32 protein-coding genes and 1 tRNA gene (1 of these 33 cut by a window edge) are annotated in these 46457 nt (G+C 64.0%); 5 read left to right on the top strand and 28 right to left on the bottom strand.

Annotation, left to right across the window (positions count from 1 at the left end):
- The 11 genes from nuoH to tpiA form a co-directional block, all read right to left on the bottom strand.
- A protein-coding gene (gene nuoH / locus VL52_RS01760; RefSeq protein ID WP_021476502.1) for an NADH-quinone oxidoreductase subunit NuoH crosses the window boundary here: on the bottom strand, positions 1–670 show its 5' portion. Its footprint begins 377 nt before the window's first position; the window shows 670 of its 1047 coding nt (coding positions 1–670); it begins with the start codon at positions 668–670; the stop codon falls past the left edge of the window.
- A 3-nt stretch (positions 671–673) separates the two neighbouring features.
- Positions 674–2995 (bottom strand): NADH-quinone oxidoreductase subunit NuoG, encoded by a 2322-nt coding sequence (nuoG, locus tag VL52_RS01765; protein ID WP_046155442.1) that lies wholly within the window; start codon positions 2993–2995, stop codon positions 674–676.
- Positions 2996–2998: 3 nt separating this feature from the next.
- Complete coding sequence (gene nuoF / locus VL52_RS01770; RefSeq protein WP_046155443.1) at positions 2999–4294, bottom strand: NADH-quinone oxidoreductase subunit NuoF; 1296 nt, start codon at positions 4292–4294, stop codon at positions 2999–3001.
- Positions 4294–4794, bottom strand: coding sequence for an NADH-quinone oxidoreductase subunit NuoE (gene nuoE / locus VL52_RS01775; protein WP_021476499.1), 501 nt, complete (start codon positions 4792–4794; stop codon positions 4294–4296). Before nuoE ends, nuoF begins: the two co-directional genes overlap by 1 nt.
- Positions 4794–6047 carry an NADH-quinone oxidoreductase subunit D gene (locus VL52_RS01780; protein WP_046155444.1) on the bottom strand — a complete coding sequence of 418 codons (1254 nt, stop codon included), beginning with the start codon at positions 6045–6047 and terminating at the stop codon, positions 4794–4796. Before VL52_RS01780 ends, nuoE begins: the two co-directional genes overlap by 1 nt.
- Entirely contained in the window at positions 6040–6636 is a 597-nt protein-coding gene (locus tag VL52_RS01785; protein ID WP_046155445.1) for an NADH-quinone oxidoreductase subunit C, read from the bottom strand. The genes VL52_RS01780 and VL52_RS01785 overlap by 8 nt, the downstream gene beginning before the upstream one ends.
- Before the next feature lie 10 nt (positions 6637–6646).
- Positions 6647–7123: a NuoB/complex I 20 kDa subunit family protein gene (locus VL52_RS01790; RefSeq protein WP_011134497.1), complete on the bottom strand. Its 477-nt coding sequence runs from the start codon at positions 7121–7123 to the stop codon at positions 6647–6649.
- Positions 7114–7470 carry an NADH-quinone oxidoreductase subunit A gene (locus tag VL52_RS01795; RefSeq protein WP_011134496.1) on the bottom strand — a complete coding sequence of 119 codons (357 nt, stop codon included), beginning with the start codon at positions 7468–7470 and terminating at the stop codon, positions 7114–7116. Before VL52_RS01795 ends, VL52_RS01790 begins: the two co-directional genes overlap by 10 nt.
- A 91-nt stretch (positions 7471–7561) precedes the next feature.
- Positions 7562–7646 (bottom strand) — tRNA-Leu (locus VL52_RS01800).
- Positions 7647–7665: 19 nt separating this feature from the next.
- Positions 7666–8016: a preprotein translocase subunit SecG gene (gene secG / locus VL52_RS01805; RefSeq protein WP_021476496.1), complete on the bottom strand. Its 351-nt coding sequence runs from the start codon at positions 8014–8016 to the stop codon at positions 7666–7668.
- A gap of 1 nt (position 8017) precedes the next feature.
- On the bottom strand, positions 8018–8764 hold the full coding sequence (tpiA, locus tag VL52_RS01810) for a triose-phosphate isomerase (RefSeq protein WP_082113579.1): 747 nt from the start codon (positions 8762–8764) through the stop codon (positions 8018–8020).
- 172 nt (positions 8765–8936) lie between these two features.
- On the opposite strand from tpiA, the gene pstS reads away from it, so the two are divergent.
- From pstS to VL52_RS01835, 5 genes are all read left to right on the top strand, one after another.
- On the top strand, positions 8937–9974 hold the full coding sequence (gene pstS / locus VL52_RS01815) for a phosphate ABC transporter substrate-binding protein PstS (RefSeq protein ID WP_046155446.1): 1038 nt from the start codon (positions 8937–8939) through the stop codon (positions 9972–9974).
- An 83-nt stretch (positions 9975–10057) separates the two neighbouring features.
- Positions 10058–11020, top strand: coding sequence for a phosphate ABC transporter permease subunit PstC (gene pstC, locus VL52_RS01820; RefSeq protein ID WP_021476493.1), 963 nt, complete (start codon positions 10058–10060; stop codon positions 11018–11020).
- 34 nt (positions 11021–11054) lie between these two features.
- Positions 11055–11945, top strand: coding sequence for a phosphate ABC transporter permease PstA (gene pstA / locus VL52_RS01825; protein WP_021476492.1), 891 nt, complete (start codon positions 11055–11057; stop codon positions 11943–11945).
- Between the two features lie 3 nt (positions 11946–11948).
- A complete protein-coding gene (pstB, locus tag VL52_RS01830) occupies positions 11949–12722 on the top strand; it encodes a phosphate ABC transporter ATP-binding protein PstB (protein ID WP_186009439.1) in 774 nt (257 codons plus the stop codon).
- 243 nt (positions 12723–12965) lie between these two features.
- Positions 12966–14420, top strand: coding sequence for an inorganic phosphate transporter (locus VL52_RS01835; RefSeq protein ID WP_021476490.1), 1455 nt, complete (start codon positions 12966–12968; stop codon positions 14418–14420).
- A gap of 196 nt (positions 14421–14616) precedes the next feature.
- Here the strand turns inward: VL52_RS01835 and recG are convergent, their stop codons facing one another.
- From recG to VL52_RS01920, 17 genes are all read right to left on the bottom strand, one after another.
- The gene (gene recG, locus VL52_RS01840; protein ID WP_046155448.1) at positions 14617–16665 is read right to left on the bottom strand and encodes an ATP-dependent DNA helicase RecG; all 2049 of its coding nucleotides are present in this window, start codon (positions 16663–16665) and stop codon (positions 14617–14619) included.
- Positions 16666–16941: 276 nt separating this feature from the next.
- Complete coding sequence (locus tag VL52_RS01845; RefSeq protein ID WP_046155449.1) at positions 16942–17373, bottom strand: DUF2147 domain-containing protein; 432 nt, start codon at positions 17371–17373, stop codon at positions 16942–16944.
- A 98-nt stretch (positions 17374–17471) separates the two neighbouring features.
- Positions 17472–18308 (bottom strand): PhzF family phenazine biosynthesis protein, encoded by an 837-nt coding sequence (locus VL52_RS01850; RefSeq protein WP_046155450.1) that lies wholly within the window; start codon positions 18306–18308, stop codon positions 17472–17474.
- Positions 18308–18769, bottom strand: a complete 462-nt coding sequence (locus tag VL52_RS01855; RefSeq protein WP_046155451.1) for a DUF4124 domain-containing protein — start codon at positions 18767–18769, stop codon at positions 18308–18310. The genes VL52_RS01850 and VL52_RS01855 overlap by 1 nt, the downstream gene beginning before the upstream one ends.
- A 132-nt stretch (positions 18770–18901) precedes the next feature.
- Complete coding sequence (locus VL52_RS01860) at positions 18902–19282, bottom strand: RidA family protein (protein ID WP_046155452.1); 381 nt, start codon at positions 19280–19282, stop codon at positions 18902–18904.
- Positions 19282–20484, bottom strand: coding sequence for a radical SAM family heme chaperone HemW (gene hemW / locus VL52_RS01865; RefSeq protein ID WP_046155453.1), 1203 nt, complete (start codon positions 20482–20484; stop codon positions 19282–19284). The genes VL52_RS01860 and hemW overlap by 1 nt, the downstream gene beginning before the upstream one ends.
- 103 nt (positions 20485–20587) lie before the next feature.
- The gene (gene rdgB / locus VL52_RS01870) at positions 20588–21181 is read right to left on the bottom strand and encodes an RdgB/HAM1 family non-canonical purine NTP pyrophosphatase (protein ID WP_046155454.1); all 594 of its coding nucleotides are present in this window, start codon (positions 21179–21181) and stop codon (positions 20588–20590) included.
- A 67-nt stretch (positions 21182–21248) separates the two neighbouring features.
- Positions 21249–22322 carry an ABC transporter substrate-binding protein gene (locus VL52_RS01875; protein WP_082113581.1) on the bottom strand — a complete coding sequence of 358 codons (1074 nt, stop codon included), beginning with the start codon at positions 22320–22322 and terminating at the stop codon, positions 21249–21251.
- A 103-nt stretch (positions 22323–22425) separates the two neighbouring features.
- Complete coding sequence (gene dusA, locus VL52_RS01880; protein WP_499679383.1) at positions 22426–23373, bottom strand: tRNA dihydrouridine(20/20a) synthase DusA; 948 nt, start codon at positions 23371–23373, stop codon at positions 22426–22428.
- A 419-nt stretch (positions 23374–23792) separates the two neighbouring features.
- Positions 23793–24317: a GNAT family N-acetyltransferase gene (locus tag VL52_RS01885; RefSeq protein WP_046155474.1), complete on the bottom strand. Its 525-nt coding sequence runs from the start codon at positions 24315–24317 to the stop codon at positions 23793–23795.
- A gap of 25 nt (positions 24318–24342) precedes the next feature.
- Entirely contained in the window at positions 24343–25860 is a 1518-nt protein-coding gene (hutH, locus tag VL52_RS01890; protein ID WP_046155457.1) for a histidine ammonia-lyase, read from the bottom strand.
- Between the two features lie 112 nt (positions 25861–25972).
- Positions 25973–26800 (bottom strand): thioesterase II family protein, encoded by an 828-nt coding sequence (locus VL52_RS01895; protein ID WP_052729051.1) that lies wholly within the window; start codon positions 26798–26800, stop codon positions 25973–25975.
- On the bottom strand, positions 26797–36333 hold the full coding sequence (locus tag VL52_RS23050; RefSeq protein WP_052729052.1) for a non-ribosomal peptide synthetase: 9537 nt from the start codon (positions 36331–36333) through the stop codon (positions 26797–26799). Before VL52_RS23050 ends, VL52_RS01895 begins: the two co-directional genes overlap by 4 nt.
- Positions 36330–40814: a type I polyketide synthase gene (locus VL52_RS01905; RefSeq protein ID WP_082113582.1), complete on the bottom strand. Its 4485-nt coding sequence runs from the start codon at positions 40812–40814 to the stop codon at positions 36330–36332. The genes VL52_RS23050 and VL52_RS01905 overlap by 4 nt, the downstream gene beginning before the upstream one ends.
- A 77-nt stretch (positions 40815–40891) precedes the next feature.
- Positions 40892–41641, bottom strand: coding sequence for an aspartyl/asparaginyl beta-hydroxylase domain-containing protein (locus tag VL52_RS01910; protein ID WP_052729054.1), 750 nt, complete (start codon positions 41639–41641; stop codon positions 40892–40894).
- 74 nt (positions 41642–41715) lie between these two features.
- Positions 41716–45045, bottom strand: a complete 3330-nt coding sequence (locus tag VL52_RS01915) for a non-ribosomal peptide synthetase (RefSeq protein ID WP_046155458.1) — start codon at positions 45043–45045, stop codon at positions 41716–41718.
- A gap of 9 nt (positions 45046–45054) precedes the next feature.
- Positions 45055–46457, bottom strand: a 1403-nt coding sequence (locus tag VL52_RS01920; RefSeq protein WP_144410142.1) for a non-ribosomal peptide synthetase, incomplete at its 5' end; no start/stop codon positions are given.

The following is a 46457-nucleotide window of genomic DNA, read 5'->3' on the forward strand; positions in this document are numbered from 1 at the left end:
ACGGCGCGCGGTTGGTCTCGGCCACGCCGGAGATCAGGTAGACGATGAACAGCGGGAACAACGGAATCCAGTTCCAGGACAGCAGCGAGCCGCCGCCCATGCCGAAAGACTGCTGCTTGACGATGTCGACCAGGTTCAGGCTGCCGGACACCATCAGCACGCCCACCAGCGCGAAGCCCATCGCCAGCTCGTAGGAAACGATCTGGGCGGCGGAGCGCATCGCGCCGAGGAAGGAGTACTTCGAGTTGCCCGCCCAGCCGGCGATGATCACGCCGTACACGCCCATCGAGGTCAGCGCCAGGATGTACAGCAGCGAAGCGTTGACGTTGGCCACCACCAGGTGTTCGGTGAACGGAATCACCGCCCAGGCCGCCAGAGCCGGTCCGATGGACAGCACCGGCGCCAGCAGGAACAAGCCCTTGCTGGAGTTGGTGGGCAGGATGATTTCCTTCATCAGCAGCTTCACCGCGTCGGCGATGGGCTGCAGCAGACCGAAATAACCGACCCGGTTCGGGCCGATGCGGATCTGCATGTAGCCGATCACCTTGCGCTCGGCCAGCGTCAGATACGCTACGCAGCCCAACATCGGCAGCACGATGGCGATGATCTTCAGCAGGGTCCACACCAGGAGCCCTGCGTCAGTGCCAAGAATACCTTGCAAGAACTCCATCGTTTACCCCTGCTTGATCTCGATTGCGTCGAACATGCCGCCCAGCGCCAGCGTGGAAGCGTGCGCGGCGGCGACCCGTACCACGTCGGCCGGCAGGCTGTCGTCGGCTTCGACCGAAACGCGCGCCTCGCCCTCGCCCTGCTTCAGCAGCGCGGCGGAACCGGCGGCCACGCCCAGCTTGGCCAGCAGGCCGCTGTGCGCGCGGACGGCGGCGGCGCCCTTGGCTTCGTTGGTTTGCTGCAGCGACGCCGCGCGGCGGCAGATGGCGTCGGCCTGGTACATCGGCACTTCGCCTACGCGGACGATGCCGGAGGACACGGCCGGATTAGCGGCGACCTTGGACAGCGCGTTGTTCAGCTTGGCGGCCTGATCGCCGAACTCGGCGCGGACTTCCTCGGCGCTGTTCTGCTCGAAGCCGGACAGGCTCAGCATATTGCCCAGCACGCGCAGCACCTTCCAGGCCGGACGGGTTTCGCCCAGCGGCTTCACCACGCCGTTGAAGGTCTGCAGCTTGCCTTCCATATTGACGAAGGAGCCGGCGGTCTCGGAGAACGGCGCGATCGGCAGCAGCACGTCGGCGTAATCCAGCAGGCCCTGGCCCTTGTAGGCGGTCAGCGCGATCACGGTGGCGGCCTGCTTCATCGCGGCCACGGCGGCCTGCGGGTTGTAGCTGTCGAACTCCACTTCGGTGTTCAGCAGGAAGTAGGCCTTCTTCGGCTTGGCGATCATCGCGGCGGCGTTGTCGCCGGTCTTCGGCAGCGCGCCCACCAGCTCGGCGCCCACGCTGTTGGCGGCTTCGGCCAGGATGCCGAAACGCGCGCCGGACAGGCGGGAGATTTCCTGGGCCAGCGACAGCAGCTGGCCGTAAGCCGGGTGGTGTTGCGCGACGTTGCCCAGCACGATGGACGCGGTCTCGGCGCCGGTCAGGCTTTCAGCGATGACGCGCGCCTGGGCGGACACTTCCACCGACGCCAGGTCGATTTCGCTGGAGCCGGACTTGATCTCGGCCACAGCCTTCAGCACCTGTGACAGCGCGTTCACCAGCGCCAGCGGCGACACGATCAGCTTGCCGTTGATCTTGGTCAGCAGATTGTCGTCGGCGACGTGGATAATGTTGAGCTCGGAACCCTTCTTGACCGATGCGCGCAGGCGGGAGGCCAGCAGCGGCTGTTCCTTGCGCAGCGAGGACCCCACCGCCAGCACCGACTTGGCGTCGGCCAGTTCGGCGATGGTGGAGCCCAGCCATTCGGCGCCCTGCTTGGCGCTGTCGGCGGAGAAGTCGCTGCGGCGCAGGCGGTAGTCGATGGCGTCGACGCCGAAGGCTCGGGCCAGCTTCTGGGCCAGGTGCAGTTCCTCGGTGGTGGAGTGCGGGTTCAGCAGGAAGCCGATGGCGTCCTTGCCGTGATCGGCGGACACGCCGTTCAGGCCCTTCACCACGTAGTTCAGCGCGGTTTCCCAGTCGGTCTCGTGCCACTTGCCGTCGAACTTGATCATCGGCTTGGAGAGACGCTCGGCGCTGTTCAGGCCTTCGTACGAGAAGCGGTCGCGGTCGGCGATCCAGCACTCGTTGATGGCTTCGTTTTCCAGCGGCAGCACGCGCATCACTTCGTTGCTCTTCACCTGGACCACCAGGTTGGAGCCGAGGCCGTCGTGCGGGCTCACCGACTTGCGGCGCGACAGCTCCCAGGCGCGGGTGCTGTAGCGGAACGGCTTGGACGTCAGCGCGCCCACCGGGCACAAGTCGATCACGTTGCCGGAGATTTCCGAGTCCACGGTCTTGCCCAGGAACGGCAGGATCTCGGAGAACTCGCTGCGGTTGGCCATGCCGATTTCCTGGAAGCCGCCCACTTCTTCAGTGAAGCGGACGCAGCGCGTGCAGTGGATGCAGCGCGACATTTCCTCGGCGGAAACCAGCGGGCCCATGTCCTTGCCCACCACCACGCGCTTCTCTTCCTCGTAGCGCGAGGTGGAGTTGCCGTAGCCGACCGCCAGATCCTGCAGCTGGCATTCGCCGCCCTGGTCGCAGATCGGGCAATCCAGCGGGTGGTTGATCAGCAGGAATTCCATCACGCCCTGCTGGGCCTTCTTGGCCAGCGGCGACGCGGTATGGACCTTCATGCCGTCGGTGACGGGGGTGGCACAGGCCGGCAGCGGCTTCGGCGCCTTTTCCACTTCCACCAGGCACATCCGGCAGTTGGCCGCGATGGACAGCTTCTTGTGGTAGCAGAAGTGCGGAATGTAGGTGCCCACCGAGTGGGCCGCCTCGATGACGGTGCTGCCTTGCGGCACCGTCAGTTTCTTACCGTCGATTTCGATTTCAAGCATCGCTCAACACCATTTGTGATCCACCAAGGTCTTTCCGTGTTCGATCGCGTATTCGAACTCCTCGCGGAAATGCTTGGTGAAACTGCGAACCGGGAACACCGCGGCGTCGGCCAGCGCGCAGATGGTGCGGCCGGCCATGTTGTTGCCCACGGAATCCAGGAGCTCCAGATCGCCCTTGCGGCCTTGGCCATTGACGATGCGATGGATCACCTTGTACAGCCAGCCGGTGCCTTCGCGGCACGGCGTGCACTGGCCGCAGGACTCTTCGTGGTAGAAATAGGCCAGACGCTCCAGCGCCTTGACCATGCACACGTCCTCGTTCATCACGATCACGGCGCCCGAACCCAGCATCGAACCGGCTTTGGCGATGCTGTCGTAGTCCATCGTGCACTGCATCATGATGTCGGCCGGCAGCACCGGAGCGGACGAGCCGCCCGGGATCACCGCCTTCAGCTTCTTGCCGTCGCGCATGCCGCCGGCCATTTCCAGCAGCTCGGAGAACGGGGTGCCCAGCGCGATCTCGTAGTTGCCCGGACGGTTGACGTGGCCGGAAACCGAGAACAGCTTGGTGCCGCCGTTGTTCGGCTTGCCCTTCTCGAGGAAGGTCTGCGCGCCGTCGCGGATGATGAAAGGCACCGAAGCGAACGATTCGGTGTTGTTGATCGTGGTCGGCTTGCCGTACAGGCCGAAACTGGCCGGGAACGGCGGCTTGAAGCGCGGCTGGCCCTTTTTGCCTTCCAGCGATTCCAGCAGCGCGGTTTCCTCGCCGCAGATGTAGGCGCCGTAGCCGTGGTGGGCGAACAGGTCGAAGTTGAAGCCCGAGCCCAGGATGTTCTGGCCCAGGAAACCCGCCTTGCGCGCCTCTTCCAGCGCCTCTTCGAACAACACGTAGTCCTCGAAGATTTCGCCGTGGATGTAGTTGTAACCCGCCTTGGTGCCCATCGCGTAACCGGCGATGATCATGCCCTCGATCAGCGAGTGCGGGTTGTAGCGGATGATGTCGCGGTCCTTGAAGGTGCCCGGCTCGCCCTCGTCCGTATTGCAGACGACGTACTTGTCGCCCGGGAACGAGCGCGGCATGAAGCTCCATTTCAGGCCGGTCGGGAAGCCCGCGCCGCCGCGGCCGCGCAGGCCGGAGTTCTTCACTTCCGCGATCACGTCTTCCTGCGTCATCTTGGAGTCGAGGATGCGGCGCAGCGCCTGGTAGCCGCCGCGGGCCACGTAGGCGTCCAGACGCCAGCAGTCGGGCTGCGCGGTGTCGACGCCGTCGAAAATCACGCCATTAGCGAAGACAGCCATTATTTCAACTCCGCCAGTTTTTTATCGATTGCTGCGGGCGTCATGAAGCTGCACATCTTGTGGTTGTTCACCAGCAAGACCGGCGCGTCGCCGCAGGCGCCCATGCATTCACCTTCCAGCAGGGTGTACATGCCGTCGGCGCTGGTTTCGCCGATGGCGATGCCCAGCTTCTTCGAGATGTACTCCGCGGCGTTGACGCCGCCGGACAGCGCACAGGGCAGGTTGGTGCAGACGGTGATCTTGAATTTGCCCACCGGCTTCATGTCGTACATGTTGTAGAAGGTGGCGACTTCGTAGGCGGCCACCGGGGCGATGCCCAGGTAGTTCGCGACGAACTCGATCAGCTCCTGGTTCAGGCAGCGCGCTTCCGGGGTCTCACCGGCGGCGCGCCGCTCGTCCAGCGCGATGCGCAGCGCGCCCATGACGGCGGAGCGTTTCTGGTCGGCCGGATATTTGGCGACCTCGCGGTCGATCAAGGCTAGCGATTGTGCGGACAGCATCAGCGGTCAATCTCCCCAAACACGATATCCTGCGTACCGATGATCGCGACGACGTCGGCGATCATGTGGCCCTTTGCCATCTCGTCCAGCGCGGCCAAGTGGGCATAGCCCGGCGCGCGGATCTTGAGGCGGTACGGTTTGTTGGCGCCGTCGGACACCAGGTAGATGCCGAACTCGCCCTTCGGGTGCTCCACCGCGGCGTAAGCCTCGCCTTCCGGCACGTGCATGCCTTCGGTGAACAGCTTGAAGTGGTGGATCAGGTCTTCCATATTGGACTTCATGCCTTCGCGCGAAGGCGGAGCCACCTTATGGTTGTCGGTGATCACCGGGCCGGGGTTGGCGCGCAGCCAGGCCACGCACTGCTGGATGATGCGGTTGGACTGGCGCATCTCCTCGACGCGGACCAGGTAGCGGTCGTAGCAGTCGCCGCCCACGCCCACCGGCACGTCGAAGTCCATCTTGTCGTACACATCGTACGGCTGGGTCTTGCGCAGGTCCCAGGCGATGCCGGAACCGCGCAGCATCGGGCCGGTCATGCCCAGATTCAGGGCGCGCTCGGCCGTCACCACGCCGATGCCCACGGTCCGCTGCTTCCAGATGCGGTTGTCGGTCAGCAGGGTTTCGTACTCGTCGACGTAGCCCGGGAAACGGTCGGTGAAATCGCTGATGAAGTCCAGCATCGAGCCCTTGCGGCCTTCGTTCAGGCGCGCCAGCTCTTTGGCGTTCTTGATCTTGGACACGGTGTACTGCGGCATGCTGTCCGGCAGGTCGCGGTAGACGCCGCCCGGACGGAAGTAAGCCGCGTGCATGCGCGCGCCCGACACCGCCTCGTAGCAGTCCATCAGGTCTTCGCGCTCGCGGAACGCGTACAGGAACATCGTCATCGCGCCGATGTCCAGCGCGTGGGCGCCGATCCACAGCAGGTGGTTCAGCACGCGGGTGATTTCGGCGAACATCACGCGGATGTATTGCGCGCGCTCCGGCACCTCGATGCCCATCATTTTCTCGATGGCCAGGCAGTAGGCGTGCTCGTTGCACATCATCGACACGTAGTCGAGACGGTCCATGTACGGCAGCGACTGGATGAAGGTCTTGCTCTCGGCCAGCTTCTCGGTGCCGCGGTGCAGCAGGCCGATGTGCGGGTCGGCGCGCTGGACGACTTCGCCGTCCAGTTCCAGCACCAGGCGCAGCACGCCGTGCGCGGCCGGGTGTTGCGGGCCGAAGTTGAGGGTGTAGTTACGGATCTCAGCCACCGTAATTCTCCTCGCGGATGATGCGCGGCGTGATTTCGCGCGGTTCGATGGTGACCGGCTGATAGATCACGCGCTGCTGGGTCGGGTCGTAGCGCATTTCCACGTGGCCGGACAAGGGGAAGTCCTTGCGGAACGGGTGGCCGACGAAACCGTAGTCGGTCAGCAGGCGGCGCAGGTCGGGATGGCCTTCGAACACGATGCCGTACAGATCGAACGCTTCGCGCTCGAACCAGTTGGCGGCGTTCCAGACGTCGTTGACCGATGGGATCACCGGGAAATCGTCGTCTGCGGCGAAGACGCGCAGGCGGATGCGATGGTTCAGCTTGACGGACAGCAGATGGTACACGGCGGCGAAGCGCGGACCGTCCCACGGCTCGTCGCGGTAGGCGCTGTAGTCCATGCCGCAGACGTCGATGCACTGCTCGAAGGCGAGGTCGGCGTGGTCGCGCAGCGTCAGCGCCACGGACGGCAGATCGGACGCCTTGCAGACGATGGTCAGCTCGTCCAAAGCCTGCGTGCTGCTCACGAGCTTGTCGCCCAGCGCCGCGGCAACGACCGAACCCAACGCTTCCATTTTCTTGGAGGCCATAGTTTCTACCTTAGCGGGCGATGGTGTTGGTACGTTTGATCTTGTTCTGCAGCTGGATGATGCCGTACAGCAGCGCTTCCGCGGTCGGCGGACAGCCCGGCACGTAGACATCCACAGGCACGATGCGGTCGCAGCCGCGAACTACAGAATAGGAATAGTGATAGTAGCCGCCGCCGTTGGCACAGGAGCCCATCGAGATCACCCAGCGCGGCTCGGCCATCTGGTCGTAAACCTTGCGCAGGGCCGGCGCCATCTTGTTGCACAGCGTGCCGGCGACGATCATCAGGTCGGACTGGCGGGGGCTGGGACGGAACACGACGCCGAAGCGGTCGAGGTCATAACGCGCCGCGCCGGCGTGCATCATTTCCACCGCACAACAGGCCAGGCCGAAGGTCATCGGCCACAGAGAACCCGTGCGGGTATAGTTGATAAGCTTGTCGGCTGTCGTGGTGACGAAGCCTTTCTCCAGAATCCCTTCTACTCCCATTCCAGAGCTCCCTTCTTCCACATGTAGACGAAGCCGAGCGTCAGCACGGCCAGAAATTCGACCATCACGCCCAAACCATAGACGCCCAGATCCTTCAACACCACCGCCCACGGAAACAGGAAGGCGATTTCCAGGTCGAACAGGATGAAGAGAATGGCGATCAGGTAATAGCGGACGTCAAACTTCATGCGGGCATCTTCGAAGGCCTCGAAGCCGCATTCGTATGGAGAAAGTTTCTCAGCGTCGGGACGGTTTGGTGCCAGCAGTTTGCCCAAGACAATAGGGCCCACGCCGACCAGAAGTCCGACGATGACAAACATCAGAATGGGAAAGTAGTTTTGCAGCATTTCCCGTACACCCCCAAAAAAAGAGGGGTCGCCCCCTCTTGGCTCCAAATAAAACAGGCCACCGGAGTCCCGGTGGCCTGTTTTTGAATGGTGGTGCCGACAGTGAGACTCGAACTCACACAGCTTTCGCCACTACCCCCTCAAGATAGCGTGTCTACCAATTTCACCATGTCGGCACAGCAAAGCTTTAAATTGTTACTCCGGGATTTTGGAAGCCGTTCCCGAAGCATTTTTATTAGGCGCGCCTGCCGGGATTTGCGGCACAGCCTGTTCAATCTTACCGCCCATCACGCCGAGATCGCTCTTTCCACCCCCGGAAAGAAAGACCAGCGCCAAAGAAGTCGAGAAAAACACCGCGGCAGCAACCGCGGTCGTTCTGCTCAAGAAATTCGCAGAACCAGACGCCCCGAACAGACTGCCGGACGAGCCACTACCAAAAGCCGCGCCCATATCCGCACCCTTGCCATGCTGCATCAGAACAAGGACGATGATAGATGCTGCGGACAGCAGATTTACAATCCAAATAAGCGTCTTGAGAAGTTCCATACTATATCATTTTTCCTGCGGCTTGGCAAATCACTCTGAATGAACCGGCGTCCAGAGAGGCCCCTCCGACCAGTGCTCCGCCGACGTTTTCCGTCGCCAGGATCGCCTCGGCATTCTCTGCTTTGACACTGCCGCCGTAGAGGACGCGAATCTTATCGGAGCCGGAAACGTTTTGCAAGCACCAATTTTTGATGAATGCGTGGATTTCGGCGATCTGCTCAAGCGACGCCACCTTGCCGGTGCCGATGGCCCACACCGGCTCGTAGGCGACAACGTATTCACCATCGGCGATATCGGCCAGGATGGCAAGCTGTTCCCGCACCACATCCAGATAAGCGCCGGACTCGCGCTGCTCCAGCGTCTCCCCGACGCACAGCACCGGGACCACGCCGGCGGCGATGGCATTGCGCATCTTGGCCAGCAGCGCGGCGTTGTCTTCGCGGAAATACTGGCGGCGCTCGGAGTGGCCGACCAGCGCGTAGCGGCAGCCCACGTCGGCCAGCATCGCGGCGCTCACCTCTCCGGTGAAGGCGCCGTCGGCGGCGAAGCGGCTGACATCCTGGGAGGACAAGGCAATGTTGCCGCCTTTCAGTTGCTCGGCCAGCGCAGCCAGGTAGACGGCGGGAGCGGCGATGCCGACGCCTTCGCGATTGGTTTTTTCGTCGGCTAGCAAGGCCGCCGCCAGCTGGCGGGCGCTGTCGCCGCGGGTGTTCATCTTCCAGTTGCCAATCACCAGTTTGCCGGACATGCGTTTCTCCACTTCATGTTGCTTGGTTGGCGCCGATTATAGCGCGCCCTGCCCCACCGCTCCAATGGGCCTGGATCAAGCATTTACGACTTGTAATATTACTGAAAGATTCGCCCGATACGATGGCGACCATCACAAACGCAGTCCCATCCTTTCGTTCGGGAGTTAAGCAATGAAACAGTCTGTTCGTCTGGCCGCAGTCCTCGGCTCCACGCTGATCGCAGGCTCGGTCTACGCGGCTGACATCACCGGCGCCGGCGCGACCTTCCCCTACCCGCTGTACGCCAAGTGGGCGGCGACCTACAAGGGCAGCACCGGCAACAACATGAACTACCAGTCCATCGGTTCCGGCGGCGGCATCAAGCAGATCCAGTCCAAGACCGTGGATTTCGGCGCGTCCGACATGCCGCTGAAGCCGGAAGAGCTGGAAAAGTCCGGACTGACTCAGTTCCCGACCGTGATGGGCGGCGTGGTGCCGGTGTACAACATCCCGGGCGTCGCCGCCGGCCAGATCAAATTCACCGGCGCGCTCTTGGCCGACATCTACCTGGGCAAGGTAGCCAAGTGGAACGATCCGGCCATCGCCAAGCTGAACCCGGGCGTCAAGCTGCCCGACCAGCGCATCTCGGTCGTCCGCCGCTCCGACGGCTCCGGCACCACCTTCATCTTCACCAACTATCTGTCCAAGGTATCGCCGGAATGGGCGAAGGACGTCGGCTCCAACACCGCCGTCAGCTGGAAGGGCAGCTCGGTGGGCGGCAAGGGCAACGAGGGCGTGGCCAACTACGTGTCGCGCATCAAGGGCGCCATCGGCTACGTCGAATACGCCTACGCCAAGCAGAACAAGCTGGCCTACGGCCTGCTGCAGAACCAGTCCGGCGCCTTCGTCAAGCCGGATGAAGCCTCGTTCAAGGCCGCAGCCGCCAACGCCGATTGGAAGAAAGCGCCGGGCTTCTACCTGCTGCTGACCAACCAGCCGGGCAAGCAGAGCTGGCCGATCGCCGGCGCCACCTTCATCCTGATGCACAAGAAGCAGGACAAGCCGGCGCAGGCCACCGAAGTGCTGAAGTACTTCGACTGGGCATACAAGAACGGCGACAAAACCGCGCAGGAACTGGATTACATCCCGATGCCCGATAGCGTGAAGGGCGTGATCCGCACCAGCTGGAAACAAATCACCGACGGCAGCGGCAAGGCTGTCTGGAACTGACAGGCGACGCTTATACTGTCGCACCCAGGCCGGGGGGAGTTCGCTCTCTCCGGCCTTGTGTCTGAACCATCAAGAATCGGCGCATGCAAAAACTGAGCTATGAGCAGCAACTGGGACGCCAGCAGCTGCTGGACAAAATCTTCCGGGTGACCACCCGCTGTTTCGCCTTCCTGGTGCTGGCGCTGCTGCTGGGCATCCTCCTTTCGCTGCTGGTCGGCGCCATGCCCAGCATCAAGGGCTTCGGCTGGAGCTTCCTGTTCAATACCGACTGGGATCCGGTGCAGGAAAAATTCGGCGCCGTCGTGCCCATCTTCGGCACCCTGGCCACGTCCTTCATCGCCTTGCTGATCGGCGTGCCGGTCAGCTTCGGCATCGCGCTGTTCCTGACCGAGCTGTGCCCGACCTGGCTCAAGCGCCCGCTGGGCATCGCCGTCGAGTTGCTGGCCGGCATTCCGTCCATCATCTACGGCATGTGGGGCCTGTTCGTGTTCGCCCCGTTCTTCGCCGACCACATCCAGCCATGGCTGATCGACAATCTGGGCGAGCTGCCTCTGCTGGGCTTCCTGTTCCAGGGGGCGCCGATGGGCATCGGCCTGTTCTCCGCCGGCCTGATCCTAGCCATCATGGTGATTCCGTTCATCGCCTCGGTGATGCGCGACGTGTTCGAAGTGGTGCCCACCATGCTGAAGGAGTCGGCCTACGGCCTGGGCTCCACCACCTGGGAGGTGGTGCGCTACGTGGTGCTGCCCTACACCAAGACCGGCGTCGTCGGCGGCATCATGCTGGGCCTGGGACGCGCGCTGGGCGAAACCATGGCGGTCACTTTCGTGATCGGCAACTCCACCCGCTTTTCCACCAGCCTGTTCGAGCCGGGCAACTCCATCGCCTCGTCGCTGGCCAATGAATTCGCCGAAGCCAACGGCGACCTGTACATGGGCTCGCTGATCGAACTGGGCCTGATCCTGTTCTTCATCACCTTCGTGGTGCTGTCCTGCTCCAAACTGCTGCTGCTGCGCCTGAAGAAGCAGGAAGGCAAGCCTTCCTGACATGAAAGACGTCAAAACGATGAGCCAAGCGACAATGAACGACGCCTTGCGCACCGCCCCCGCATCCGGCCTGAAGCAGGATAGCCTCACTTATCGCCGGCGCCGGCTGGTCAACCGGCTGACCATGGCCGCGTCGATGCTGACCATGGTTTTCGGCCTGTTCTGGCTGTTCTGGATCCTGATCACGCTGCTGCAGCACGGCCTGTCCGGCATCAGCTGGCAGGTATTCACCGAAAGTACGCCGCCGCCGGGCTCCGCCGGCGGCCTGGCCAACGCCATATACGGCAGCCTGGTGATGACCGCCTTCGGCACGCTGTTCGGCACGCCGATCGGCATCCTGGCCGGCATCTACCTGGCCGAATTCGGCCAGCGCGGCTGGCTGGCGCCCATCACCCGCTTCATCAACGACATCCTGCTGTCGGCGCCGTCCATCGTGATCGGCCTGTTCGTGTACGAGGTGTACGTGGTGTCGGTCGGCCACTTCTCCGGCTGGGCCGGCTCCTTCGCGCTGGCCATCCTGGTGATCCCAGTGGTGGTGCGCACCACCGAGAACATGCTGCGCCTGGTGCCGAACAGCCTGCGCGAAGCCGCCGCCGCGCTCGGCGCGCCGCAATGGAAGGTGACGCTGACCGTGACGCTGCGCGCGGCGCAGGCCGGCGTGCTGACCGGCATCCTGTTGGCGGTGGCCCGGATTTCCGGCGAAACCGCGCCCTTGCTGTTCACCGCGTTGAACAACCAGTTCTTCAACAGCAATATGAACCAGCCGATGGCCAACCTGCCGATCGTGATCTTCCAGTTCGCGATGAGCCCCTACGAGGACTGGCACACGCTGGCCTGGGCCGGCTCGCTGCTGATCACTTTCAGCGTCCTCGCCCTGAACATCGTCGCCCGCTGGATGGGCGGCCGCAAGAATCAATCGAATTAAGGCATGACAACCATGACCAGCACCGCCTCCAAGCTCGAGGTCCGCGACCTGAACTTCTTCTACGGCAACTTCCACGCGCTGAAGGGCATTCAGCTGGAGATCGCGCCGCGCAAGGTGACCGCCTTCATCGGCCCGTCCGGCTGCGGCAAATCCACGCTGCTGCGCACCTTCAACCGCATGTACGAGCTCTACCCCGGCCTGCGCGCCGAGGGCGAGATCATGCTGGACGGCCAGAACATCCTGGCGCGCGACGTCGACGTCAACCTGCTGCGCGCCAAAGTGGGCATGGTGTTCCAGAAGCCGACGCCGTTCCCGATGTCGATCTACGACAACATCACCTTCGGCGTGAAGCTGTACGAGAAGCTGTCCAAGGGCGAGATGGAAGACCGCGTCGAATGGGCGCTGCGCAAGGCCGCGCTGTGGGACGAGGTGAAGGACAAGCTCAAGCAGTCCGGCAATTCGCTGTCCGGCGGCCAGCAGCAGCGGCTGTGCATCGCCCGCGCGGTGGCCTCCAAGCCGGAAGTGCTGCTGTTGGACGAGCCGACCTCGGCGCTGGACCCGATCTCCACCGCCCACATCGAAGAGCTGATCCACGAACTGAAAGAGGACTACACCATCGCCATCGTGACGCACAATATGCAGCAGGCGGCGCGGGTGTCCGATTACACCGCCTACATGTATCTGGGCGAGATGGTGGAGTTCGGCCATACCGACACCATCTTCACCACGCCGCAGAAGAAGGCGACCGAGGACTACATCACCGGCAAATTCGGCTGATCCCATCCCCAGAGACGGCTGGAGGCTCGATTCCGCCAGCCGTTTTTCATGCCGTCCGGCTAAGCAATAATGATGACGCCATTTTGCAAAATCATGGACTTAGCCGTCTTGCAACCCAGCGCTGTCAAGAAGATTTTGCCGTTTTCGCAGGCAAAACCACACGCTTTATTTTTTTTTATAAAGACTTGACGGCCATGGCGCGGAACACAACAATCCCGCCTTTACGATAAACGCTGACACGCCATGCTGGACCTGTTTTCCGGGCTCGATACCCATGTAGCCATCACTTTGATGCTTTCTCTGGGCTTCGTGCTCGCCTTTGAGTTCATCAACGGTTTTCACGATACCGCCAACGCCGTCGCCACCGTCATCTACACCCAGTCGATGAAGCCGCGCCTGGCCGTGTTCTATTCCGGCGTCTGCAACTTCCTCGGCGTGATGAGCGGCGGCCTGGCCGTCGCCTACGCCATCGTGCACCTGCTGCCGGTGGACCTGCTGATCTCGGTGAACACCAGCCGCGGCATGGCGATGGTGTTCGCCCTGCTCGCCGCCGCCATCCTGTGGAACCTCGGCACCTGGTATCTGGGCCTGCCGGCGTCCAGCAGCCACACGCTGATCGGCGCCATTCTGGGCGTGGGCGTGGCCAACAGCTTCATCAACAACACCTCGCTGTCGCACGGCATCAACTGGGGCAAGGCGATCGACGTCGGCGCCTCGCTATTGGTGTCGCCGATCGCCGGCGCGGTGATGGCGGGCCTGATCGTCATCCTGTTGCGGCGCTTCCGTCCTCGCAGCAACGTCCACAAAACCCCGTACCAGCGCCAGCAGGTGGAGGGCCGCAAGCATCCGCCGTTCTGGACCCGCTTCATGCTGATCGTGTCGGCGATGGGCGTCAGCTTCGCCCACGGCTCCAACGACGGCCAGAAGGGCGTCGGCCTGGTGATGCTGGTGCTGATCGGCATCGTGCCGGCCAAGTTCGTGCTGAACCTGGACAGCACCCCGTACCAGTTGGAGCGCACCCGCGACGCGGCTCAGCATCTGCAGCAGTTCTACCAGCGCCACGAGGCCGATCTGTCCAAGATCATCGTCAAGTCCACCAGCACCAGCCAGTACGAGTGCCACCCGCAGCAGACGGTGGCCACCGCCGACCAGCTGCTGAAGCTGATGGGCGACGGCAACGACTACCATACCCTCAGCGCCTCTCAGCGCTGGGACGTGCGCACCCAGCTCTTGTGCCTGGACGACGCCGCCAAGAAGGCAGCCGATCTGCCCAAGCTGTCCTCAGACGACAAGCAGCTGCTGAGCAATCTGCGCAAGGATCTGACCACCACCACAGAATACGCGCCCACCTGGGTGATCGTGGCCGTGGCCTTGGCGCTGGGCATCGGCACCATGATAGGCTGGCGCCGCGTGGTGAAGACCGTGGGCGAAGGCATCGGCAAGAAAGACATGACCTACGCCCAGGGCGTGGCCGCGCAGACCACCGCCGCCGTGTCCATCGGCCTGGCCAGCTGGTTCGGCTTCCCGGTGTCCACCACCCACGTGCTGTCCAGCGGCGTGGCCGGCACCATGATCGCCGACAAGGCCGGCCTGCAGATGAGCACCGTGCGCTCGATCGCGCTGGCCTGGCTGTTCACGCTGCCTGCCTCGATGGGCCTGGCCGCCGGCCTGTACTACCTGGCGGCGCAGTGGTTCTGACCCAAACCGCGCCCAAACGCAAAAGCCGCTCGATGAGCGGCTTTTTTCATGCTTGATCCAGGTCAACGGAGCGGCTGTCCGCGCTTGAACGAAAAATTCATTGATTGCTAATATACGCCTGCTTCATTAATGGTTTCTTTTGTTTGCAGCAATCCTCCCTCGCCGCCGCGATTTCCCCCAATCGCGGCGGATTTTTTTACGCCTTGAGGAATTGCTCGCGCCCGGCCAGCCAGCGCTCCAGATGCGCCTCGGCCTCCCGCGGCCAGCGTTCCAGCAAGACCGGCGCCAGATCGCGCGCCGCCTCCAGCAGCGCCTGATCCTGCTCCAGGTCGGCAAAGCGCAGCATCGGCAAGCCGCTTTGCCGCGCGCCCAGAAACTCGCCGGGACCGCGGATCTGCAGATCCTGGCGGGCGATCTCGAAACCGTCGGTATTCTCGTAGATCACCTTCAGCCGCGCTTTGGCCAGATCGGACAAGGGGTTCTCGAACAACAGCACGCACACGCTCCTGGCGCTGCCCCGCCCTACCCGGCCGCGCAGCTGGTGCAATTGCGCGAGGCCCATGCGCTCGGCGTGCTCGATCACCATCAGGCTGGCATTGGGCACGTCGACGCCGACCTCGATCACCGTCGTCGCCACCAGCACGTCCAGCTGGCCCGCCCCGAACGCCGCCATCGCCTCGGCCTTCTCCGCCGCCTTCATCCGGCCATGCACCAGGCCGATGCGGCGGCCCGGCAAGTCCTGCAGCAGCTGCTGATGGCAATCCACCGCCGTCTGCAGTTGCAGCGCCTCGGATTCCTCGATCAGCGGGCACACCCAGTAGGCCTGATTGCCCTCGGCGCAGGTCTTCTCGACGAACTGCACCACCTCGGCGCGGCGCGGACTGCCGATCAGCTTGGTGACGATGGGGGTGCGGCCCGGCGGCAGCTCGTCTATCGCCGATACGTCCAGGTCGGCGTAGAAGCTCATCGCCAGCGTGCGCGGGATGGGCGTGGCCGACATCATCAGCTGATGGGGCTCCTCGCCCTTGTCCTGCAGCGCCAGCCGCTGGCCGACGCCGAAGCGGTGCTGCTCGTCGACGATGGCCAGCCCCAGCTTCTGGAAGGCCACGTCGTCCTGGAACAAGGCATGGGTGCCCACCGCCAGCCGGCATTGGCCGGAGGCGATCTCGTCCAGCGCTTGCTGCTTGGCCTTCTTGCGCAGGCTGCCGGACAGCCAGGACACGCCGATGCCCAGCGGCGCCAGCCAGCCGGACAGCTTCAAATAGTGCTGCTCGGCCAGGATTTCGGTCGGCGCCATCAGCGCCACCTGGTAGCCGGCCTCGATCGCCGACAGCGCCGCCAGCGCGGCGACGATGGTCTTGCCGCTGCCGACGTCGCCCTGCAGCAGCCTATGCATCGGATGCGCCTGCCGCATGTCGGCGCGGACCTCGTCCAGCACCCTGCGCTGCGCGCCGGTCAGCTGGAATGGCAGATGGGCCAGCAGTTTCTCGCTCAGGCTGCCGTCGCCGGCGATGCGCGGCGCGTGCCCGAGCCGGCGCGCGCGGTAGGCGAGGCGCATCGATAGCTGCTGCGCCAGCAATTCGTCGAATTTCAGCCGCTGCCAGGCCGGCAGCTGCGGATCGGCCAGTTGCTGCGCCGACCACTCCGGCGGCGGCAGATGCAGCAGGCGGATGGCGTCGGCGAACGGCAGCAGGGCCAGCGGCGCCATCAACGGCGCCGGCAGCAGCTCGTCCAGCCGCTGCGATTTCAGCTCGGCGTGCACCAGCTTGCGCAGCACCGGCTGGGTCAGGCCGTTGACCGTCGGGTAGACCGGGGTCAGGCTGTCGGCCAGCGGCGCGCCCTCGCGCACTTCGCGGGTCTTGGGATGGACCATCTCGTCGCCGGCGAAGCCGCGGCGGATCTCGCCCAGCGCGCGCACGCGGCTGCCCTCGACAAACTGCTTGAGCTGGCTGGGATAGAAATGGATGAAGCGCAGCAGCAGCGTGCCGCTGCCGTCCTCGATCTGCACCCTGAGCTGCTTGCGCGGCTTGTAGCTGACCTCGTGCGCGGTGACGGTACCCTCCACCAGCGCCGGCTGGCCGTAGGGCGCGTCGGCGATCGGGTACAGATGGGTTTCGTCCTCGTAGCGCAGCGGCAGGTGCAGCACCAGGTCGAAGCGGCGGCGTATGCCCAGCTTCTCCAGCTTCTTGACCAGCGCGGCCGGCGCCGCCGGCGGCTGGTTGGCGAGATCGATCGGGGAATTCATGAGTAGCGATTGTACCCAACAATGAGAAAGGCGGAAGCGGCTCGCGCCGGCTTCCATTCAGGCGGCAGGTCAGATATGGATTCGATGTGGCAGGATCCGGCCTAGCCGGGTCTCGCCAAATCAGTGGGCACGCCCGCCGCCTGACCATCGAATCCCAACCCCCCGCCCTTGCCCTGCAAGGGAGCCTCGCTATGCTCGCGGCGTGTTTTCAACACGCAAAAAGCGGAAGCGGCTCGCGCCGGCTTCCGCCTTTCGATGGACCTGGCGTCCGTCGGCTTACTGCTGGCGTTCCCACACCTGAGTGCGGAAGAACGGGCCGATGTAGCCGCGCACGCGCAGTCTCTTGCCGTCGTCCATCAGCTTGGCGCCGGAGGTGTAGATCTTGCCGGACTTCGGATCCAGGATCTGGCCGTCGGACCATTCCTCTCCGCTCTTCTTCAGGCCCCACAGGATCTGCATGCCGTTCACCGACTTGCCCTTGTTGGCGCCGTCGCACTTGTCGCACACCGCGTCCGGGTGCAGGTAGAGCTTGATCACCTTGCCGGTCAGTTCGCCGTTGGGCGCTTCGTTGATCTGCACCAGGGCCTTGGCCTGCTTGGTTTCGTCGTCAATGGTCTTCCACAGGCCGGCGGCGCTGCCGGCCAGCGCCAGTTGGCTGACCAGGCCCAGCGCGGTCGCGAGGCAGGCGGCTTTGGCGATTCGGATCATGATGTTTTTTCCTCGTCTCGTTTGTTATGAAACAACAGTTTGGAGTAGCGGCTCTAGGATGCCAATAGCGGGCAGGCCAGTCAAGCCGGGAGACGGAATCAGCAGCGCAACTCGCCCTCTCCCAAGAACCTCACCCTGCCGCCGACGGCTATCGAGCCGGCCGCATCCACATCCAGATAAAGCACGCAGGAACGCCCCATCGCCTCACCCTGCTCCACCCGCCACGACAGCGGCGCGAGACCATTCAGCGCGCACCAGCCGCCCAGGTTGGCGCAGGCGCTGCCGGTGCCGGGATCCTCCAGGACCGCGCCATCCTGTTTGAAGAACAAGCGCACGGTGGCGACGCCGCCATACTGATGCCAGACGTAGGCTACGCCGTTGCCGGGACACCCCGCCGCATGCCTGGCGAACAATGCGGGATCGGGCTTCGCGCGCAGCACCGCCTCGCGGCTGGAGAGGCCGATCAACAGCTGTTCGCTGCCGGCATCCACCCATTGCGGCGCATGCCGCACATCTCCTTCGGCCAGACCCAGCATCGCCGCGGCCTCGCCGGCGCTGCAGCCGGACCGGACCGACGCAGGCAGCGCCCGCAGCCGGAACACGCCGTCGACATGTCGGATCGGGATCAGGCCGGAGCGGGTCCGCAGCGTGAAATCATCTCCCGACTCCCCGCGCGCATGCAGCACCGCCGCGCAGCCCAGCGTAGGGTGGCCGCCGAAGAGTAGTTCGCTGCCAGGCGTGAAAATACGCAGGCTGGCGACACAATCGGCATCCCCGGGCAGCAGGAACGCGGTTTCCGACAAATTGAACTGCCGCGCGATCAGCTGCATGTCGTCATCCGACAAACCCGCGGCATCGGTGAATACCGCCAACGGATTGCCGCCGAAGCGTTGCTCGGCGAACACGTTGACGATCTGGAATCGGTAAGCGCCCATCAATCCTCCTTGTATAGGTGGCAGGCGCGATCCTGCATTTGATCCTCCACCTTGGCAAGACGAAGTTTCACGCGCTCGGCCTCCTGCAGCGGCTGGCCGCGGCGCAGGTTAGCGTCCAGCGCCGCGCGCTTGGCGTCCAGCCTGCGGCAATGCTCGCGCTCGGCCAGCCATTTCCTGCGCTGCGCGCTCCGTTCGCGCAGCTCCGCCTTGGCATCTGCCTGCCGGCTTTTGTCGCGCAGGTCCGACCACTGCCGCAATTGCTCGCGATAGCGCTTCGCCGTCTGGCCGCCATCGTTCTGCTCTATCACGCTGAACGGATGCCTATCCATTTCCACTGTCTGGCTGCCCGCCGGGCATGGCTGCTGGCCATAGACCACGCTGCCATCGACGTTCCGGCACTTGAATACTTCGGCCTGGCAGTTCATCGCTCCCAACAGCAGGCAACACAGCGCGTATCTCATATCGCTCTTCCTTCGCGGATATCGCCGCAACATGCCAAAGAGCCGACAGTTTGAACACTGGCTGCTCGGCCATCTGCCGGACAGCAAAAAGCCCCGGTTTCCCGGGGCTTCTTCATCGCGGACGCGGCGCGCTTACAGCACCAGCACCGCTTCGGCTTCCACCAGCACGCCCTTGGGCAGGCTGGCCACGCCGACGGCGGCGCGGGCCGGGAACGGCTGGCTGAAGTACTGGCCCATGATTTCGTTGAAGGTGGCGAAGTTGGACAGGTCGGTCAGGTAGGCGTTGAGCTTGACGATCTGGTCCAGGCTGCCGCCGGCGGCCTCGCACACGGCCTTCATGTTCTTGAACACCTGGTGGGTTTCGGCGGCGAAACCGCCTTCCACCACGGCCATGGTGGCCGGATCCAGCGGGATCTGGCCGGACAGGTAGACGGTGTTGCCTGCCTTGACGGCTTGCGAGTAAGCGCCGATGGCGGCCGGAGCCTTGTCGGTGTGGATAATTTCCTTAGCCATTATTCATCTCCTTCTTTGAGGAACAGGGTGAGCAAATCGTTGAGGAAGCGCTGGCCTTTCAGCGTCGGGCGCAGAATGGCGCCATCGCCGTCCAACAGGCCTTGCGCCTGGGCTTCGTCCAGCTGGCGGCGGATCAGCGCCAGCGGCAGGCCGGTGCGCTCCTGGAACAGGCGGCTCTCGAAGCCGCCGGTCAGCCGCAGCAGATTCATCATGAATTCAAACGGCAGATCGGCGCGGGCGACTTTCTGCTGGCTTTGCAGCGGATTGCCGTCCGCCACCGCCTTCAGATAAGCCGCCGGCTGCTTGTGCCGCATCTGGCGTTCGATGCCGGCGTGGCTGCTGATCTTGCCATGGGCGCCGGCGCCGATGCCGACGTAGTCGCCGAACTGCCAGTAGTTGAGGTTGTGGCGGCTGTGGCGGCCGGGTTTGGCGAAGGCGGAGGTTTCGTAGTGATCGAAACCGGCGGCTGCCAGACAGGACTCTATCGCTTCCTGCATGTCGGCCGACACCTCGTCATCCGGCAGGTTCTTCGGCGTTTGCGCCGCGAACATCGTATTCGGTTCTATCGTCAGATGGTAGGCCGACAGATGGGTGATGCCGTAGGACAGCGCGGTGTTCAGGTCGGACAGCGCTTCATCCAGCGTTTGCCCCGGCAGCGCGTACATCAGGTCCAGATTGACGTTGTCGAAGTAGGTCAGCGCGATCTCGACCGCGCGCTTGGCCTCGTCGCCGTCGTGGATGCGGCCCAGCGCCTTCAAATGCCTGGGATCGAAACTCTGGATGCCGATGGACAGCCGATTGATGCCGGCCTCGCGGTAGCCGCGGAAGCGCTCGATCTCGAAGGTGCCGGGATTGGCCTCCATCGTGATTTCAGCATCCGGATGCAGCTTCATGCGCGCGCGCACGCCGGCCAGCAAGACATCCATCGCCTGCGGGCTGAACAGGCTGGGCGTGCCGCCGCCCATGAAGATGCTGGTCAGCGGCCGGCCCCATACTTCAGGCAGGCTGAATTCCAGATCCCGCAGCAGCGCGTCGACATAGGCCATCTCGTCGAAGCCGCTCTTCGGCTCATGCGAGTTGAAGTCGCAATACGGGCACTTGCGGATGCACCACGGGAAATGGACGTACAGCGCCAGGGGCGGCAGCTCGCGCAGGCCGCCCTGTCCGCCTAGCCCGGAAAGCGATATCTTTGTCACCTGCACGTCGCGGCTCCTCGCTGTACCACTTGTACTATCTCGTCGCCGCTCGTTTGGTTTCGCGATCTCGCATCCCGGGCGTTGCGGGCAATAAACCGATTCGCCACGCTCATGCCAGCGCCTTGAGCTTGGCCATCAGCGCGGCCAACGCCTGGCCGCGGTGGCTGACGCGGTTCTTCTCGACGGCGTCCAGTTCGGCCACCGTCACGCCGTGGCTGGGCAGGAAGAAGTAAGGATCGTAGCCGAAGCCGCCGCTGCCTGTGGCCTCGTCGCGCACCTCGCCCAGCCAGATGCCGTCGGCCACCAGCGGCTGCGGATCGTCGGCGTGCCGCACCAGCACCAGCACGCAGTAGTACCAGGCGCGGCGGTTGGCCTCGCCTTGCAGCTTTTCCACCAGCAGCGCGTTGTTGCGCGCGTCGGACTTGGGCTCGCCGGCGAAACGGGCCGAGTACACGCCCGGCGCGCCGCCCAGCGCCTCTACGCAGATGCCGGAATCGTCGGCCAGCGCCGGCAGACCGGTCAGCCGGCTGGCGTGGCGCGCCTTCTCCAGCGCGTTTTCCAGGAAGGTGTGGTACGGCTCCGGGCACTCCGGCACGTCGAAATCGCGCTGCGCTCGCACCGTGACGCCCAATTCGGCGAACAGCGCGCCGAATTCCTTCAGCTTGCCGGCGTTGTTGCTGGCGAGAACCAGTTGGTCGAACATCTTTTCGCTCTTTCTATCTCGTGAATGCGGCCGAACCGGGTCGATGGCGTCCGGCCAGGCCGCCAGCTTAGCGGCTGACCTTCACTTCCGTCCACATCCGCGCCAACGCGCGGCGCTCGGCAGGCGTCAACTCGCGCAATACCGTCCATTTCTTCGCTTGCTCGGCCGTCGGATTGATCACCCGGCTGGTCTTCAGATCGGCGCGGAAATAGGGGCTGGCGGTGGCCACCGGGTTGGTCGCGCCGTTCAGATTGGTCAACTGGGCGGCATTTTCGCCTTCCAGCATGAAATTGATGAACTGGTGGGCGAGGTCCGGCCGCCTGGCGCTGGCGGTGATCGCCATGGTATCCACACCCAGCTCGTTGCCCTCGCGCTGCGGCGCGTTGCCGATATGGAACGGACGCTTGGTCAGGCGGGCATCCTCGCTGGCCTGGAAGAATTCGGTGGAATAGCCGAGCGCCACCCAGATATTGCCGACCGCCAGCTGCTTCAGATAGCTGGCATTGGAGAAGGCGGCCCAGTACGGCTTGGCCTTTTTGATCACGTCGCGCGCGGCGCGCATGTCGGCGTCGCTCGCCTGGTTCGGGTCCTTGCCCAGGTAGAACAGCGCGGCGGCGAACACCTCGCGCGAGCTGTCCAGCACCGTCACCTTGCCCTTGATCTTTCGCAGCACGGCGGGATCGAAGATCACCGACCAGCTGGAGGGATCCACGCCCAGCTGCTTCAGCTTCTCGACGTTGTAGCCGACGGAAGTCAGCGACAGCACGGTGGGGATGGTGTAGCGGTTGGCCGGATCGTAGCTTTGCGACAGATAGGCCGGCGCCACGTTTTTCAGATTCGGAATCTGGCGATGGTCCAATGGTTGCAGCAGCTTCTGCTTGGTCATCGCCTGCACGACGAAACTGGACGGAAACACCATGTCGTAGCCTTTGGCGCCGGCGGCCAGCTTGGCCAGCATTTCCTCGTTGTCGCCGTAATAGTCCTGCACCACCTTGCAGCCGCAGCGCTTCTCGAACTGCCTGACGATGTTGTCGGACAGCGAGCCGCTCCAGTTGTAGATATGCAGCACGTCATTGGGGCCGGCCCAGGCCAGGCCGGAAGACAGCGACAGGGCGAGCATCAGCTTTTGCAACTTTTTCAATTGGGATCCACCTCCAGACAGTCACGCCGGGCATGACAACCATGACAAAAGGCGGCCGGGGCCGCCTGGCGAAGACAGCCGCTCGTCGGCGGCCATCGGATGATCAGGCGCGGCGGCCCGCCAGCGTCGCCTCGTAGGCCTGGCGCAGCAGGCCGGCGTCGGCGCCGTCCAAGAGCTTGGAATCGGACAGCATCCGCCGCCAGTTGCGCGCGCCGGGCAAGCCCTGGAACAGACCCAGGATGTGGCGGGCGATGTGGCGGACATTGCTGCCGTCGCCCAGGCGCTCCGTCACATAGGGCATCATCGCCTCCACCACCGCCGCCCGCTCGGGACCGGCGGCCGCATCGCCGTAGAACAGCGCGTCCCAATCAGCCATCAGCCAGGGATTGTGGTAAGCCTCGCGGCCGACCATCACGCCGTCCACATGCTTCAGGTGCTCGGCGATCTCGGCGTTGGTCTTGACCCCGCCGTTGATCAGGATTTCCAGGTCAGGCCGCTCGCGCTTCAACCGGTAGACGTAGTCGTACTTCAGCGGCGGAATCTCGCGGTTCTCCTTCGGGCTCAGGCCTTTCAGGATGGCGTTGCGCGCGTGGACGATGAAGGTGCCGCAGCCGGCTTCGGCCACGGTGTCGACGAATTCGCGCAAGTAATCGTAATGCTCGATCTGGTCGATGCCGATGCGGTGCTTGACGGTAACGTCGATGTCGACGGCGTCGCGCATCGCCTTGACGCAATCGGACACCAGCTTGGGCTCCGCCATCAGGCAGGCGCCGAACGCCCCCTTCTGCACTCTTTCCGACGGGCAGCCGACGTTAAGGTTCACTTCGTCGTAGCCCCACTCGGCCGCCAGCTTCGCGCACTTGGCCAGCTCGGCCGGCTCGGAGCCGCCCAGTTGCAGCGCGATCGGATGTTCAGCCTCGTCGAAACGCAGATGACGGGCGACATCGCCATTCAGCAGCGCGCCGGTGGTCACCATCTCGGTATACAGCCAGGTATGGCGGGTGATCTGGCGGGCGAAGTAGCGATAGTGGCGGTCGGTCCAGTCCAGCATCGGGGCGATGGACAGGCGGCGCGGCGGCAATCTCACTGAATTTCCTTGATCGGCGCGGCTTTCAGCGCCATTGAGTTCAATCTTGTTACTGTTCATTCCGACCGATTTTCGCCTGTTGTCGTCGATATGCGCTGCGGCGAAAACCTCTCTCCAGAGACTTCGCGGCTGTCGCAATCACTGCGCGGCTTCAAATGGCTGCCGGCTCAACAACGATAACTAAGCAGTTGAAAAAACGGAGAATTATCCTCCTCCGCACGAGTATGGGTCAAGCTCCGGGCGAGATAATCTTCGGAGAAGCTGCAACGCCTTCGAAGCAGCCCAGCCGGAAACGTTGCGGACCGAGACTCAAGGAGGACGGTCCGATCCATACCAGCCCCGGGGCCTGTTCACAAACCCCGGGGCTGATGCGGCCGGAATGGCTAGGAGGACGTTTCCGCTAAAACCGCCGCGCCGGATGCGAACCGCTGCCTGGCCTCGCCATCCAGCGTGTCAGACACAAATCGCCCTCCGGTGAACCGTTCCACCACGTTCAGCCAGAAAGCGGTGGCTACCTGGTTTTCCGGCAGCTGAACAATTTCCCAAGTGCCTTGCAACATCTCGAATACTTGCTCCGCAGCGGCTCTGCCCAAACCGCCACGCCGATGGCCGCGCGCGATGAAAAATTCGCTCATCCGGTAATCGATGCCAGCGCTCATATAGGGAAAAGGCTTAGCCCCCACCAAGGCAAAGCCTATGGGCGTTTCATCCAGCCGGAACAGGAAAGGGCGGACATCCGGGTTGCTGCGGTCCAGCCAGGTCGGCAAGTAGTCAGGTACCCATTCGCCATCGGCATCCAATTGGTAGAAATCGGTGAACTCGCTCAGATCATGCAGATAAAGCGAATACATGGCCCGAAACAGAGCATGCTCTTCCTCTGCGACTGGGCGCGCTGCAAATTTTCTCATTTCCATTCCTTCTCTATCCTTTCGATCAGACCGCACCATGGGTTTCGAACCACAGCCGCAGATGGTCGCTGACAAAACGCGTGCTGGCGTCGATGTCATCGCTCATAACGCGGTCGTCGCCCAGATGGGCGACCACGGTGCGGAACTGTTTGAGCAGATCTTCTGTGACGCCGGACAGCGTCAGTTCCTGGTTCAATTCCGCGGCCTGCGCCGCCGTCATCAACTCAATGGAAAGCACGATCCGGGTATTGTCCAGAATTTCCTGCAACTTGTAGCCGGAAGTGCCGCCCATGCTGACATGGTCTTCCTGCAACTGGCAGGTGGGGATAGTGTCGGCGGAGGCCGGGAAGCAAAGGGCCTTGCTCTGGTTGACTAGGGCGGCAGACGTGTATTGCGGCACCATCATGCCGGAGTTGATGCCCGGTTCGCGTATCAGGAAGCTGGGCAGGCCGCGTTGGCCGGACAATAGTTGATAGGTGCGGCGTTCGGAAATGTTGGAAAGCTCGCTTGCGGCCACGCATAGGAAATCCATCTGCATCGCAGTGGATTCTCCATGCAGATTGCCCCCGAACAGAATTAGGTCCTCCTCGGGGAAGAACAGCGGATTGTCGGATACGCCGTTGATTTCATCTTCGATGATGCGCAGCGCGTTATCGTATACCTGAAGCACCGCGCCATGAACCTGGGGAATGCAGCGAAAGGAGTACGGATCCTGCTTCGACTGGTTGCAGGTGCTCAACTGATGATGATTGCTGCCCTGCAACAAGCTTCGCAGCCTGGCCGCCACGCGGCGGCGCTCCATATGATGCGAGGTTTCATGATAGCGGGCATGGTAAAACGTCTGCGATCCGCTAAACGCCTGGATGCTCAGAGCGGCGATCAAATCGGCTGCAGCCAGCATTTCACCCATGTCCAGCAGACACTCGGAAGCGATGGCATTGATGTACTGCACGCCATTGGTCAGCGCGAGACCTTCTTTTGCCTTCAAGTGGAGCGGCGTCCAGTCGTAACGGTCCATCGCCGCGCGCGCCGGGACGACCTTCCCGTCCATATATACCTGCCCCAGGCCCAGCAACGGCAAGGACATATGGGCAAGCGGCGCAAGATCGCCACTGGCGCCGACTGTCCCCTTCTTGGGAATCGCGGGGATGACGCCATGATTCCAGTAGTCGATCAGGCGTTGCACGGTCTGCAAGGAAACCCCGGTATGGCCGGAGCGGAAAGTCAGTAGCTTGATCAACAGCACCAACCGGGAACAGCGTTCGGAAACCGGCTCGCCTACGCCGCACGCATGCGAAACGATGTGATTGTATTGCAGCGCTTCCACCTGCTCCGGTTTGACCCGGGTTTCGCACAGCGATCCGAATCCGGTATTGACCCCGTAAATGTATTCATCATGGCGGGCCCGGCGCTGAACGAACTCGGCGCCGGCCTCGATGCGGCTGGCGACTTCCGGGGAAAGCTCGAGCCGCTGCCTCTGCTCGACGATGTCGCGCAGCTGGATCAGGGTGTAGCGGTCAAGCGACAGGATGTGGTTTTCCATTGATATATCCCTTTAAATTTAATAACACATATTTCATATGACAATTAAAAGTCACTACAGCCCCGGGGAAAAACGACCTGGTGACACGAATATCAGCTGACGGAATTCGGCTTCACGCCTGAAGCCGATCACGCGAAGCGCGCATCGGAACTTCCGCCCTAGACCTCCACCTGGCGGGGACCTCCGCCTGCCCTCCTATCCTCGGCAATGCATGCTCGCCAAGCAGCGCCTCGATATCCATCAGCATGTCCCCGCTTCGCTCGTTGATGAAAAAGTGGCTCCCGCGGTAAATCCGCTGCACGACGGATGCCGTCGTGACGTCGGCCCAGCCCCGCAGAGACTCGACCTCGACCTGCGGATCGGCATCCCCTCCCATGACCATCAGCGGACAATCCAACTTAGCGCCGCATTGCGGGCGATAAGACTCGTACACGGCAAAGTCGGCCCGCAATATCGGCAGTACGAGCTCCAGCAACTCCTCATGCTGCAGAACCTCCTCCGCCAGGCCGTCATATCGCGTCACTTCCGCGAGAAAAGCCTCGTCCGACAGCGAGGAGATCCGCTCCTCGCGCCCGGCCAGGCTAGGCGGCAGGCAGCCGGAAACGCAAAGCGCCGCCGGCTGCCTGCTCAAACGGCGAGCCGCCTCATAAGCGATCAACGCGCCAAGGCTATGGCCGAAGAATGCGAACTCGCCATCCAGCCGGCTCTCCATCGCCAGCACCAACGCGTCCAGCAGCGCATCGAAATCCGTGAAAAGAGGAGAAGCGAGGCGCCGCATCCGTCCAGGGAGCTCCACCCCGACTACCTGCAGCGTCGGCAATAGCCTTGCCCAGGCGTGGTACATCGCCGCGCTGCCGCCCGCATGGGAAAAGCAGAACAAGGTGGCGTTCGCTTGCGGTGGAGAGCGAAACGCTTCGAACCATTCGCCATGCCCGCTCATTCGGCCGCCTCCGATCCAGAACGCTCACCCGCTCCGAAGCGGGAACGGAACGACGCCAGCACGGCATCCGGAATGCGAAAATGCTCCAGTTGCAATGCCGAAGCCAGGAAACCATGCCTGCGCAATCCGTCCAGATGGGCGTCGACGTCCTCTGCCCGCGGCGTGCCACGCGTAGGCCGGCTGGCGCTGTCCACCGCGCTCAGGGCGCTGGACAACACGCAGGCCGTCATCCGCTCCGGGCTCCGGAAACGCATGTTGTCGAGCGACTCGGCCCGCCGGCTTTCATCGAGAACGACGAAATCAAGCTTGAGCGGATGCGGCGCGCTCAACATGCCCGCATCCGTTATCAACAGGTCCTGCCTATCGCGCATTCGCTGGATGGCTCGCTCGATACTCACGCATTTCGGAAACGAATCGTCGACGAGGATAGTGCCAGGCCGCAACCGGTCGACATCGAGCAGCTCGGGGACGCTAGTTGCGCCGACGATCAGCGTCGAATCGTAAAACGCCTCTGGCACGACCGCCGAGCTGACGATCAGGCGGATCGGGCAGCTAACGCCCAGTCCAAGCAGACTCTCCTTGATCGCCTCCAGATGCTCCATGCGGGCCTGGACGTCGGCCAGCAGGATTTCAGCGGGCTGCGTCGACGCATCGACAAGCAGCCGCAACGCTCCTGCGCCTATCGACCCCAGACCGAGGATGCCCAGGCGCTCGCCGCGGAAACGGCGGCCGGCCGCAGCGAGCGCCGCGTCGACGTTGAGCTTGACCGCCGCGACCGTGGTCGCGTGTCCGGTGCTGATCACCGGCCCGCCGGCAGCGGAATCGCTCTCCATATCCGCGCCGTATCTAGTCGCGGATGGCAGCATGCCGGTCAGGGTGACCACTTGCGCGCCCAGCCTGCCCGCCATCGCCGCCGCGTCTCGAATCAGCGTCTGCAGATGCCCTTTGTCTTCGGCATGAAGCTCGTCCTCATACACGGGCAGCATGATCTGTCCGATCCGGCCCAGCGGCGTCCGGCAAGCGGCGAACAACTGCGGACGATGCCGGAACGCCCGCTCCAGCACGGAGCGGCGCTGCTCGGCGGAAATGGACGGCCCCGCCACCAAGTATGAAATCGACGCGGACACCAGCCGCTCGGACCCCAGGATGGATTGCTCCAAGTCATCCGCGCTGGCCACGCGGGCATGCTGGGTCCAATCGGGATCGCCCTGGGGGATCGCGGAGCCTCCCTGCGCGCCACTCTTGCCGGATGGCTCGTCGGGCGACCCCGTTCTGGATTCGATCAAAGCCTCCAGCGCGGAGACGGTTCCAGCGGCGAGAATCTCCTGCAGCGACAGATCCAAGCCCAGATCCTTGCGGATGCGCACGCGCAGACGGATCACCTCCAGAGAGTCGATGCCGATCTGCACCAGGCTGTTTTCCGGCGCGATGCCGTCCCGACCCAGCAAGCGCCCGATCAGGCCCGCCGCCTTCAGTCCTTCGTTCCGCATTGGAGCCGGTGCTTCGGCCGCCGCCGCTGGGATGCGCCCAGCCAGGGCGGCGCGATCCATCTTCCCATTGGCCGTCAACGGGAACGTCTCGATCAGCTCGATCGTGCGCGGCATCATGTAGGCGGGCAGTTTGGCCGCCAGAAGCGCCCTCAGCTCGCCGGCCGCCGGCAACCTGGCATGCCCCGCCGTCGCGTCGTCGGCATCCAGCCGCACCTCCGCGGACGGACTCGCCGGCAAAGCCGGCCGCCCGCCTATCAGGCTATGCGCCAGGTAGTCGCCGCCATCAAGCTGAAAACGGCCCCGCACCGCGGCAAAATCCAGCCCGCCGATCGGACACAGCCCGATGCGCCCCTCCCTCGCCTGCATCAACAGCCGCTGTCCCATGTAGCCGGCCTCCAGCAAGCAGAACGATGCGCCCAGCTCAGCCCCGTACTTGTCGCGCATCTCGCCAGGCGAGGCGATGAGAAACAGCGAGAATCCCGCCGTCTCCACAAGCGGCTGATTGGCGTCGGAATAGAGCGCGGGATCGAGGCGCAGGGCCGGATCGATCAGCTCCAGCCGGTGCCCGGACGGCAGATAACGATACAAGCCGCCGCGCAGGCCCTCCACCCTGCCGTCCTGCAACAGCGCGTAGGTCTGGATCGGATAGAATCCGCCGGCCGAAGGGTACTGCCTCTTCGGCTTGCCGCCGACCCCGGCAATGGCCAGCGCGCCCAACAGCGCGCTGAATTCGGCGAAGGGAATCGGCTCCTCGCAGAACCCCCTGTGGCTGCGCAGGGTCAGGTAGTCGGACTCGCTGGCGGACTGCGCCAGCGGCCACAGGCTGATTTCATGCCCCTCCCCGCCGATCGGTGCCGCGGCCGCGCAGTCCGCGGCGGTCTGCACGAACACGGCCAGTTCGTCCCGCCCCGGGGCCAGCACCGCCACCGCCTCATGCACGGCGGGATGCTGGCGCAACACCGACTCTATTTCGCCGAGCTCGACCCGGTTCCCCCTGACCTTGACTTGGGTGTCCTCTCGTCCGAGAAACTCGATCAGCCCGCCCGGCGTATGGCGCGCGCGGTCTCCGGTGCGATACAGCCTCATCCCGCTTCGCGGGTGATGGACGAAGCTCTCTCGGGTTCTGTCCGGATTGTTCCAGTATTCCCGGGCAAGCCCGACGCCGCTGATGTACAGATCTCCGACCACCCAATCGGGGCAAGGCTCCAGGCCGGCGTCCAAAACATGCATCCCCTGATTGCTCATCGCCCTCCCATACGGAATGCTGCTCCAGCCCGACTCCACCCTGTCGATCGGATACAGTATCGACCAGATGGATGCCTCAGTCGCCCCACCCAGGCTGATCACGTCCGGCTCGCCTGGCAAACTCTTCAGCCTGGCCGGTAGCGATAGCGGAATCCAGTCTCCGCTGAGCATGATCAAACGCAAGGTCGACAGGCGCTCCACATGCTCCGGCGCCAGGGCGTTCAGGCACATGTCCATCAGCGCCGGCACCGAATTCCAGATCGTCACCCCGTGCTCGCTCGCCATGTCCGCCCAGTGCCAGGGATCCTTCGACCTCTCATGCAGCGGGAGAACGATGCAGGCGCCCGCGCTCAAACTGCCGAAAATGTCCCAGACCGACAGGTCGAATGCCAACGAAGAAACCGACAGCACCCGATCTTGGGCGGCGACCTTGAACCGTAGGTTGATGTCCGCAATCGTATTGACCACGCCATCATGCTGAATGGCCACCCCCTTCGGACGTCCGGTGGAGCCTGAGGTATAGATGACATAGGCCAGATCGGCCTCCTCTCCCCAGGCATAGCCGTCGTCCCGCTCCGGAACGGCCATGTCGGGCTCGACCACGGTCAGCCTGACCGACTCCGGCCAGGAATAGCGGTCGCGCACCCAGGGCTGGCACAACACCTGGTCAACTGAGCCGTCCTCCAGCAAGAGCTCCAGCCGCTCCTGCGGGACATCCGCCATGATCGGCAGGTAGGCGGCCCCCGAGTACAGCACGCCCAGCACGGCGACCACCTGCTCCCAGCCGCGATCCATCACCACGGCGACCAGACGGTTCCTGGACGCGCCGCTGGCGCGCAAAACCGTCCCAACTCCGCGTGCGGCCTCGGACAGTTCGCGGTAGCTCAGGCTCCGTGCCGGGGAAACCAGCGCCGGCGCGCCCGGCTGGATTTCCGCCTGCCTCAGGAAGCCATCCAGCAAGCGGCCGCGCGGCGCGTCCAACAAGGGCGGAGTCTCCCGCGCCGCCAGCTGATCCCGGGGCAGGGCCACCACGTTCCGACAATCCCACAATTCCGGCTCGGCGGACAAGCGCCGCAGCAAGTCCGTATACGCCCCGAACATCGCCTCCAGCATCCCGGCCGGGAACAACTCGGCAACCGCGTCCCAGGTCAGGTGCAAGCTTCCGTCTCGATCGGAAACCTGGTGGTCCAGCCAAACCTGAGGGGTCTGGGTCAGCGTCATCGGCTCGCACGGCAAATCCTGCGGTCTGCTCGCGGCTTCGGGCCGCGCGCCGCGCTCCCTGACGGCCGCCGTTCCGTCGGCCAGTTCGCTGGTAAAAACGATGGGCGTGGACAGCTGCCGCCGGCGGCCTTGCGACTTGCCCAGCTCGCGCAATGCCTGCACCGCGCTGACCTGCTGATGCTCCAGCCCTTCCCACAACTCCTCCTGGTTGCGCTTCGCTCTGTCCGCGAACGACACCGCATCTCCCTGGCGGATCGCCAGCAGCAGCAACGAGGTGAAATCGCCCACCAGGTGCGCCACGTCCGCGTGTACTGGACGCCGGTCGAACACAGTGAGGCACAGCGAGAAATCGGCGCTGCCGCTCCAGGCCCGCAAGACTTCGCAATAAGCGCTCAGCACGATGGACGAGGGAGTCATGCCACGCGCGGTCCCGATTGCCCGCATCCTGCTCCAGTCCTCTCGGTTCAGCCTGGCCTCCAGGCGGGCGAAACGGGGGGACTCGACTTGCCCGGGGGCCTTGGCCAGCGGCAACGCCGGGGTGTCGGGCAAATCGGCGAGCTTGCGCTGCCAATAGGCCAGTGCCTGCCGATAGCCAGCCGTGTCCTTTTGCCGCTCCAGATACAGCACATAGTCCCGGAAAGAAAGCTGCAACGGCGGCAACGGCTCGGCTGGATTTAGGTACAGCGTCCGCAAATCCCGCAACATCAGATTGACGCTGGCTCCGTCGGCGATGATGGTATCTATGCTCAAATGCAGCAGCGTGTAGCCCTGGGGCAGCAGCGACGCGCGGATTTCGAACAGCGGCCAGCTCTCCGTGTCATGTACCTTGTGCGACATGCGCTTGCGCGTATCCAGCAGGCGGGTCCGAAGCGCGTCGCGATCCAGGCCTTCCAGCCTGTCCACGCCGCACTCGTAGGTCGGCACCTCGGGCAAAATGCGCTGGTATCCCTCATCGGTCACGATGGCCCGCAGCATGTCGTGCCGCTCAATCACCTGGTTCAAGGCGAGATTGAAGCGATCGGCGTCGAAAGCGGAGCTGAAATAAAGCTCGCCATAGAAATGGCAGGCGACATTGCCCATTTCATATTCCGCGCGCCGGCCGATCCAGTAGGCCTGCTGCACATCGGTCAACGGGAACGGCTCATGGCGCGCCGCGATGTCCCCGGTCAGCCGGTCGGCTCCGTCTGCGCCGTCTACGCGCTCGGCTGTCTCGATGTACTTCGCCTGGGCGGCGATGCTTGGCGTCGATATGAATTGCTGCAACGGAAAAGCCACCTTGAATTCCGCCCGTATCTGCATCACCAATTGCGCGGCCAGCAGCGAATGGCCGCCCAGGGAGAAGAAATTGTCCTGCAGGCCGATCTTCCTGGTCCGCAGGCATTTTTCCCACAAGCCGAGCAGCCGCCGCTCGGTATCGCCGCCGGCGGACGGCCGCGCCTCCACCGGCTCCGGCCGGTCGAGCTCAAGGCATTGCCTGAGCTTTTTCCGGTCCGCCTTGCCGTTCGGCAGTTGCGGAATGGCTTCAAGCCGCTGCAGATGCGACGGCACCATATAGCCGGGCAGATAGCCGGAGATGAATTGGCGCAGCTTCTCCGGAGGCACCTCGCCGCTTTCGCGGCAGCGGTAGAACACTGCCAGGCGGGAGTCGGCCGCGTCGAACTCGACGACGGCCGCGACGGCCTGCGCCACGCCCGGGCAGCGAACCACCGCCGCTTCGACATCGCCCAATTCGATCCGATGACCGCGCACCTTGACCTGATCGTCGTTGCGGCCGATGAAGGACAGGCTGTCGTCACCGCGCGCGACAGCCAGATCGCCGGTGCGGTACATCCGCGCGCCGGCCTTCCCGCAGAAGGGATCGGGCAGGAAGCGCTCGGCGGTGGTGCCGGCCTGGCCCAGATAGCCTCGCGCCACACCGCTTCCGCCGATATAGATTTCTCCTGCTACTCCCTTCGGCACCGGCCTCAGCCACGGATCCAGCACATAAACGGAATAGCCGGGCAGTACCTGGCCGATTGCGACGGTGCTGCCGCACGATCCATTCTCCCTAGCATCCTTCACATTGGACCAGACCGTAGCCTCGGTTGGACCGTACATATTGGAAATCGCGGCGCGAGTCACGGGCTTCAACTCATCCAGCAGCGGCTGCGGAAACGCCTCCCCGCCGATCAGCAGCTGATCCAGCCCGGCCAGCGCCTCCCTTCCTTCCGGAGACGACAGCAGCAGCGCCGCCATCGTCGGCGTGCACTGCATGTGCGTGACGCCGTGCCGTTTCACCAGTTCGGGCACTTCGTCGAGGTCGCTCGCCGCCGTTTCCTGCCCGAAGGTCTGCCGCAGGGCATTGATCCACTCCAGGCTCTGCAGCGCCTTGGCCCCCTCCACGCCGAAATCGATCAGGCAGGCGATCTCGTTCACGCCCGCCTCCCGCAAGCGCCTCACCCTCTCCCGGCACTCATCCAGGCCGCCGATCAAGCTCTTGGTTTCCATATACCGATCGCAAGCAGCCTCCAGCAGCGCCCGCATATCGGCCGGCGACAGAGAGGCCGGATCGTAGAGCCCGCTTTCGGCCAGCACCTGCCGCGACAGATCAGCCGAGTCCTGCAAGTACTCGATGAAGGCCTCTCTCGCCTGCATTCGGGCCTGTTCCGGATCCGGACCGACGAAGGTATGCACCATCAGCGTCACCGTACCGGTATCCGGGTCATGGCCGGCTTCCTGCCGCGCCTTGCGGTAAATGGCGATCTTGGCCGCCAACTCATCCGTGCCTTGCGACAGCAGATGCGTCAGTAGATTGGCCCCGCTCGCGCCTGCCATCCTGAAGGTTTCCGGATTGCCGGAAGCCGTGATCCAGATTGGAATGCGCTCTTGCTTCGGCAACGGCGATATCCTGACTTCGCGCGCGCGGCCATCCACCCCTGGCAGCGCCAGCGACTCGCCGCGCCACAAGGCCTGGACCGTTTCCAGGTTGGCCTGGGTCAGTTTCACCCGGTCCACATAGTTCTCCGGCGCCAGGACAAAATCGTTCGGATGCCACCCGGTGGCGAACGACACCCCGGCCCGTCCTCCCGACAGCTGGTCGATCACCGCCCAGTCCTCCGCCACCCGCACCGGATTATGCAAGGGCAGCACCACGCTGCCGGCTCGGATCTGCAGGTTCTGGGCAATGCCGCACAGCATGGCGCTGGTCACCGCCGCGTTCGGAAACAGACCGCCGAACTGGTGGAAGTGCCGCTCCGGCGTCCATACCGCCTTGAAGCCGTTTCGATCGGCGTAGCGCACCCCGTCCGTCAGCAAGGCATAGTCGTCGGACAGCTGCCTAGACCGCGCATTGCCGAAGTAGAACAGGCTGAAATCCAGTCGTTCCACCGCGGCCGCCCTCCCCGCGGCCGGCTCGCGCGCCAATACCAATTGGCGGCCGCGCGAAAGCGTCCAGAATATCTCCAGCACCGAGATGTCGAACGAGATGCTGGTCAAGCCCAGTACGCGCGCATCCTCGCCCAGAGGGATGCGCTCATCCATTCCGGCCATGAAATCCACGACGTTGCGGTGCGTGACCATCACGGCCTTGGGCCGGCCCGTGGAGCCTGAAGTGCACATGACATAAGCCAGATCGTCCAAGCTTGCCTGCAGCCAGGGCCCAGCCGGCTCGGCCGGCACGCTGTCCAGCTCGGGCAAGGCCAGCGTGTCGCAATCCGCGCCGCCGAACAGCGGCTCCATCCCGGCCTGAACGACAATCAAGGCAGGCACGGCGCTCGACACCATCTGGGCAAGTCTTTCCGCCGGATATTCCGGGTCCAGCGGCAGGTAGGCGGCGCCCGCCTCCAGCACACCCAGCATCACGCAGATCGCCTCCGGCGAGCGTCCGACGCATACGCCGACCAAGCTGCCGCGCCCGCAGCCGCGCGCGCGCAGATGCTTGGCGACCTGGCGCGAGCGGGTCTTGAGCTCAGAGAACGTCAGCGCGCCGCTGCGGGAAAGGATGGCGACGGCGTCGGGCTGCGCGCCTGCCCTGTCCGCGATCTGCCTGTGCGCGCAGACAGATTCGCTGTCGCCCCCGGCCCCCGCAGGAGCCGAAACGGCAGCGCTCAGGATGGAGAGCTCGGCGCCGTCCGCCATCGGCAGCGCTTCCAGCGGCATGTCCGGCATGGACAGCGCGCCTTCCAACAATCGAGCGAACCAGCCCGCCAGCCTGGACATCGTGCCCGGCAAGAACAGATCGGCGTTGTAGTCGATCGCGCCGGCAATGCCGTGCTCCTGGTCGGGATACAAAGTCAGCGAGAGGTCGACGCGGGCAGACTGGTTGGCGAAGACGCGGCAATCCACCTCCTGGCCTTCGAGCGACGCGGACTTTCCCGGAAAATCCTGGAACGCGAATAAAACCTGCACCAGCGGCGCGTGCGAGACGTCCCGGTCCGGGAACAGGCGCTGCACAATCCGCTCCAGCGGCACCGATTGGCGCTCGTAGGCGTCGAGAGCGAATCCCCGGACATCTTCCAACAGCATGGCGAACGTCATCCCATGGGAAAACCGTGTTCTGAGCGGCAAGGTATTGGCAAAGAAGCCGATCAGCCCCTGAACCGCGTCCTGCTGCCGATTGGCGATCGGTGAACCCACGACGATGTCGTCCTGCCCGGACCAACGATGCAGAGCCAGCTGATACGCGGCCAGCAGCGCCATGAAAGGCGTGCAGCCGTGCGCGGCGGCCACTTCGTCCAGCTTTCGGGCCAGACCGCGGCCCAGCCTCACCGGCAGGCTGACCGCGCGCGGCCTGACGCCGATCCCGCGCGGGAAATCGACCGGTAGATCGAGCAGGCTGGGAGCGCCGTCCAAAACGCCGGTCCACTCGTCGAGCTCGTCTTCGAACGCCCGGCTTTCCGCCCATTCGCCCTCCCACGCGGCGTAGTCGGCGAATTGCAGCGGCAGCGCCGGCAGGCTGGCGTCTTTCCCGCGCAGAGCCGCGCCCAGACACTCAAACAACTCGCGCAGGAACACCCGCCGCGACCATGCGTCGGAAACGATATGATGGTTGACGAAAGTCAGCTGCACGCCCCAATCGCCCAAGACCACGACCGTCGCCGCGGCCAGCGGTCCGCCGTTGAGGTCGAACACCGTCTCCGCCCTCGCCCGGGCGATCTCGTCGCCGAACGCCAGCGCGGCGTCCCGCCCCCCTCCATCGAACGCTAGCCGCTCCACCCGCCACTCGGCGGCCGGCGCAACCATCTGCGACAGTTCTCCATCATCTCCGACATGGATGCTGGCCCGCAGAACCTCGTGCCTGGCAAACAGCGACAGAACCGCGTCCTCCAGCATGTCCGCCGTCACCGGCGCGGCGAAGCGCAGCGTCAGGTTTTCGTTGTACGCTGTGCCGCCGGGATCCAGCTGTCCCAGGAACCACAATCGTTTCTGGGACGACGTCAGCGGCGCCGAATCCAGCTCCCGCCGCCGCAGACCGGTTGCAGGCCTGAAGGAATCGCCCTTATCCGCCAGCCCCTGCAGCTTTCTCTGCAAGGCTTCCATCTCGGCAGCCGTCAGGCCGCTGCGCAGCGCCGCGACCCGATTTTCCTTTTCGATGCTCAAGAGACCTCCCCGGACTTCACGGATTCAATCAACAGCTCCTCGACAAGCAGGCTAAGCCTGGCGACGGTGCGCTCCTCGAACAGGCTGTGCAGCCGTATCCTCACGCCGAAAGCGCCGCGTATCGCCGACGCGAACTGGGCGAACAATAAGGAATGCGCGCCAAGCTCGAGGAAATCGTCTTCCACGCCCAGGCTTCGAATGCCGAACACCTCTTCCGCGATCAGGACGATGCGCTCTTGCAGCGGGTTTTCCGGCGCACGGTAGGAGGAGGACAGCGACGGCCGCTGGCTGAGCGGCTCCCGGCTTTCATCGGCCTGGACCGCCTGCAGGTCGTCAAGATTGGGAATGGCGCGGGCCAGCACTTCGGGATCCAGCGGACTGACGGCCAGTTGCCCGCTCATCGAGCCGGACATGACGCAGTCGAATGCCTGCAGCGCCTCCCGGGTCGCCAGACCCGCCTCCAGGCTTTCTCGATGCCCCGGCAGCCCCGAGGCCGCGCCATCCACCGCCATCCCGGTTTCCTTCCAGGTGAACCAGTTCAGGGCAATCATCCGGCCGCAGTTCGGCAGCCAGCCGGCATGCGCCGTCGCGTCAAGGAACGCATTGGCGGCGCAATAGTCGGTCTGCCCCACTCCGCCGGCCAGCGACGCGATGGAGGAGCAGGCCACGAAAAAGTCGAGCGGCGCATCGCGCAGGGCCTGTCCCAGAACGCGCATGCCCTCCACCTTGGCCCGCAGCATGTCCGCGGCGTCGTCCTCGCTCCACAAGGACAACAGGCGTCCATGCGCCGACCCGGCGGCATGGATCACGCCATTGAGCTGGCCAAAGGCCCTTTTCCCAGCCTCCAGCGCGCGCAGGACATCGGCCGGCGCGGCGACATCTCCGGTTTCCAGCCTGACGTTCGCGCCAAAACGCTCGAGATCCCGGAGCCGTCCCTGCGCCAGCGCGTTCTTTTCCGGCGGGCGCCCGGCGGCGTCGCGCGCCAGTAGCAGCACCCGCGCGCGGGCTTCCAGCAAATGCGCGGCCAAGGCATGCCCGATGCCCCCCAAGCCCCCCGTGATCAAATAGAAACCGCTGTCGCGGATATAGGCCTGCCCGCCTTGCCGGACCGGCAGCGGCTCTATTGTCCTTTCCCACGCATGCCGTCCCCTGATAGCCCAGGCCGCCGGCCCGCTGCGCTGGAACTGCCCGGCGCAGGCGATCGTGCGCAACAGGGACGCCGCATCGACAGGCCCGTCCAGATCGACATGCAGCGTGGAAAAGCTCGGACATTCTCTTGGAATCGTCATCGCCGGCCCAAGGACCATGGCGGCCTCAGGCAGCACGGCTTCGTCGCCGATGACGTCCCAAGCCCGCTTAGTCACCACGGCCAGCCTCACCTTGTGTTTCAGTTCGCTGGCGATAAAGGCCCTGGCCAGATTCGCCAACGACGCATACCCCATCGTTCGCAAAACGGGAGACGCTTCGCCGGCGCGGCCCGCCAGCCACATGTGGACAATGTGGTCGGGCAGCCGGTGAAACGCGCGCAATTCCCTGAGCAGGGCGTCGTAATCGCCCGGACGCGACGGATTGATCCCGTAATGCCCCTTGGCGATCTTGCCGAAGACGTCCGCGGGGCTCGCCAGCGTAACCAGGTGCCCGCGCTCGGCCAGCGCGCTTCTGAGCTGCGCCGAAAGCTCGCCGTCGCCGAAAATCAGCCATGACTCGCGCCCGCCCTGTCCGGCCTCCGGCAACTTCTCTACCGCGCCGAAACGCCGCCATGCCGGCCGATAAAGACTCGCGCCAGCCGCTGGCCTGGAATGCGTCGACCATCCCTTTCCCACCGCCGGCGGATTGATCCAGTGCCGCGCCCCCTCGAACACCGTCATCGGCGCCCGAGTCCGTCGGGGAAACTCCCCGGATGCGCAAGCGCGCCAATCGATGCGCCATCCCCAGGTCCACAGAGCCCCCATCTGAAGCATAAAGCCGCGCTCATAGGAGTCCGGGCTTTCGCTTCCGGCGCCGGCCAGCCGCTCATCGGCGTGGCCCGACAGCCCGGCCAGGCGGCACAGGATCTGGCTTGGACCGATGTCGACCAGGCAGGCGCCTGCTTGCCGCGCCAGCGTTTGCATGGCGGCTGCGAAACATACCGGTACGCGGATCTGGCGGACCCAGTGCATGGGATCGGTCGCCTCCCGCTCCGTAATCCAGTCGCCAGTCACCGTGGAAACGAACGGCATCCGCGGCGGCCGCAGTTCGATGGAACGGAGCAGAGCGGCGAACGGCTCGCATGCCGCATCCATCAGCCGGGTATGGAAAGCGTGCCCCACCGGCAAAAGCTTGTATCCCACGCCTCGCTCGTCCAGCCAGCGGCAATACGCATGCACCGCTTCCGGCTCCCCGGCGACCACGGTCACATCCGGCGCGTTCACCGCCGCGATCTCGACCGCCGCCGGCAAGTCCCGGCTCAACGCTTCGGGGCTGGCGAACACCGCCAGCATGGCGCCGGCCGGGGTCGCGCTCATCAACAAGCCACGCTCCCTCACCAGCAGCAGCGCGGTTTCAAGATCGAACACACCGGCGAGGCAGGCCGCCACGTATTCGCCCAGGCTATGGCCGCAAAACCCCGCGGGGGCCACGCCGGCCGCCATCAATTGCCTGGCCGTCGCATATTCGAAGGCGAACAGTAGCGGCTGTACCAGCTCCGGCGGAATCTCGCCCCCTTCCGCCATTGCCGCGTCGACCGCAGCGGCCTCTTCCGGCGACAGCCAGCCGGACAGAATCCGCCGGCAATGGGCGAAATGCTCGGCGAATGCGGGCAGCCTGGCGCGGGACCATCGGATGGCCTCCGGCAGGCGGGCGGCGATCTGCCCTTCAAACAGGAAATACACCGGCTGCGGCTGAGCCGGAATCGCCGCGTCGAAAGCGCGCCGCCCCAAGGCTCGCGCGCCATGCTCGCCTTCCTCGGCCAACAGGACGGAACGCCAGTTTTGCGCTTTGCGCCCCAACTGCAAAGCATTCGCCAGATCCTGTAGATGTCCGGGCGCCAGGTCGGCCAGGCCCAGCCTCAACCGGTTTTCCATTTCGGCCAGCGCAGCCGGCGACCGGGCGGACAACGGCAGCAGCGCCACGTCCCTCTTGCCTACAGCGGAAGGAGCCCGCACCGGCGCCTCCTCTACGATGACGTGGGCATTGGTGCCACCAACGCCGAACGCGCTGACGCATGCGCGCCGCGGATGGCCGGCCTGTTCAGGCCAGTGCGCGGCTTCGCGGGGAATGAAGAATGGGCTGGCATCGAGGTCGATGCGCGGATTGGCGTTCTCGAAGCGGATCTGGGGAGGAATCGCGCGGTGTTTCAGCATCAGGATCGTCTTGATCAGGCCCGCGATGCCGGCTGCCGCGTCCAGATGGCCGATATTCGCTTTCACCGAACCCAGCGCGCAGCGCTGCCGGCGATCCGCGCCGCCCCCGAAAACGCCCTGGAGCGCGGCGAATTCGATCGGGTCGCCCAATTCCGTGCCGGTCCCGTGCGCCTCGACATAGTCTATCGAATCTACGTGCAGCCCCGCCATGGAAAAGGCCGCCCGTATCACATCCTGCTGCCCGTTGATGCTGGGCGCGGTGAAACCGATCTTGTCGGCGCCGTCATTGTTGACCGCGCTGGCCTTGATGACCGCGTGGATGGGATCGCCATCGCGCAACGCGTCGTCCAGGCGCTTGAGCGCGACCGCGCCCACGCCGTCGCTGAAGACCGTTCCCTGGGCCCGGACATCGAAAGGACGGCATGCTCCATCTGGGGAAAAAACGCCTCCAGGTTGGTATGGATAGCCCGTCCGCTGCGGAAACATCACGCTCGCACCGCCGGCCAGCGCGGCGTCGCACTCTCCCGCAAGCAGGCTGCGGCACGCGAGATGCACCGCGGTCAGCGCGCTGGAGCAGGCTGTCTGGACGCTGAGCGCGGGTCCCCGCAGGTCCAGCTTGTGGGCGGTCCGGGTGGCCAGCTGGTCGGCCTGGTTGCCCAGGTAGGCAAGATAATTGCCGGCCTCGCCCGCCGGCATCAGCGCATTCAACAGATAGGTGCTGAGCGACGAGCCCGCAAAGACCCCGACCCTCTGCCCCGCCTTGTCGAACTCGTAGTTCGCGTCCTCCAGCGCATGCCAGGCCACTTCCAGAAACAGGCGGTGCTGCGGGTCCATCAAGGCGGCCTCCCTGGGGTTGACCCCAAAGAAGAAAGCATCGAAGCGATCCGCGTTCCATAGCGTTCCGCGCGCCCGGACGCGGTGCCCTCCATCGGACAGCGGCGCCTCCGGCGTCAGTTCGTCCTGCTCTTCGCCGGTTTCGGAAAAATATGAAATGCACGCCTTTCCAGCCAGAATATTCGACCAGAATTCATCCACGTCACCGGCCTTGGGAAACCGGCCCGCCATCCCGACAACCGCGATATCGAACTCTCCGGACGCGCCAGCTGTGGACGCTTCTTCAGCCCGAGTCTTCATAGACATACACTTATCCCTTTAAAAGCCAGAAACTCAACGGCGCCATCATCCAAGAGCCGGTTCACGCTCTAGCAAAGCGATGCTCACGCGGTCTGCGCGATTTGCCTGGGCTGACCCCGCTTGACCTGCTGGATCTTCTGGATGGCAGCGATTTCTTCAACGGTCAGATCCGGATGCCAAATATCCCAAATCAGCACGATCCGCTCCTCCTGATCGTGGTTCCAGACTTCATGGACAAAACTATCGTCAAAAACGAGGGCTTCTCCCTCCCGCCAATGCCGCATTTCATCTCCGACCCTGATTCCGCAATCAGGCGGCACGACAAGAGCTAGGTGGCAAGTCAGGAAATAATTGACCGGCCCGGAATGAGGCTGAATATGGGCGCCGGGCCGGACCCGGGAAAACATGCCCTGTCTCGGGCCATGCCCGGCATTTTTCAACGCGGCGACGGTCTTCGGACATCTGGCGCTGCCCTTGGTGTAACCTAGCGGGTCGTACAACGGATAGATCTCCCACCCCGGCCACCCCAGATCTTTCGAGCCCGGATCTTCATATGGAGAAAACCTGGTGTCCTGCGCAGCCAGCTCCGTCAACTCCCGCAGAATCTCCGACGATTGGGCACGCATCGCCGCATTCCATTCGAAATCCTCCGCTTCATACCAGGCCTTTGCGGTCAGCCCGGGAAAATATTCGTTATTTGCTTCCTGCAAGGGATGCACATCCGGCATCGGGCGTTTCAAAGCCAGAATATCAATATACTCCGCGACGCGAGACATCTCCTTCTTGCCATGCAAATCATTCAATTCATCCAGCAAAACAAACAGGCTTTCCATATTGCACTCCTGATAGGGCAAGCGAAGGTTTAATTTTCTCGATGTATTCTGAAAATAAAATTCGATATGGCAATTCAAAAAATAGCGCGTCCACTCTCTGCCGCCCGGCTCTCGATATGGGAGTCTATGATTTCGGCCTGGCGCCGGATGGTGGCATACCGGAAAAAATCAACCACGGGAATATCGATGGCGAATGCATGATTCAATTCAGCCTTCAACCGCATCAGCAGCAATGAATTCCCGCCGACAGAAAAGAATGGATCTTCAACACTCGCCACGCGCGCATTCAAAACATCCTGCCAAATTTCCATCACTCTTTTCTCGGACGAGGATGCCGGCAATATGATTTCCGGCTGCGCAGCCGCCGGGACTCCCTGTTTTGCAAGCTGGGCGCGGTCGATTTTCCCGGTGGAGGTCACGGGAATCTTGTCGACAAAGAAGAATTCCGATGGCGTCATATAGGCTGGCAGTTGCCGCTCGAGATGATCGCGCAATGCCGCCGGAGAGACCTCGGCCCCGGCCACCAGCCACGCGGCCAGTGAGACCGTGCCGTCCGGCTCGGGCAAGGGCATGACGCAGCACTGCGAAACCGCGGGATGCGTCCCCAGCGCGGCGGCCACCTCGTCGCACTCGACGCGGTTGCCCCGAATCTTCACCAGGCCGTCTTCCCTGCCATAAAACTCCAGGCATCCGTCCGGGCGCCACCGTCCGATATCCCGCGTGCGGTACATCGCCCCGGACACCGCGGCGCCTGCCGGAGCCGTGGAAAACCCGCCTTTCTGTCCGGCGTAATCGCGCAGATAGCCGGTGGCCAGATATGGGCTGACGATATAGATCTCGCCCTTGACGCCCATCGGGCAGAACTGCAGATTCCGGTCCAGCACCGCGATCTGGCGTCCGTCTATCGCCGCGCCTATAGGCTGCATCGCCGCCTGCAGGCCATCCCTGGACACTTCATGATGCGTGGCCAGCACCGCCTCGCTCGGACCGTACAAATTGTGGATGCGAGCGGCACCGGACAGTATCTCGAACCATTGTCGGCACAACGCTGAAGACAGCGGCTCTCCTGCGAACAGGATTTGCTTCAGATGCCGAAAAGACCGCGCGGCATCGCCGTGCCTGGACAGCGCGCTTGCCAGCTGCCAGCCATAGCTGGGAACCAGCTGGAGCATGTCGATCCGCGAACGCTCGATCCAGTCCGCGGCTTCCAGCAAACCTTGCCGTTCGCCCTCTTCCGGTATGCACAGCGTGGCGCCGAAACACAGCGTTCCGTAAAGCTCGCACAGCGCGGCGTCGTAATTCGCCGGCGCCCACAACGCCCATCTGACGCCCGGCCCGATGCCGAATCGGCTCCGCTGCCATTGCAGGAACTGGGCGAAACTCCGATGCGACTGGACGATGCCCTTGGGCATGCCGGTCGAGCCGGAGGTGAACACGACATATGCCTCGCCCCCCCCGGCTTCCGGCAAACCGCCTGGTGCCGGCTCCGCGTCCGGCGGACGACAATCGATGGCCTCGTCCACCTCGATCATGATCAGGCGTTTCGATGCCAGAAGGCCGGCGAACCGCTCGATTTCCTTTCCCGGGCCATGCAGGCACCCTCCGGGAGCGGCATCCGCGATCATCTGCTCCAGACGCGCGGCGGGGAGCTTCGCATCCAAGGGAACGATTGAGCAGCCCGCCATCAACGCCGACATCTGCGCCACCACTTCAAGCAGGCCTCGCTCCACAATCACAGCCACCCGCATCGAAGGGCCTATACCGTGGCGGGCCAGCTTCTCGGCCAAAGCCAGGCAACAAAGCCGGAGAGCGGCGTAGCTGACGTCCTGGCCGCGCCAATGCACGGCCACCGCCTCCGGCGTCCGCTGCGCTTGCTGAAGAAACAGCCGGTGGATAGGCTCGTACTGTTCGGCGGCGCGCGCTTCCACTGCCATCCCGCCGAAAAACCGGCGCTCCTCGTCCAGCAGCGCATCCAGTGCTTGCCGTGGAAGGTCGGGCTGCGCGGTTCCGGCATCCAGTATCTGGATGAGCCGCTCCGTCATCAATGCCACGGTCCGGGCATTGAACAGGTTACCGTTGTACTCGAATACCCCCTGGATATCCTGCCCGCGCTGCCAGGCGACCAGGGTCAGGTCCATCAGCGGCGCGCCATTCGGGCTTGCCAGCGCGCGGCTCGCCATGCCCAGCAGTCCGGAGGACGGCGGCGGCGCGTTCTGAAAAACCAGCATGGTCTGGAACACCGGGGTCAGTGCGGCGTCGCGCTCCCCTCCCAGCGCCTCGACGACTTTCTCGAAAGGTGCAGCCTGATGCTCGTACGCCGCAATCGCATCCTGCCGGGTCGCGGCCAGAAGCGAGCGGAACGACTCGCCCTCCTTCAGTTCCGCCCGCATCGCCAGGACATTGACGAAGCAGCCGACGACTCGACTCAGACCATCCGCTTCGCGATTGGCGATCGGGAAACCGATCGCAAACTTCGACTCGCCCGATATCCGGGACAACAACGCCTTGAATGCCGTCATCATTACCATGAACAGCGTCGCCTGCTCCCTGCCGGCGAAGTCGAGCAGCCGGGTGGACAGTTCAGCAGGAAGGGCGATGGGATGGTTGCGGTTCCGCGGCAGTTTTCCCGGCGCGCGCGGGAAATCGAGCGGCAGATCCACGGCCTGCGGCAGATCGCGCAACCGTTCCACCCAATAAGTGATTTTGTCCCTTGCCTGCGGACGGTCCCATGCCGCCCTTTCGCGCAGCGCATGATCGCAGTATTGCAGCCCTTCGCCGGCCGACGGCTCGTCCAGGCCGGCCTCGCCCGTGTAATGCGCCGTGATCTCCCTCAACAGCAAACCCAGCGACCAGGCATCCGCGGCGATGTGATGAATCGTGAGCACGAACAGGCCGACACCCCGTCCCTCCACCAGCTGCACCCTTAACGGATACTCGCTCTCCAGATCGAACGGACGGTTGGAAGCCGCGCGGATCCACGTCTGCGCGCCTATCGTTTCATCGCCGGAAACAAGAGCCGGGTCCTGAGCATGGGAAAACACCTCATCGATCCCGACGTGATCCGAAACCTCCTGCAGCACCCGGCCATCCCGGCTTACGCACCTTGTCCGCAAAATGGAGTGCCTCTGCAACAAGCGGGCAATCGCTCGGCCCAGCCTGCCGGCGTCGACCTCCCCCTGCAGCGCGTAAGAAACCGTCAGATTCAGGCCTGCGGCGTCATTCGTGGTCTGATGAATGAACCACAACCTCTCCTGTGAGAACGACAGCGGATAAAAACCTCGCTCCATGGACGGCAATGGCTCAGCCACAGCGGGTTGCGGCGAAGCCAACTGGTCTTTCTGCTTGTCTGAGAGGGATCTCAGCCTGGCCAACAAGCCCAGGCCGCTCCGGTTTTCATGAGCCATTTTTCACAATCAAGTAGTGGTTAGATGGTCTGAGGAGTCCTGTCCGATTCTTTCCAGCTCCCCATACAGCTGCTGCAGTGGCGCGGTCCCGTGCAGGCGCTCAACTTCGCCGGCGATGCCGGCGATCGTCGGAAACCGGAATGCCAGGAGCAGGCTGATGTTCAGCCCCAGCATGGCGTTTGCCTTGGCCATCACCCTGGTCAGCAATAGCGAATGCCCGCCCAACGCGAAGAAATCGTCATGAATGCCCACCGCCTCGCGCTCCAGCAGCTCGCACCACACCCAAGTGAACAGCTCCTCGTAGGGCGTAGACGCCGTCTCGCCGCCGCCGCCGGCCAGGCGCACGGTCTCCACGCCCGCCAGCGCCCGCCTATCGATTTTCCCGTTGCTATTGAGTGGAAACCGGTCAAGCACCGCCCATGCCGCGGGCACCATATAGGCGGGCAGCAGGCTGTGGGCTTCGTGGCTGATCGCCTGCGCATCGAGAGCGGTGGATGGCTCGCCGACGAGATAGGCAGCCAGCTCCTTTTCTCCGGCCAGGCCCGCCGAGGCCATCACTACCGCAGCTTGCACGCCGGCGCATTGCTGCAATGCGTGCTCGACTTCGCCAAGCTCGATGCGATAGCCGCGCAACTTCACCTGATGGTCCATCCGGCCGAGAAACGCGATCTGGCCATCCCGGCGCATCACTCCCAAATCGCCTGTCCGGTACAGCCGGGCACCCGCCCCGCCGAACGGGTCCGGGATGAATTTCTCCGCCGTCAGCGCCGGCCGATTCAGGTAGCCCCGCGCCAACCCCGCGCCGCCTATGCAGATCTCGCCAGCGATGCCGCAGGGGGCCAGGCCGCCCTCGCTATCCAGGATGGCGATCGCGGAATTGGGCAAGGGCCGGCCCAGAGTCGGCTCCTCTCCGGAGCGGATCCGGTTTGCGCAAGCCCAGATCGTCGCTTCGGTCGGGCCGTATAGATTCCACACCTCCTCTCCCGAGCGCAGCAACCTCTCCGCCAGTTCCCTTCCCAGCGCGTCCCCGCCGACCAGAATGCGCGGCACCCGCAGGGGCGAAACATCGTTCGCCGTCAACAACTGCCAGCCCGCAGGCGTCGCCTGCATCACGGTAACGCCCTCGCGTCGGATCAGCGCGTCCATTTCCGAGCGGTCGCGCGCGGCCAGCGCAGGCACCACGACAATGCGCGCACCCCGTAGCAAAGGCTGGAAGATTTCAAAAGCGGAAATGTCGAACGTCAGCGGCGTGACGGCGGCCCATGCATCGCCGGCATCCAACGAGATGAGGGTCTGGCTCGCCTGCAGATAACTGTTCAAGGCGGATCGGCTGATTTCCACGCCTTTAGGCGAGCCGGTGGAGCCCGAGGTGTAGATGCAGTACGCCAGGTGATCCGGACCGGCCAGCGGCG

Source organism: Chromobacterium vaccinii (assembly GCF_000971335.1).
Lineage (GTDB): Bacteria > Pseudomonadota > Gammaproteobacteria > Burkholderiales > Chromobacteriaceae > Chromobacterium > Chromobacterium vaccinii.

Coding starts and splice junctions, on each gene's coding strand:
- secG (WP_021476496.1), bottom strand. CDS start 8,016: ATGGAACTTCTCAAGACGCTTATTTGGATTGTAAATCTGCTGTCCGCA.
- nuoF (WP_046155443.1), bottom strand. CDS start 4,294: ATGGCTGTCTTCGCTAATGGCGTGATTTTCGACGGCGTCGACACCGCG.
- VL52_RS01835 (WP_021476490.1), top strand. CDS start 12,966: ATGCTGGACCTGTTTTCCGGGCTCGATACCCATGTAGCCATCACTTTG.
- VL52_RS01850 (WP_046155450.1), bottom strand. CDS start 18,308: ATGGGCGCTTACCGATTCCAGATCGTCAACGTGTTCGCCGAGCAACGC.
- nuoG (WP_046155442.1), bottom strand. CDS start 2,995: ATGCTTGAAATCGAAATCGACGGTAAGAAACTGACGGTGCCGCAAGGC.
- pstA (WP_021476492.1), top strand. CDS start 11,055: ATGAACGACGCCTTGCGCACCGCCCCCGCATCCGGCCTGAAGCAGGAT.
- VL52_RS01885 (WP_046155474.1), bottom strand. CDS start 24,317: ATGAGAAAATTTGCAGCGCGCCCAGTCGCAGAGGAAGAGCATGCTCTG.
- rdgB (WP_046155454.1), bottom strand. CDS start 21,181: ATGTTCGACCAACTGGTTCTCGCCAGCAACAACGCCGGCAAGCTGAAG.
- hutH (WP_046155457.1), bottom strand. CDS start 25,860: ATGGAAAACCACATCCTGTCGCTTGACCGCTACACCCTGATCCAGCTG.
- VL52_RS01915 (WP_046155458.1), bottom strand. CDS start 45,045: ATGGCTCATGAAAACCGGAGCGGCCTGGGCTTGTTGGCCAGGCTGAGA.
- pstB (WP_186009439.1), top strand. CDS start 11,949: ATGACAACCATGACCAGCACCGCCTCCAAGCTCGAGGTCCGCGACCTG.
- tpiA (WP_082113579.1), bottom strand. CDS start 8,764: ATGTCCGGCAAACTGGTGATTGGCAACTGGAAGATGAACACCCGCGGC.
- VL52_RS01785 (WP_046155445.1), bottom strand. CDS start 6,636: ATGGCCTCCAAGAAAATGGAAGCGTTGGGTTCGGTCGTTGCCGCGGCG.
- dusA (WP_499679383.1), bottom strand. CDS start 23,373: ATGCTGGACTGGACCGACCGCCACTATCGCTACTTCGCCCGCCAGATC.
- VL52_RS01895 (WP_052729051.1), bottom strand. CDS start 26,800: ATGAGCGGGCATGGCGAATGGTTCGAAGCGTTTCGCTCTCCACCGCAA.
- pstC (WP_021476493.1), top strand. CDS start 10,058: ATGCAAAAACTGAGCTATGAGCAGCAACTGGGACGCCAGCAGCTGCTG.
- VL52_RS01860 (WP_046155452.1), bottom strand. CDS start 19,282: ATGGCTAAGGAAATTATCCACACCGACAAGGCTCCGGCCGCCATCGGC.
- VL52_RS01790 (WP_011134497.1), bottom strand. CDS start 7,123: ATGGGAGTAGAAGGGATTCTGGAGAAAGGCTTCGTCACCACGACAGCC.
- VL52_RS01905 (WP_082113582.1), bottom strand. CDS start 40,814: ATGTCTATGAAGACTCGGGCTGAAGAAGCGTCCACAGCTGGCGCGTCC.
- recG (WP_046155448.1), bottom strand. CDS start 16,665: ATGAATTCCCCGATCGATCTCGCCAACCAGCCGCCGGCGGCGCCGGCC.
- nuoE (WP_021476499.1), bottom strand. CDS start 4,794: ATGCTGTCCGCACAATCGCTAGCCTTGATCGACCGCGAGGTCGCCAAA.
- VL52_RS01910 (WP_052729054.1), bottom strand. CDS start 41,641: ATGGAAAGCCTGTTTGTTTTGCTGGATGAATTGAATGATTTGCATGGC.
- pstS (WP_046155446.1), top strand. CDS start 8,937: ATGAAACAGTCTGTTCGTCTGGCCGCAGTCCTCGGCTCCACGCTGATC.
- VL52_RS01845 (WP_046155449.1), bottom strand. CDS start 17,373: ATGATCCGAATCGCCAAAGCCGCCTGCCTCGCGACCGCGCTGGGCCTG.
- VL52_RS01855 (WP_046155451.1), bottom strand. CDS start 18,769: ATGAGATACGCGCTGTGTTGCCTGCTGTTGGGAGCGATGAACTGCCAG.
- VL52_RS01795 (WP_011134496.1), bottom strand. CDS start 7,470: ATGCTGCAAAACTACTTTCCCATTCTGATGTTTGTCATCGTCGGACTT.